Below are 55,700 nucleotides of genomic sequence, written 5' to 3'. Positions count from 1 at the left end.
TGAGCGGAAAAGATGAGAAGAACGCGGCCTTTATCTGAAGAGTTTCCTTCTCAGTCCAACCAGCCCTGCCAGCCCGGAACCGAAGAGCCACAGAGCGGCGGGAAGGGGAACCGGGGCGACATCCACCACACCGACCGTCAGGCCATGCCAGCCCTCGCTGGTGTGGGTGAAGGTGATCGAATCATAGGTGCCGGCCATTTGAAGGACCCCGTGAACCTCACCGCTTCCATAGAATCCTTTCTTGTCGCTATCCATGACAGGGGTGCCGTTGCCCCAATAACCTCGTCCATAGCTGAGGAACTCAATCTCATTTTCAAATCTGGGACGATTACCGTTCCAGCTCACCAGGGCGAGCAGGGGATTTGTCACCGATTGCGAAAAGGTGATCGTTACGCTTCCGCTGCTGCTTAATGCGATGATGTCGGAGGCAGGAGGAGCGTTTTCAACGGTTGCGCTGAGATAGGGCGTGGCAGGGTTCCAGTAATTTGTCCCACCGCTGGTCTGGGCGAAGGAGTAAGCGCCGCTGAATGTCACGTCGACGGTTTCCGAACCGATGTTCATCGTTCCCGTCACCGTCCCGGGGCCTGATGCCGTCCAATCCGTCCAGTACACCGTGCCGGCCTGGGCAGCGGAAACGGACAGGATCAGGATCAGGAATAAAACGGTCCCGAACAGCAATTTTTTCATCTTCATCATTCCCTCCTTGATCGTGGTTAACGATTCATTCCTTAAAAAAATACTCACCGGATCTCTTTGGTGTCATATACAACAGAATCCCGGTCTCTACCATTCGGGAGAACCCTGATTTTTGACTTCAGAAAATCTTACGTCGGTTGAAATATCTTAGACCCTGCATGAGGAAAAAAGGGGAATGGCCGGGAGCAGGGGCAATGAATGATCGATCATTGCTTTAGCATCCGGGTTGATGCTATATAGTCCACACGTAAATGTTTCCCTGTTGCGGAAGTCGCCGGGGGCAGAACATTGCCCGGGGCTCTTTGCTTCCGGAGGGATCCGGTCTTGAACAGATCCAGAACATCTTGAAATCAGCGAGGAGGATACAGGAATGACTAAAACGGAGGAATGCTTGATGGAGGCGTTTGCCGGCGAGTCCCAGGCAAATCGAAAGTACCTGGCTTTTGCGGCAAAGGCGGATCAGGAGGGATATGCACAGATTGCCAGGCTGTTCCGAGCTGCGGCCGAAGCCGAAACGATTCATGCCCATAATCATTTGCGGGCGCTCAAGGGCATCCGCGGAACGCGGGAAAATCTGGAGGAGGCTATTGCCGGGGAGGGGCACGAGTTCAAGGAAATGTACCCCGGAATGATTGATGCGGCCAAAGCTGAGGGCAATGCGGAGGCGGAACGGACATTCGTCTATGCCAATGAGGTAGAAAAGGTCCATCACCGCCTGTACGAGGAGGCCCTGACCGGCATGGGCAGCGAAAGGGAAAGTTATTCCTACTACGTTTGTCCCGTCTGCGGCTACACCGTGGGGAGCGAGGCGCCGGAGACCTGCCCGGTCTGTGGGGCCAAGGGAAAAGTCTTCAAGAAGATCGATTGAAACCGGGAATCGGTGCCATACTGATTTTCAGCATCTTTAAGGAGATCCGCCCGGCGGTTTCTGAAGGGTTTCTGCTGCCGGGCGGATCTTTTCTTTAAAGCGGATACGCTGCGCTATGCTGACAGACATTCTGACCTTGTGCGTCGGGCTGGTTTTGTTCCTCTTCGGGATGATGAAGCTGAGCGAGTCCGTGCAGGAATTGTTCACCTCGCGGATACGCAGCTATATCCGTTTTGCCGTGGAAAGGCCCCTCCACGGTCTGCTGACCGGAATGATCGCCACGGCGCTTTTTCAGAGCAGTTCCGCCACGACTCTCCTGGCGATCGGCATGGTCAATGCGGGGTTGATCAGTTTTTATTCCTCCCTCGGGACCATTCTGGGAGCCGATATCGGGACGACGCTGACGGTGCAGCTCGTCGTCTGGAAGTTCACCGCCCTGTCGCCGGCTTTTGTCGTTCTGGGGGGCGGGCTCTGGGTATTTGGGAAAGAGACCTGGAAATCCGTCGGGGAATCCATCTTTCACTTCGGAATGATTTTTTTCGGGCTGAGCCTTGCCACCACGGCGACAGCCCCCCTTCAAAATCATCCCTCCTTCATCCACCTGTTTCAGGAATCGAAAAATCCCCTCCTGGGGGTCTTGGTGGGAGCGGCATTCACGGGGCTGGTTCATGCCTCGGCAATACCCATCAGCATGCTGGTTATCCTGGCCCAGCAGGGTGCGATGAACATAGAAAACGCCCTGCCGATCGTGATCGGCGCCAACATCGGGACGACCGTTACCGCCCTGATGGCGGGCTCCTTAGCGGGAGTCAGCGGAAGGCGAAGCGCTGTATCGCACCTCATTTTCAAGCTGACCGCCGCCGTTCTGAGCTTGGGCGCCCTGCCGGTCTTCATCGGGATTCTGAAGGACCTTTCCGCTGAGACGGCGCAGCAGATCGCCCTGGGCCATCTGATTTTCAATATCCTGTTGGTGGTCTGTTTCATGTTTATCCTGAAGCCTTTTTCCCGGTTGATGGAAAAAATGATCCCCGGTGAAGAGGAAACCCTGCCGCTTTGGCCCCAGCACCTGGATGACGCCTGCCTGAACAATCCCGGAGAAGCCCTCCGCCTTGTAAAAAAAGAGCTGGCGCGGGAGGCTTTTCTGGCCAACCGGATGCTGATGGAAAGCATGGCCCTGTTTGATCGTTATGAACCAATCAGGCAGAAGAACATCCTTTACATGGAGCTGGTCGTTGACAATATCCGGCGGGAAGTGGTCGAATACCTGTCGAAGTTGTCTTCGAAAGATCTTTCGCCCCAGATGTCCCGGCGGCTGTTCAATTACACGGCCATGGTCGATGATATCGAGCGGATTGCCGATCATGCCGTCAATATTGTGGAAATTGCGAGAAACCGACACAAGAGAAACATCCCCGTCACCGTGGAGGGAAGTGTGGAATTGCTCCATATCCGGCAGCTTGTTGAAGCGAACATGACGGATGCCATGGAGCTGATCTCCAGGCGCAATGAAGAATGCATCCGCGACATCACCTGCCGCGAGGCGCAGATCGATGTGGAAGTCAAGGAAGCCAGGGACCGCCACCTGATGCGTTTTCATCATCACCTCGCGGCGGCGGAATCAGGCCCCATCTTTGTGGAGCTGCTCATTCAATTGGAGAGGATTTCCGATCACTGCCAGAATATTGCCGAATCTATCTGCGAACTGGAGGACTGACGCCCGGCAAACCCCTTGACCCACCGGTAATCCCTGTGGTAGTTTTCCAGGAAGCTTAACGGTTTATTTATTCAAAAGATCGCGGGAATGTCCTGTCTGCCCGCATGGAACTTATCAACCCGTCGCACCAGGAGGCCGGTCTATGGAAGAACGTTTAAATGCATTGAACATCGCTTTGAAAAACGAATCCAATGAGAGAGAATTTTATCTGAAAAATGCTGAACGAACCCTGAATCCGCTGGGAAAGGCCATGTTCACGCAGATTGCCGATGAAGAGCTGGAGCACTACGAAAGGCTCAAGGAACTGCATGACCGCTGGTCCAAGGAAGGAAAATGGCCGGAAACGCTTCCTCTCAAAGTCAAAAAAACTTCCGTGAAAAACGTTTTGAACAATGTCATCAAAGCCGTTTCCCAGATGCCCGAAGGGGACGATGATGACCGCAAGGCCCTTCAGACGGCCATTGAATTTGAAGCCAGGGGGGCAACCTTTTATGCCCGCCTTCGCGATCAGGTGTCCGATCCCCGGGAAAAGGCCTTTTTCGATCTTCTGGCCTCGATTGAACAGGAGCATTACAGTTCCCTGAAGGACACCGAGCAATACCTGACGAATCCCGCGGCCTGGTACCAGGAAAAGGAGCGGTCCGGGCTGGACGGTGCCTGAGGCGGGAAATTTCATGCCGGGGGAGGCGCAGGGCTTTCCCCGGCTTCATGTTCCAGAGCTTCCATCTTCGAGGAAAGCTCCTCCCAGTCCCGGTAGGATTGCTCCAGGTTCCGGCTGACGGCATGCAGTTCCTGCCGGAGCGTCTTCAGCTGCTCGGGGTTTCGATAGATATCCGGCGCGCAGAGGGTCGTTTCCAGCCCCCCCTTCTTTTCCTCCAGGGACATGATCGACCCTTCCAGGTTTGCCAGCTCTTTTTTCAGGGCGCTGCGGACTTTCGAGAGGCGGTTCCGCTCTTCCGCCTCAAGGCGCCGAAGCTCTTTCCTCAGAAATTTTCCGCCTTTGCCGGTATCAATGGGGTCAGCCGCTCTTTCCGCGGACGGCGAGGCTCCGGAACCGCCTAAAGCCTCCTGCCGTTTTGCAATAAAATAAGAGTAATTGCCCTTGTATTCGAAAGCCCGGCCATCCCGGATTTCGATGACCCGATTGACCAGGCGGTCCAGAAAATACCGGTCGTGGGAAACGAGGATCACGGTTCCTGTATAATCCAGCAGGGCTTCCTGAAAGATATCCCGCGTTTTCATATCGAGGTGATTGGTCGGTTCGTCAAGAATCAGGAGATTGGCGTCCTGCATGAGGATCTTCAGCAGGGCAAGGCGGGATTTTTCGCCGCCGGACAGGACCGCGACCGGCTTGTAGATGTCGTCGCCGGAAAAGAGAAAGGCCCCGAGGAGATTCCGCTTTTCCTGGTCGGTGCACCGGGTGGAAATGCTGCTGACATCTTCCAGGATGGTCCGGTCGTAATTGAGATTTTCGGCATTTTCCTGGGAGAAGAAGGAGAGCTTGACGTGCAGGCCATAGAGGACTTCTCCTGCGTCAGGCTCTTCAACCCGGCTCAGAAGCCGGGAGAGGGTAGATTTTCCAGCCCCGTTGATGCCCACGAGCGCCACTTTTTCGCCACGGGTGATGGTGAAAGACAGATCGGAAAAGATGTTGTTTTTTCCGTAGCTTTTGGACAACCCGCGCAGGATGATCACATCGCGGCCGCTGGGTGGGCAGGAGGGAAAGGCGATCCGGACGGTCTTTTTTGCTCCTGACGACTGGATCAGCTCCACCTTTTCGAGCATTTTCAGCCGGCTCTGGACCTGGGCCGCCTTGGTGGCCTTGTAACGGAACCGTTCGACAAATTCCTGAATCTTCCTGATTTCCGCCTTCTGGCTTTCCATCTCCTTCAATAGGGCCAGACGCCTTTTCTCCTTTTCTTCAAGATAAAAGGAATAGTTACCTTTGTAGAGCGATATTTTTCCCAGAGAAAGGTCGGCGGTTACGGTCGTGATCTTGTCGAGAAAGGTGCGGTCATGGGAAACCGTGATCAGCGTTCCGGGATAATCCCGGAGATAGCTCTCCAGCCATTCCATGCTCTCCGTATCCAGGTGATTGGTCGGTTCGTCCAGGAGCATGACATCGGGACGTGCCAGCAGGATGACGGCGAGGAGGATCCGCATTTTCCAGCCTCCGGAAAATTCCAGGCAGTTTTTTTCAAAATCCGAGTCCCGGAATCCGAAGCCGTGAAGCACCTGCCTGGCGCGGGCTTCGAAGGCATAGCCGTCCCGGGTCTGGAACGCGGCCATGGCCTGTTCGTAAGTCTTCAGTAACGCCCCGTGATCGGGGCTGTCGGGCGCACAGAGGGAGACCTGTTCCTCGCAGGTTTTCAGGGTGGCTTCAAGATCGGACAATCCGCTTCGCTTTTTCAGAAAATCCAGGATATTGAGGGATTCCAGTTCGACAAGATCCTGGGGAAGGTAGCCGAGCGTGGTGTTCCTGCGGTCAATCATCTCGATGCTGCCGCCGTCCAGTTCCTGAACTCCCGCGATGGCGCGCAGCAGGGTCGTCTTGCCCGCACCGTTGTCTCCCACCAGACCGATCCGGCTGCGCGGGGTAATGGTCCAGGTCACATCGTCAAAGATCACCCGTTTGCCAAAGGAAAGAAAAATATGCTTCAAGGATATCAAAATAGAGCCCCTTTGTTCCGCCGGCCCAGCCGGTCCTCAATGCTTCCCCGTTAATCAGAATTTCCAGAAAATTACAACTCTTGAAATGTATTTTCCTGGAATTTTACATTGACAAGGCGATGATCCTCTGTATAACAGCCAAGGTGCCGCGGCCGTTTCCGCCGTGCCGGGTCCGACGGCACCATAAGATGGCCGTGAGGGGGATAATAGTCAATAGGCGAAATATTCCGGTTACCAGTCAAGGGGAACAGCAGGGCATGCAGGCGGTGACGCCTCCGGTGCGAACTGGCGCAGAACGGGGAAATCATGAGGGTTCCCGTAAGCGGTCCCGGCGATGCGTTACCGTTTTAAGCGATGGATGGAGCAGGGGATCGTATGAGCATCTTCCAAAAAAAACAGGGGTTCTTTGAAAAACTGAAGCGGGGTCTCGCCAAGACGCGGGATTTGCTGTTGACCGATGTGAACGATATCATCCTGGGAAAGAAGGAGATTGACCAGGAGCTGTTCGACGAGCTGGAGGAGGCCCTGATCGCGGCTGATGTCGGGCCCGCCTTCACCGCGGAGCTGATCGAAAGGATGACCGATTCCGTCAGGCGCAAGGAGCTGGATTCTCCGGAGCGGCTCAAGGAGGTCCTGCGTAACACGATGAAGGCCATTCTGAAGAAAAATGAAGCCCCCCTGGTGCTTCCGAAAAACGGGATCTTCACCATCCTCGTCGTCGGCGTCAACGGTACGGGAAAAACCACCACCATCGGAAAGCTGGCCCATCAGTTCAAGGAGCAGGGACATTCCGTCCTGATGGTTGCCGCCGACACCTTCCGGGCTGCGGCGATTGAACAACTGGAAATCTGGAGCCAGCGCGTCGGGGTTCCCCTGATCAAGCAGAAAATGAATTCAGACCCATCGGCGGTTGTTTTTGATGCCATAGCAGCGGCGAAGACCGGCAGGGCCGATGTGCTTATTGTCGACACGGCGGGGAGACTGCATACCCAGGTCAACCTCATGGAAGAGATGAAGAAGATGAAGCGGGTCATGAGCCGTGAGCTTCCCGGAGCGCCTCACGAAGTTCTTCTCGTCCTGGACGCGACAACGGGTCAGAATGCCGTCAGCCAGGCGAAGATGTTCAGCGATTCCGTGGGGGTGACCGGCCTTGTTTTGACCAAGCTGGATGGCACCTCCAAGGGCGGTGTCATTCTCCGCATCGCCAAGGAATACAATATCCCCATCCGCTACATCGGCATCGGTGAAGGGCTGGATGATCTCCGGGAATTCAGCAGCGAGGACTTCGTGTCGGCCCTTTTCGAACAGGGCAATTCCTAGTTCGTGTCCTGCTTTCCCGGCACGTTCCCGGCGCATGTCCCTTCCGGGGAGTTTACTTCATGACCTTTGGGCATGGACGGTCTTTCAAACGCGAATCACAGACTCTGATGGAACGAAAGTACGTCATCCATTGGGTGATTTGCTCTTCAGAGGGATTGAATTTAAAAGCCTTTTGAACGACATAGAAACTGTCGTTGCCCTGAATGGCCTTGAACCATGTATATTCGGGCTTTCCTGTGGACGGGTTGAGAGGGCAGACCGAAAGCCAGAGCACAAAGGGATAGCCGTTTTCCTTCCCCTTCGTCACCGGAGCGAATTGAGAGCCCTTGCAGGATGCGTCCCACAACTGCTGGATCTTTGCCCGGTAGCTTTCCGGTGAAATGTTCCTGAGACCGAGGTGGGTGTTGATGGTCACCATCTCTGTCCAATTTTTGACGGATTGATGATGGGGAACCATTTCCGTCAGGAGCATGTTCCCCTGTCTGACCTGGTAATCCACTTTATAGCCCGATGGAATGTTCAGGACCAGGTTCTCGTCCCGCAGTTCAGCCGAGGAACAAACCGCGGCGGCCCATACCAGTGAAGCCAGAACAAAACAGAAGACCTTCAGCAACATGTTATCCCCCTTATCTCATGTGATGGATTGTTTCTTGCCGGCGCTCCCCCTGCCCGGGTCCGGAGGGCTGATTTCAGCAGGTCATAAAAAAACGGGTACGGAAAACTCTCGGGGGAAACAGAAGCAAATAGTATGGAAAGACAGTAAAAACGATTCAAAAAATAGTGTTCCGGAACGTTCGACTCCTTGTGCCGCCGTCCACCTCCGGATCCGACCGCCTGCGCCCTGCCTCACCGCAGGGCATGGTGACGCAGGGTGCTGCCATGATCCATGCCTTCCAATGGAGAGTCCTTGGCGAAATCTTGAACTCTCCGGAAACAAAGGGATTCAGACTCTCAAAAGTCCGGGCGTTATCCTCAGTCCTACGGGCAGGGAATTTTCGGAAACGTGTGTTTTCCTCCGGCGTATGGTTCAGCGCTCTCCGGAATGGAAAATTTATGTTCCATTCCCGCCCCATAGCCGGTCAATTTTACGGATTTCCTGTTGATTGAGAAGCGGCCCGTCTCAAACCAGGCCTCTTTGGAGTTGGCGCCACTCCAGGTCGCCGTGACAAGAATCGTGCTGGATGTCTTTACGGCGCTGCCAAAGAGAGCGCCTATGACGCCGCTGGACTCGATCATATTGCCGACAACCTGATAGTATCCGCCACCAGCGCTTTTGAAGCGCAGCCTGATGACGTTGCCTCCTGAACCCCAGCATACATCCTCATTCGCAGGAGGAATCCATGCGGCGTTCGCCGTCTCGGTGGAAATGGCCGGCGATTCAGCTTTTACGTCGGAAATTAACAAAAGGCCTACAAAGAGTGAACAGAGAACGAATCTGAAACAAAGACTCCTGATGTTCATGGTGACCTCCTTCACGGGTTGTTCTCATCGGTTTGATGTTCTTCAAGGCATGCCGCCTTCCTGCCTCCTGGTTTAACTCTTTCAACTCGCATTTCAATCTCTTCACAGGAGTTGTGCAACACTTTTTTACCGGATCTCCTCCCGTCATTTAAGCCGGTGCCGCGTCGGGTTTCTCGTCTTGTGGCAGAGTCGGCAAATGAAGGCCTCAAATGGGCCGGGCAGGGCATTGCGGAAACGCGCCGGTATGTCTTGACATAATATCAAGATTCGTTTAATGAAAACGAAGGGATGGAGTTTGTGGTTCCGTGAATCTTTCTGGTGATGTCAAGGGGGACTTATGATTAAAAGAGTATTAATTTTATTGATGGGAATAACGGCTTTTTGGGTCAGTGGCGCGTTTGCAGAAGATCTGGATGTTGAATTATCCTGCCCCACTTCTGTCTATGCAGGCAGCGTGCTGAGGGTGACTGCCTATGTGTCAAACGATGGAGATAGTGCTGTAACCCTGAACCGGTATGCGGCGGGGATGGTCGGCACCAACACCAACAACGTCCTGAGCTCGTCGCGTGTGTTCGGCCCTTACGCGAGAACGATGAACCCCAGAACGATCCCGGCAACAGGGCAAACCGTTAAAATTTCTTCGCTTTCTATCGTCAACTCCGTTTCGGCCGACTTCAAGGGGAAAATGGCCATGGTGGTTGTGGACTTTGTCAATGCCCGCGGGAACTCCCTGGGAGGAGGCACCTGCTTGGTGAATGTTCCATAACAGCCTGTGAGTTCCATGGCTCCATCCCAAGCTCCTTCTCCGGTCCCGCAAAGGGTTAAGCGAGTTCTGTCCGGCCTTCTGCTGGCGCTTTTTGCTGCCTGGCTTGTCTGTTCCGCTGTCAGGAGCGACGGGGAAAAGAGTGCCGTACAACCCCGAGCGGCGGCAGAGCGGACATACGACAAGTTCCGCGCCGGAAACGTCAGCCTTCTGGAATATGACCAGAATGATCTGACGATCCGATTGTCCATCGAGGAGATCATCCACAGAAAAAGACAAACACCGTTTTTTGAATATCAGAATGTGAAGGAGCTGCGCCTTCGTTCCGCGGTCTTTGACATCTACCTGTCCGATGCATCCTCTTCCGCGGAAAAGTACGGCATCCCTTTCCACTTATTGGAGAGATGCATTCACCTTGTGCCCGGAGCGGAAAAGGCGAGCCCCATCGGTTCCTATTTTGAGGAAAACACCGATGGGGAACCTGATATCCTCAGCAGGATACAATTTGATCGCCTGGCCGTGAAGATTCATTACTCCGCAGGAACGGTCCTGGAGCTTGCCGCTGAAAAAGCGTTCCTGGGAGGTGATTTTAAAACCCTTGTCCTGGAGGGGAACGTGAAGATCCTGACTCCGAAGGGCCAAGCCGTTCGGACGCAGCAGGCCGTCATCAGCCGGAAGTATGACGGCATCCTGTTTCCCGGTGGACACTTCCTGCAGGGAACCTTTGAGAAGCAGAAATCCTTTTACCGGCTGAGCGCCGATGGCCGCCTGGCGCCGCTGCCGCTGCCGCCGGATGTCAGGTATGCCGATCCGTTGGCTGCAAAGGAACAGGAGCTGTATGACAGAATTTTTAAAAAACTCCCCCCCCATCAGCGGATCATGTTTGGAATCACAGGACCGGAATAGGTTGGATGGACGCGGGAGAGAAAGGAGCAATGCATGACATCCAGGGTAGGTATTTTCCTTGTCATGGCCTTGTTTTTTGGTTTCTGTGGAGCCTCTGAGGGAGGTGAAGAGGGGCTGCATGTTTCCGTAAGCAACGGCCTTGTCCGTATTTCAAGTACGGAATCGACGCTTTCCGAGATTCTGGAAAAATTGTCCCGGAAGCTTGGTATGACGATCCATGCCTACGGTGCAAGGGAAGATGCGGTGGTTGCGTGTGAAATCGAAGGCGTCGGCGTTGCCGAGGCTCTTCAGAGGCTTGTGCCGCAATGGAATTCCCTGATTTTTTCCCGGGATGATCACTCCATAGAAATCGGGGTAAGCGGCAGCGAGGATGACGGGGCGTCTGCCGAATCCGATTCAACGGAGCCTGAGAACGGGACGGAATCGGCTCCATCGTTGAATGGAGAGGAGGATGAGATGCCGGAGGAAGAGGCTGTTCCCCACGATGAAGAGGCCGCCGGCGACTCCGCGACAGGGGAAGCGCCTGAAGATGAGGACGGAAATGAGGCAACCGCCCCGGATCCGGATCCAGGGGACGTTCAAGAAGAGGATGAGCCGACGGATGAGTTCACCATGAATGAACCGGGGAGCCGGCCGCGCCGGCACGGGACCTGGCAGTTTTGATTGCCGGGTCCGTTTGAATCGTTAATTGCCGGGGGATTTGAGAAGGGATGAACATTATCGAATGTGTGCCGAATTTCAGTGAAGGCAGAAACCAGGGGATCATAGAGGACATCGCCTCGGCGTTGGCGGCGGTTTCCGGTGTCCGTCTGCTTGATCACAGCATGGATCCGGATCATCACCGCAGCGTCTTTACGTTTATCGGGCCGCCGGAACGTATCGTGGACGGGGCGCTGGCCGCCTGCAGCCGGGCCGCCGAGCTGATCGACATGAGAATGCACAGGGGGGCCGTTCATCCCCGAATCGGGGCCGTGGACGTGGTGCCCTTTATCCCTCTCGGCGATGCGGAGATGAAAGACGCCGTGGATGCGGCGCACCGGTTCGGCTCGCTGTTCGGAACCCGGAACGGGATTCCCGTTTATTTTTACGGGTCGGCAGCCTTGAGTCCACAGCGGCGGGAACTTCCCGATATACGGAGGGGCGGATACGAGGGCCTCGAAGAGCGGCTGAAGGATCCGAAATGGAAACCGGATGCGGGACCGGCTTTTTTTAATGTACACAGCGGGGCCACGGCTGTAGGTGCGAGGATACCTCTTGTGGCCTTCAATGTTGTCCTCAGCTGCGGCGAACTGAAACCGGCGGAGGATATCGCCCGCAGCATCCGGCAGTCGAGCGGGGGGCTCAGGCATATAAAGGCCCTCGGTGTTCCTTTGAAAAGCCGGAACCTCGTTCAGGTTTCGATGAACCTGACCGATTACCGGGAAACCTCCATGCGCCGGGTGTTCGATGAAATCAAGGCGAAGGCCGAACGTCTCGGCGTTGAAATCCTGGAATCGGAACTGATCGGCCTGGTCCCCCGGGCGGCGCTGGCCGGCCGGCCCCCTGAGTACTACCGGCTGAAGGACTTTTCTGAAAAGCGCATTCTTGAAAATTGCCTTTGACGTTCCGGGCCAGAAAACAGCCGGCTGCCCCATGGTGCACACATTCCGGGCAGCCGGCTGAGAGGCGCCTAACGGTCAACCGCCTAAAATGACGAGGGCGATCCAGACTTTTTGAAGATCATTGTAGAGTTGCTTCTGAACCTTCAGGTCCACGACACAGTCATTGGCATCAACCTTGCCGGTGAGGTATCCATCCATCTTGTTCGCCACATTCTGTTTGAGGTTATTTCGTGCGGCGGAATAGGCCTTTCTGGCCACCTGCTTCTTTATCGTCTCGAGATGTGTGACCAGAGCCAGTTGAGACGATCTGTTTTTGAAAGACTTCGTGCCCTGAGCTTTAACGGTATTGATCAAAATGTCCAGGCCTGTATACAGACGATACAGGGGCCGGGGATTGATGGCGCCATAAATGATGACCTTCTTCTCGTCAACATAGGGCCATCCGGCTTCGAGCGTGTTGATGTCCGTTGTTCCCGGAGGCAGCGGTTCCACTTTGATCATGGTGACGGTCCGGGATGAAAATCCCGCATTATGATCGTTGATGGAATTGTCTTCATTGTACGGCCAGATCCAGGCATCCTCGGCAGTCGGGTTGGGGGCGTTCGAACGCTGATCCGGGGGGCCCGGAGTCTTCTGGGGAGGTACGACACGATAGGGGCCTTCTCCGTCCAGCTTGTTCGATAAATTCAATAGACCCGGCGTCAGATACTCGCCGTCCCGCTTGAAAGCCAGCATCATTTTTAAATCATCGGGATTGGTTATCCCTTCTCCGTTTACCCTTCCGGCGGCTGCGGGCGAACTGTAATCGCACCACCCGGTTGCCGGGTTGGTTGCCATATCCGCCTGCCTGTCATAGTAGAAAGTCCCCTTGGGATAGATGCCGAGGACATGATAAGAGCTGTCATTGGCGCTGGGTTTCAGCGGGTGATAGGTGGCAAATCCGTCCGGGGCATAAACCGTGATGCCGGTGGCTGAATCGAGCATGATCGCCCGGATCAGGTCTTCAAGGTCTATTCCCCTGTATTCCGTGTACCGGTCATCCGACTTGCTGGCATTCATCATCATGAACTGGGTGTGCTGAGCCATCCTTTCAAATTCCGCAAGTGACAGGACACGGGAAGGGGCCGGTATTTTTGACGGATCATCGGCTGCGTCGCCGGGATATGTTCCGGCGCCGATTTCCTTTGCATTGCTGAAGCCGTCGCCATCGGAGTCATCACCGTCAATGGCCAGCAATGCAGCGGCCGTTCTTCCCCTGGTCTGCCATTTGTTTTTGTAGGCCAAACCATAGGGATTCAGAGTCGCCAGCAGATTCTCTTCGCTGCTGTCAGCCCCGTAACCTGTTTTGTAGTGACACCACTGGCAGCTGCCCAGCGTCACGACCTTTTTCCCCGATGTGTATGAACCGCCAGAGTGACACAGGGTGCAGCTGTCAAGCTTGGTGCTGATCTGGCCGGGATAGGCTTCCCGGAAATTTGCCGAGTCCAGATCGCCCTGGTGATTGTACGCTGCATAAATCTGAATTCCGGAAAACAACAGGAAGGATACAGAGACCAGGACGGCTGGTAGAACAAACAGATTCCTTTTTCCTTTCTTCATGATGGTTTCTCCCTTAAGATGATTTTTTTTCGGCCGACGCGATGAGGTTGGCCCCTTTGAACCCGTTCCTCTGCGCCGTGTCGCCTAGGGCTTCAGAGTCAGCACATAAGCGGCGCCTGCGGTAGAGTCGGCAAAGTGTGCTCCGGTGACGAGCTTATTGCCGAAGGCCGACAGGGAATATCCGAATTCATCGCCTGCCAGACCGTCGCAGGCCGTCAGTTTCACGATCTGCTTCCAGGAATTGCCCGCCCTGCGGAAGAGATAGATGGCTCCTTGATCGGCTTTCTTCCCGGCATTTTTGCCGATATCGGTGCGGTTGGCGCCGACGGCGATGACATCACCGGCCATGGAGACGGACTGCCCGAATTGATCCTTCTTCTGGCCATCGCTGGCCGTCAGTGTGGCCACATGATCAACGGTATGCCCGTTCACAGCAAAAACATAAGCCGCTCCAGCGTCCTCCGTTCCGCCGGGATCCGCCCTTCTTGCACCCACTGCCATCGTGTTTCCGAGCATCGCCACCGTAAAACCAAAATTGTCGTCCTTCGCCCCATCCGGCGGAATGACTTTGGCAAATTCCTTCCAGCCCTCTCCCGTCCTTTGGAAGAGGTAGACGGCACCGGCGCCCTCTGGATCGGCATTTCGAGCGCCGATGGCCAGGAGGTTCCCCCGCAGCGCCACCGATTGGCCGAAATAGGCCTTCGGGACTGGATCGCCCGCCGTCAGCTTTTCCGAGAAGACCCATTGGTTTCCCCTGTGGAGAAAGACATAGGCGGCTCCAACATCGTCGGCACCGCTCTCCTCTTTGCGGGAGGTCACGACGAGGACATTTCCCTGAAGGGCGAGGGCCCTGCCGAAATTGTCTTCATCGGCTGGGTTCGGAGAGGAGACCTTGGCTTCATATCGCCACGATCCCATGTGCTTCCGAAAGAGATAGACCGCACCGGCTTTTTCTAAGCCGCCAGCTTCAGCAAAACGGGAGCCGACGGCGACCAGGTTGCCCTGGATGGCGACAGCCCGGCCAAACTCAGCCCCTGAAGTTGCATCGGGGGCAACCAGCTTCGCTTCTCGGATGTACCTCTGTCCCTGACGGTGAAAGAGGTAAACGGCACCGGCTCCGCTTGTCGATCCGGCATTGGCATTTCCTGCCCCCACAGCCACGTGATTCCCGTCGATTGCAACGGACCGGCCGAACTCCGCCCCTTCGACAGGGTCACCTGCGGTCAGCCGAATGTCACAGGCTTCAGGCTGCCTTGCTACAGCCATGCTGCTGATGCCCAGCAGGATGAGCAAAAAGAAAACAGAGAAAGCGGAAATCCTAATGTATGAGATACTCTTCATAATTCCTCCTTTGACGGACCGATATTGAGCAAGACTTGATTGGATAAGTTATGTCACAAGTGATGTAACTTATCCATCCTTAATTTCTGTCCTGAAGTCAGGGAATAAAAAATACACAAAAACCCTTTCCCTGAGTAAGGCTTTAAGGAATCGATCAGTTAATTGAACGTCTTGGATCAGGATATTCCTGAGTGACCGACGGAAAGGCGCCATGATCTAAACATTGACATCCCTTTTTCAATGTGCAACATTTCCTGCAATCCAAAAGAAAAAGACAGGGGGATTTTCAATGTCCCGATTAAGAACGACCAGGTGGCATGATGCGGACAGGGCGTGCCGATATAGGCGGAAAACCGGAAAGGAAAGGGGATTTACCCTCATTGAAATCCTGATCGTGGTCATTATCATCGGCCTCATCGCTTCTCTGATCGCCCCCAATCTGATCGGGCGCTATGAACGCTCGAAGGAGGAAATCGCGAAAACCCAGGTGGAGATGCTTTCCTCCGGGGTCCTGTCCTTCAAGCTGGATGTGGGCCGCTACCCCTCGACGCTGGAGGAACTGATCAAGTCGTCGGACACCAGATGGCGTGGGCCTTACCTGTCCAAGCAGATCGTTCCCAAGGACCCATGGGATCAGGAGTATCAATATAAGGTCCCAGGCGAACATGGCCCCTTTGACCTTTATTCTCTCGGACCCAACGGCAAACTGGATGACAAGTCGGCGAAGAGCTGGTAGCCATGTCTCTCACACAGTTCTTGAAGGAGATCTATCGCCTGCCCGATGAAGATCTTGAGAAGGCCCTAAAGCTGCAGAAGGACCTGGGGGGGGATATCGGCCGGCTTCTGGTGCAGGTCGGCTCCATAACGGATGGCCAGCGGCTCGAAGGATTGTCCTCCTATCTCAAGATTCCCCTCTATGAGGAAGAATATCCCGCGGATGACTCGCTGGTCGCCTGCCTGGAAGGGTGCCTGGATTACGGTTTTCTTCTAAAAAACCACTTCTTCCCCTTGTCGATCGACCATGAACGGAAAATTCTCTCAGCGGTTACCAGCGATCCCTTTAATTCTTCCATGCCCGATTATGTCGTGAAAAATCTCGGCTATGCCGTTCAATTGCAGCTGGCTCCGGAAAAGGTTGTCGAGGATCTGGCCAGGGGCTATTTAGAGGTCCAGGAGCGTAAATTCATTCCCCTGACCGTTGAAGAGGACGCGGAAAAACTGAAGGAAATGGCCTTCGAAGCGCCGGTGATCACCTTTCTCAACAGCCTGCTCAACAAGGCCGTTGAGATGAGAGCTTCCGACATTCATATGGAATCCGCCGAGAAGAAACACCGGGTCCGATTCCGGATTGACGGGATTCTCCATGACATCGACACCCTCGAGGAGGCGTTTTATCTTGCCGTCGTTTCGCGCATCAAGCTCCTGGCGGAGCTTGACATCGCCGAGAAGAGGCTGCCCCAGGATGGGAAATTCTCCACGCGGATCGCCTCGCTGTTCCTCGATATCCGCGTATCCACGCTTCCCACCGTCAACGGGGAGTGCGTGGTCCTCCGCCTCCTGTACCGGGAAAAGGTTTCTCTGGATCTCGATTATCTGGGGCTGGAACCGGACCACAAGGAACTTGCCGTCCGCATGATCGGTTCTTCGTATGGAATGCTGCTCGTGACCGGCCCCACCGGGTCCGGGAAGACCACGACCCTCTATTCCATGCTGACACGCCTGAATCATCCGGACCGTAAAATCATCACCATCGAAGACCCGGTGGAGTACCAGATTCAGGGAATCAATCAGATCCAGGTGCGCAGTGACATCGGGCTGAGTTTCGCGGCGGCTCTGCGTTCCATCCTCAGGCATGATCCGGACATCGTTCTGGTCGGAGAAATCCGGGATCGGGAGACGGCGGAAATCTCCATCCAGTCGGCCCTGACGGGGCATCTCGTCCTTTCCACGCTGCACACCAACGATGCGCCCAGCAGCCTCTTCCGACTGGTGGAAATGGGAATCGAAGACTATCTGCTTAACGCGGCTCTCGTCGGGGTCATGGCCCAGAGAATTCTCCGGAGAAACTGCCCTTTCTGCAGCCGTCCCGATCCGGGGGCCGAAGCGCTGCTGCGGGAATATGCCCTTCACGATGTCGCCGAAAAGTGCGGCCATCTCCTCGGGGACGGGATCAATCTGCAGCGGGGGCAGGGGTGCCCTCGTTGCGGTGGAACGGGTTATCGGGGGAGAATGGCCATTTTTGAACTCTTTGACTACACGGATGATCTCAAGGAGCTCTTTCTCAAGAAGATGTCGCTGGAAGCCCTGAGGGGAGCCCTGCGGGAGCGGCCGTCTTTCCGCTACCTGCGGGAAGACGGGATCCTGAAGGTCGCACGGGGGCAGACGACCCTGGACGAAGTTTTGAGGGTCTGCTGATGGAATTCGCCTATTCGACACTGGATTCGACAGGACGTGAAGTCCGGGGAACCCTGCTGGCCGCCGATCACACAGAGGCTCTGGCCAAGCTGAGAGCCCGGGGACTGACGGTAACGAACCTCACCGAAAAGACGGGAAAAGAGGAGCGCCGGTTTGTCCTGCGCAAGCGAATCATGCCCCAGGACGTTTACAGCCTTTCCAGGGAGGTGAGCACCCTTCTGCGTTCGGGGATTCGGATCGACCGCGCCTTGGAGCTTCTTCGCAATGGCGCAAAAAAGAAGGAGATGAAAGAGGTGCTCAACGCCGTTCTTCAGGACATCAAAGCCGGGGGAAACGTCGCACGCGCCTTTGAAAAGACGGGCTATTTCTCACCCTTTCTGGTCAGCATGATCCAGGTCAACGAGGCCGCCGGCAATCTGCAGTCCGCCTTCGAGAACATCGCCCAGTACCTGAAGTTCCAAATCGCCTTCCGGTCGGAAATCCGGAATGCCATGACCTATCCCCTGTTTCTCATCTTCGCCAGCATCGTGACGTTCCTGGTTATTTTCCAGTTTGTCGTTCCCCGGTTTTTCAGCATCTTCGGCGCCCAGCTGGAAAGTCTGCCCCTGCCGGCCCAGGTGCTGTACACCCTGAGCGGGTGGGTCAATTTCCGTTCCCTGGCCATATTCCTGGCATTGGTGGGCATTCTCTTGGCGGCCCGCCGATTTTATCCCGCCCATGTCAGGCTGCCCGATCTGTCGGACCGCCTGATTCATCTTCCGGGGTTGAGAACGCTGATTATCAACCTGGAGGTTTCCCGGTTCTGCTACTCCATGCATTCCATGCTTCTCAGCGGCGTTGAATTCCTCCGCGCATTGAGGCTTTCCATTTCCCTGATCCAGAACGCGTCCATAAGAAGCGCCATGATGCCCACCGTGGGGCTGGTCAAGGAAGGGCGGAAGATTGCCGACGTCTTCGCCGAGATTCCCCTTCTTCCCGACATGGTAGCGAACATGGTCAGGGTGGGGGAGGAAAGTTCCAGCCTGAAGGAGGTCTTCTTTGAACTTTACTCGATGTTTGACGAGCGCTTCAAAAACAGTGTAAAGCGGATGCTGACCCTGGTGGAGCCGGTGATCATCATCGTGATGGGGGCTGTCGTCGGCTTCATTGTCATTACGTTGATCCTGACCGTGATGAGCGTCAGCAGCATCAAACTTTGAGGGTCCGGACATGCGCGAACTTCCGACACGGCAGAGGGGTTTCACCCTCATCGAGATCCTGGTGGTCATGATTCTTCTCGCTGTATTGCTTTCCGCCGTCCTCCCGGTCTCTTACAACATGGTGCGCCGGTATGGGGCAGCTCTGCGCGCCCAGGAGGTCATGCTCTATGTGTCCGGACTCCGACGGGACGCCTTTCTCTACAGTGAAAAGCATCTCCTGGGTTCTCTGGAAAATACGCTGACGGTGGATGGGGCACCGATCCCGTTCGCCGATGTCCAGGTCACGGTTGAGCCCCCTATTTTCTTTTACAGCAACGGGACAACCACCGGTGGACGGATAGACATTACCGTGGACGGAGAGCGCTATCTTCTCCACGTGACGGCCCCCTTCGGGACCCTCTCCCTGGAGCCCGCGGAAGAGGCCGCATGAAACGGCGGGGAGATTTCAAATCCGGGGGCTTTCTTGTCCTGGAGATCCTGATTGCGGGGTTGATTCTTACCGCGGGGATTGCCGCCACCATGTATCTGTTCCGGATGGGGTTTGAACACCTCGAGAAGGCGAGAATATCCAATACGCTGTCAGCGAAGCTCGTTCAGGCGACCGGCCTGATCCGGTCCCTTGACCTGGAAAAGGTGAGTGGAACGGAGGAGATGGGCGAGGGAGTGACCCTCAAATGGAATGCCGGGGTTCTTTCCTCCATGATGCCGGTATCCGCCGAAAAGAAAGAGGCGTCTTCGTTCCTCTATCATCTCCTGCTCTACCAGGTGGAATTCACCCTTTCGGCACAGGGAGTGAGCAGAGACTATTCAATGCACGTTCTCAGATACAAGGCCCTGCAGACAACAAATGAACCCACATCCTAAGGGCTACACCCTGATTGAAGTTCTCGTGGCGATCGCCATTTTTACCGTGATGGTCATGCTGGCCGGCATGGCGATCAATCAGGGACTGCAGCAGTACCGAAGTCTCATGGAAAAGGGCTTGAACTTCTGGGATTATGCCCGGATGATCTGGATCGAAAAGAGCTTCACCTCAACAACCGACTATTATGTCCGGACCCGGAGCGACGGATGGTTCCCCTATTTCCGGGGTGACATGGACCGTGTATCCTATGTGTCCCTTGCCCCCTTTGCCGGTGAGCTGCCGGTGGTCGTCTGGGTCAGAAAGGAAATGGATCAGCAGGGGAAACTGTTCCTGGCCTATTATGAACGGCCCGTTTACACGAAAACATTTGAGGATATTGAAAGGGATTTTCTCTCCGGGAATTACAGGGAAGGGCAGGGCGTCCGGATCCTGGAGCAGGTGGACAGCATCGCCTTTTCCTACTTCGGCTACGACTCCGCAAGACGCGGATACGTCTGGTTTGATCGGTATGAGGGAAGCAGGATGAAGCGGCTTCCCGCGATGGTCCGGGTGTCCTACCGGCAGGGGGATTATTCGGGGAAAATCGTTTTCAACCTGTATGTAAACTCGCTGATGAAGACGGAATATAATGACGCCTATCAAGCTGTGCCTTGACAGCCGGGGTTCGGCCACCATGCTGATGGTTTTTATGGTGACGGTCATCATGACCGTCGGACTGGGGTTCAACTGGCTCGTCAAGGAGCATCTTCAGGCATCGGAGAACCTGAAAAACAAGGCGGAAGCCATCGTGAAGGCGCGGTCGGCCTATGACACTCTGATTTACCTCCTCCTCAGGGGACGCACAATGCCCCGGGAGGTCGTGCTCTCCGGCACGGAGGATCTGACCCTGGTTTCAACGCTTCCCCTGGACAATGCTCCGGTTCCTTTGTCCGATGATATAACGGTCCGTCTTCAGGACAGCAACGGGTTGATCTCCCTGGCAACGATCAATACGGCGGCGATGCAGCAGCTTCTCCAGCGGGTCCTGTCGGTCGACAGTGCCTCGGTCCCTCTGGCCAGTCTGCAGGATTGGACCGACCAGGACGATCTTACCCGGTTGAACGGGGCGGAGGCCTCTTACTACAGGAGCCATCGGGGTTTGCCACCCCGCAATTACGCCCTCCAGTACATGGACGAACTAGGGTTTGTCCGGGGAATGACGCCGGAGGGATATGAACGGCTCCGACCCTGTCTCACCATGCTTCCCGCGACGGGGTTCAACCCCAATACGGCGCCTGATGAGGTCATGATGGCCTTTTTGGATATTACGGAAGAAACGCTTCAGAGCATAAAGAATTTCAAGGCTGAACACGGGGTGATTACGGAGGGTGCGCTTCAGCTTTTGACGGGGCGCATGATGGCCAAGAACAGGAAGATGATCTATTTCAAACCATCCCTTTTCATGGATATTTCGGTGAGTGCCGGTCAACCGAAGGCCATGTATACCATCAAGGCGGGATTGAGTCTGCGACAGAACAACATCGCACCTTACAGCGTTCTCTACTGGCGGGAGGAATAGGCAACATGCAGGGACTGACGGCGGGATACTGGCACAGAAACGGCCTTGATCTCTATCGCTATGTAAAGGGGAAGCCGGTCCGGACCGGCGGCGGCTCCCTGGATGAGCTGACCCCCCTTCGGGGGGCACTGCAGAGGATCGTCCTGATCATCGGAAGAGACCGGCTCCTTCACATCCGTAAACGCTACCCTCCGGCGCCGAAGGAAAAACTGGCCAAAGCGGTCCGGCTGGAACTGGGGGAGCTGTTCCCTTTTTCCCGGCCGGACTTTTACTGTCGCGTAAACTCCTCGTCCTCGGCCTATACGGAATTGGATATCTGGGCTTGGGAAAGCGAGCCTTACAGCCTTTTGCGAAACGTCCTGCCTTTTCATTACGCGATCCCTGAAGAAGCGGCGTTTTCCTCCTCGACAGCCGAGATATTCCTGTGGACCTGGAAGGACGTGACCCATCTGCTCGCCGTATCGGAACGCCGGTTTCTCGGCGCCGCCTCCCATCCGGCCGATGCCTTCACGGAGGAGGATGCCGAACGGTTTCTGAACAGCCTGGAGGCCTACGGGGCTGAAATGCACAGGATGCGGGTGTACGGAATTCTTCCCGTCACCGTGAGGGAAAGGCCTGCCCTCTTTGTAGAGAACGTGCCCGACAGGGGATACTCTCCCTGCCTGGACAACATCCCCTCCATGAACCTCCGGGAATTCCGGTGTAAGAGGGAACTGCGGATTCCTGCCTACCCGGGACTCCTGTTCCGAATGGCGATCTACGGTGTCCTGGGCTGCGGCCTGGTGCTCTATCTGAACATGAGGGATCATGAGCGGGCCAGCCAGGCGCTCCAGGAGATATCGCGGCAGATGGACAGGAGAATCCAACTGGCGGAGTCCCGGCAGGGAATCCAGGCCATCGATTACTCCGCGGTACAGAAGGAATTGAGCGACAGGCTCAATGCCCGGCAGTCTCCGCTGAGCGTCCTGGACATGCTGGCCCGCACACTGCCCGAGGACTGTTATATCAGCAGCGTGCAGTTGAATGAGAACAATGTGGAAGTTCTGATCATCTCAAAGGAACCACTGGCTGCTCTCAAGGCGTTGGCTGAAGAGAAAGGCATCCGGAACATCCAGCTTAAAGGCCCTTTGAACATGGAAGGAAAAACCGGTGAGTATTCTTTCGTCGTTACCATTGAACTGGCAGGATAGACCCATGGCCGGTGCGGGAAAAGAGGGCTCGATCAGGGCGATGGGCATTTACCTCATTATTCTGCTCGCTTTGCTGCGCTTTTTGATTTATCCATTGTACAATGGGTTGGAAAGGCAGAAACAGATTCTTGACGAGCAGAAGAAAAGCCTGACCCTGAAGACCCGCCTTCTCAATCAGCAGCAAGGCGGGGCGCCCCTTGCTGCCTTCGTGGGAAGGGAGCGGTTGACCCCTTATCTTTACGGGAAGGAGCAAAGCCTCACGGGGATTCAACTGGACATCGTTCACAGGATGAACGTCGTTGCCAGGGAAAAGGGAGGAGAGCTGGTACGCTTCGAGATGCTCGAAACGATTCCAGGACGCACCCTGAGCGAAGCCCCCGTGACGCTCTGGTTCAGCGGACCGCCGCAGGCCCTGATGAACATCCTGAGGGCCGCGGAATCGACGGGAAAATCTCTTGACGTCAAGGGGATGGAAATCACGAAAAGCCCGCAGGAGTTCCTGCTTTTACTGACCCTTTCGGCTTACAGGTTAGAGAGATGATCAAAAAGGCCCTTCCGGATCTCCTGATGGCAGCCATCATCGTGACGCTGGCTTTTTTTATCGCCGCAGGTCTCTCCCCCTCAACCTCTCCGCCGCCGGTCCGGCCGGAGAGAACGGACGCGAAAGCGGCTGTCGGACAGAAAAAGGCCTGGGCCCCTCCCGTCGTGCTGGAAACGGCACTGAAGCAGCGCAACCTGTTTTCAGAGGCCGGGCGCTACGACCTTCCTGAAAAGAAAACCGGGAAAGCACCCGAAGTGCTTCCGGAAAACCCTTATTCCCTGGTGGCCGTCATGCTGGGGAAGGAGCAGAAGGCCGTCTTCAGGGATTATAAGGGGACCATCCACACGGTGACCAAGGGGAAAACGCTCATAGACGGAGCTGTGCTTACCCGCATATCCCCCCGTTCCGTTTGGACAAGGAAGGGGAGACAGACGAGGGAGTTGAGCCTCTTTGATGTGCGCCGCAAGCCGGCGGATGCCGTCGGGGGGGAAGCGGCAGGGAAGAACCCGGATGCGAAGCCGGCAAGGAGGGACCGAGTTCCCCGAGCGCCTGAAGGAGAAATAAAAATCCCCCCTTCTTTACCGGATGGTGGTAAAGAAGGTAGCCGGATGGGGAAACCCGGAGCGGGGAAGGGGAAACGAGAAAGCCCGTTACGTAAGGAGCACAAGGACCCTGATGAAACGGGGAAGGAAACATGACATCGGATGCCCCGTCCAATGGAGAGGGAAATGCCATGAAATGTATCTCCGCTGCTGTGCCGTTGGGATTGCTGCTTCTGGGAATGGCCGTTCTGTTCCCCCTGACCGCCGCGGCCATTGAGCTTTACTCCTTCCAGGGGGAAGGCGGGCAGATTTATTACACCAATGTCCCCGGTCCGGGACACCGGAAGATCAATCCCCACGTTCTGAGAATGAGGGCGAAGAAGAAGGCTTCCGTACCCCGGAGGACGGGGATGGGGCCGGCCGCCGAGCAGTTGGAGTATGACGAGGCGATCCTGTCCGCCTGTGAGCATTTTGCCGTGGATCCCCACCTGGTCCGAGCCGTGATCAAGGCGGAATCCAATTTCGATCCCGGGGCAAGATCGCCGAAAGGGGCCATCGGACTGATGCAGCTCATGCCGAATACCGCCCGCGAAATGGGGGTGTCCGATCCCCTCAATCCCGTTGAAAACATTTTCGGCGGTGTGGGCTATTTAAGTCAACTGCTGAACAGCCTCAACGGCGACTTGCCGTTGGCGCTCGCCGCGTACAATGCAGGTCCGCAGCGGGTCATGAACTACAACGGCATTCCCCCCTTCCGGGAGACACGGAATTACATCGAGAGGGTGCTGGATTATTATGAGCATTTCAAAGGGAAGGACTCGTTATGATTAAAAGGGATCGACAGCGGACGACTCTGTCCGCCGTGTTCGTTTTGGTATGTATCCTTGCGCTCAGTGGCTGCATGAATCAGCCGCGATGGCGTCAGCATGTTTCGCTGGACCGGCCGGCAGGGACGGAAAAGCAGGGTGAAATCGGCGGGAGCGGCGATTCCGAGGCAGCGGCCATGAGACCGCCGGTTGAAGAAATCACGGTACCGGCCTTTGAGAGGAAAGCGCCCCAGAAAAAGCTACCCCCCCCCGTCAAGCCCATTGAGGCGCACCGTGTGACCATGGTTGATACTCCGGTCATGATCAACGCCGAACGGATGCCCCTTTCCGATTTTATCATCCATGCCCTTGGGGAAACGCTGAAAGTCGCCTTCGTGATGGACGAGAAGATGCTGAACAACAAAAAGCCCATCACCATGCGGATGCCTGAGCCCATGCCGCCCGAAAAGGCGTTGGAGATGATCATGGGGATGCTGGAAAAATACGGATATTATCTGGATGAAAAAGCCGGAGCCCTCTACGTCCTTGAAAAACCCCCCGAACCCAGGGAGCCGAGATCTCCTGTGGACATCCGGGTCGGCACAACGCCGGAAAACAGCCCTGCAGAAATTTTGCAGGTCGTTCCTCTCCGTCATGTCCGCCCCGCCGATGTGGAGCCCCTGATCAAGGATCTCTTCCGGTCCGGTGTCCAGGTAAAGCCCTACAGCCGGCAGAATGTCATTGTTCTGTATGGCCGGGCGTCGCAGATGAAGCCCGTTATGGAATTTCTCGAGACCTTCGATGTTCCCTATCTGCAGAAAAAGAAGGTTTTTATTCTCCGGCTGACTTACTGGCAGACGGATGAGTTTATCGCCCAGCTTAAAAGCATCATGGAGGGCCTCGGATTTATCGTTGCCAAGACGCCCAGGGAGCCTGGGCCGCTCTTGATGCCCATCAAGCAGCTCAACGCCGTCCTGGTGATCGCACCCGATGAAACCACGGCCGGGAATATCCTGGGCTGGAAGGAAAAGCTCGACACCCCGGAGGCGGCCGGCACGGAGTTTAAGGCCTACACCTTTATCCCGAAATACTCCCTGGCTTCGGAACTGGTGGAGTCCATCCAGAAGCTCTATGGTTCGATGCCGGTAACCGGGAGAACGGCGATGCAGGCTGCCGCCGGACCTCAAAGACCGGCGGCGGCAAGAGCCGCCGTTGAAAGAAAGGACAGCTCCTTCGAATCCACCGGTCTGAAGATGTCGGCGGATGACAAGAAAAACATGATCATCATTCTCAGCACGCCCGATGTCTACCGGAATCTCCTCAACCTTCTGCAGACACTGGATATTCCGGCCCGGCAGGTTCTTATCGAAGCGACGATTGTCTCCCTGAAGCTCACGGATGAATTGAAATACGGCGTGGAGTGGCTGATCCGAAATACATGGAACGGTGACGCTTACGTGCTGGGTACCTTGGGGCATCTCGGCACAGGGCTCAGCACGGATCCCGTGGGCCTGTCCTATTCTTTCCTGAGCAGGACCGGGCAATTTCGGGCCCTGATCAACGCCTACGCCCTGGCGAACAAGGCCAACATCCTTTCCACGCCCCGCCTGATGGTTCTCGACAACATGGAAGCCACCATCCAGATCGGTCAGGACGTGCCGACCGTTACAGGACAGATTACCGATGTAAGCGGGACTACGACCAGTTCAACCAGCGTTGCCCAGAGTATCCAGTACCGCAGTACGGGAATCATGCTCAAGGTGAAGCCGACCATCAACACGGAGGGGTTGCTGACCCTGGAGATCAGCCAGGAGGTCTCCAAGGTCGAAGGCGCGGGTGTCGGAGAATCTCCCATTATCACAACGAGAAAAATCAACACCTCTGTGGTCGCCACGCACGGACAGACAATCGTGCTGGGAGGCCTCATGGAGGAGACCTCGAGCCTCACCGAAAACAAGGTGCCCCTGCTGGGCGACATTCCCTTTCTCGGAAACCTCTTCAAGTCCACGGGAAAAACAAAGGAGAAAACGGAGCTCCTCGTGCTGGTGACCCCCACCATTCTGACAAATGCCGATGATGCAACCAGGGTGACCCGTCAACTGAGGGACGAGTTGAAATGGATCAAGTGACGGCCGGGAGCGCGTTCATGCAGGAAAAGGAAAACCAGGTGATGACCGGACTAACAAGAATTTTTTCTTCTATTTTCGCGCTTGTCGTGTGTTTGCTGTGCGCAGCGCCGACAGCGGGATATGAATGGACGCCCCTGCCCGACATGAAGCATGTTCATAAGGCGGGGACCATGACGGTCATGAGGGATGGCCGGGTCCTTCTGATCGGCGGGGCGTCAGGGGATGCCGGTCAGACCCATGCCCTGGCGGAAGTGTTCGACCCGGCTGCGGGAACCTTTCGAGTCACCGGTTCGATGCATCAACGAAGGAGCGGGCACTGCAGCGTGGCTTTGGCGGACGGAAGCGTCCTTGTGGCGGGAGGGTCAGCCGGGCGCGTCCTTCACGAGCTGAGGAGCGTTGAACTCTATGATGCGCGGACGGGCCGGTTCACGAAGGTCGGGGACATGTCGGTCGGCAGAATGGCCTCTCCAACCTGCACGGCTCTGCCCGACGGAAACGTGCTCATCGCCGGAGGCGCTTATGAGGGAACCGTGGGCAGCGGCAATGTTCTTTTGGACAGGTTCGACTTCAGCCGCTCAACCCTTGTTCCGCGTGTCGGAAAACTGGCTTCCCCGCGATCCGGACCAGGGCATGTCTCCATTCTGCTCGCTACGGGACAAATATTAAACATCGGAGGAATGAGCGATTATTCGTCTCCCGCGGTGCCGGCAGCCGAATCGTACGATCCGGAGCACAACGTTTCATCGGCCATGAGGATGCAGCCGGCGGGCGGTCCCGGCCCTTATGCCGCGGCCGCACTGCCCGACGGGAACGTGATCCTCATGAAAAAAGGTGAGACAACCTATCCCGAATATTATGATCCTTCCGAATGGCGCTATGAAACCCTTCTGGCGGCAGGCGCATTCCGGATGAACCCTGCCGCGTCATCCATCACGGCCCTGAGGGGCGGGAAAATCCTCTTCATTTCCGGACGGCAGCTGAGGGTTTTCGACCCCGCCGGGAATTCGACGGAACAGATCGGCTTTCCACCCCGGCTCGGAAACGGCCAGTGCGTCGAACTCGATGACGGCCGTCTCTTCTGCGCCAATCTGGAGAATAAAGCGGCAGCCCTTCTCAGACTCAAAGAATGATTTCCGACAGAGATCTTCCATCCGGCCTTTCGCGGACAAATCAATTCAGATAGCTGTGCAGACCCGGCAGATAGTTGACTCCGAGGTACGTGAACAGGACGGAGGCAAAACCGACCATGGTCAAGGCGGCCATCCGCTTTCCCCGCCAGCCCTTGATATACTGGACATGAAGGGTCACGGCATAGACGATCCAGGTAATGAGCGACCATGTCTCCTTGGGATCCCAGCTCCAGTAAGAGCCCCAGGCGTAATGCGCCCAGATCGAGCCCGTCATGATGCCGATGGTCAGGAAGACGAATCCCAGGGCGATGCTCTGGTAGATCATGAGGTCAAGGCTCGCCAGCGTCGGAAGCCGTTTAAGAAAACGGTTCGAGTTTTCGGGCTTGTCTGCGTCCGCCGTTTTCAGGAAGTACATCAAGCCGCATCCGAAAGCAAAGGCAAAGCCCGAATAACCCATAAAGCAGGTCACCACGTGGCTTGTGAGCCAATTGCTCTGCAGGGCGGGAATAAGGGGCTGAATCTCGTTGTTGACGCCCGGGGCGATAGAGGCATAGGCCATCGCCAGGAAGGCAAGGGGAACGACAAAGACGCCGAAGGCCCTGCTTCCGGTCCGCCATTCAATGAAGAGGTGGAGCAGCATGATCGCCCAGGCGAAGAAGATCATCGATTCATAGAGATTGGACAGCGGCGCGTGTCCGATCCCCAGGCTGTAGGAGACTTTCCACCTCCACAGGATGGCCGCGGTCTGGGCGGCAAAGCCCGCCCACGCCGCAAGAGAAGCCAGCTTGCCCCAGGACCGGCCTCCAAGGATCATGCGGAAGAGGTACAGAACGAAGGCGCCGAAGTAGATAAACGTAACCCAACTCAGAATGAGAGTGTGACTCATACGATTCCTTTCTCCTGAATCCGCCGGCCCAGCAGATCAAGCTCCCGATCGAGCGCCGCCATATGGCGGCTTCTGCCGGCAAGTGAAATACGGGTCTGCCGCCCCGCCTCATCGACACGGACCCAGATGTGTCTATGAGGCATGAAATGCCGGAGAATGAGGCCGGCCACCATCAGAAAGGCCCCCAATGCGACCAGCGGGACGCCTGGATCACGGACGACCTGCAAACCCGTGTAGTACTGCTGTTCAATCTCCTTGAGATAAAAGCGGTACGGTTTGAATAGGGCGGGATCGAAGAGAGGGAACTGGGTTAACAACTCCGGGTACATCTCCGCGATCTCGTCGATGTGCTGAAGGACCCAGAACTGGATATGGCGGCCTTGCGGCGAGGCAATGTCCAGTTTCACCCCGGGGCCGAATTTCATCAGATTTCCTTCGATGCGCAGGATCTCGACGTGGGCGCCGCCTTCTTTGAGGTCAAAACGGTCGCCAACCGAAACAGCCACTTTCTCCTCCTGTCCCTTTCCCGTTGAATAGCCCAGAACGGCACGGCCGCCTGGAGCACTGCCGAAGGAAGACTGGTAGAATCGATATCCATTGACATGGATCGGATGGTTGACCATCAGCGCGCCTTGACGGACGGGCTGACCGCCCTTGAGGAACGTCAAGTCGGACCGGTAGGTCTTGGGCATGCCGTTGGCGTATGTTTCCAGGGTGAATTTATCGCAGCGCACCGAAAAATCGAGGCGGTGGATGTCTCCTCCATTCCTGGAGGCGACGAGATTGGTGGTTTCTCCTTCGCTGATGTTGACGTATCCTTCAAAACCAAGGACGGAACCGATGACCGATCCCGCGATCATAAACAGAATGCTCAAGTGAACCCCGTAGACGCTGAACAGTGACAGACCCGCCTTCCGAATGGAAAAAAAGACATGGCCGCCTTTGACGTCCTTTTCAATGGCTCCATAGTTCTCCTTCAGCAGGTTTTCCAGGGACGAGAGACATCCCTCGCGATTCTGCTCGGTCAGAAGAACCCGGTTCGGGGGGAGCTTGCTGAAGAGTCCCACCGGCACAGGAAAATGGGGCGTCCGATATAACTTCCACGAAACGGGAAGCCGATTCAGGGAGCAGACCGTCAGGTTGAGGGCCAGAAGACCCAGAAGACCGTAATAGAGAGGGGAATGGTAGACATCGAACAAGCCGAGAGCGTGAAACAGGCCGGATATGCCGGGAGACAGCCGCTGGGCGAATTCCATGGCGCCCTCTCTCTGGGGAAGAAACGTTCCCACCATGAAGAGCAGGGCCATCGCGATCAAAAGGACAACGGTCAGTTTGATGGAAGAAAAAAAAGATCTGAGGGCTTTTTTCATCTCGGTCACTCGCTGTTCTCCATTTCTACGTGGGCATGCTTCTGCGGCGCCATGTCAACGTGTTGTTGAGAGGTGACTAGTCATTGCGAATTTAACATTTGACGACTGTTCCAGCAAGGAGAATAGAAGAGATTTCTTTATTTCTATTCCCGCGCTTAAAATACTTCTTGACAGGGTCATTTTTATTTTTATAATTTCTACCAAAACAGTAGAGATAAGCAAAAGGTTAAACGTAAAGAACATGAAGCTTTCTACGAGGGGTCGCTATGGGCTGCGCTTTATGCTGGATCTGGCGCTTCATTACAATCAGGGGCCCATTTTTTTGAAGGACATCGCCCAGCGCCAGGGTATTTCGGAAAAGTATCTCTGGCATCTGATTCACCCCCTCAAGGCGGGGGGATTGATCCGTTCAAACCGAGGGGCTCATGGCGGCTATTTCCTGGCGAAGGCGCCAAGCGAAATCAACCTGAAGGAAATCATGCAGTCAGTGGAAGGCTCACTGGCGCTTGTCGACTGTGTTGACAATGATTCTGTATGCCAGCGGGCGCAGACATGTATCACCCGTGACATCTGGCAGGAAGCAACCCGGGTTATGCTCCATACCCTGGAATCTCTGACCCTGGATGCCATGGTCAAACGTCAGACGGAAAAAGAGGAACAGGTAAAATGAAGGGGAGCGTCGGATCCCGAATGATGTGCCGCTTGAAAATGATAACCCGCTGTGCGGGCAGAGGGGGGCCGTGCATGTAGCCTCGGAAAAGGATTACATGGCATTGATCATTTACCCGCAGCCTGAACCTTCGCGAAGAATGCGGGTTTTTTATTTCAAGCTGAATGGAAGTCTGAACAGAGATCTTCTGAAATGAAAGAGATTCCTTTAAATTCAGTGAATATCGCTGGAGCGGCAGCGGGTAGGGCACTACCATCCAACACGCCGGACTGGGTCGAGACCCTGCATTTCACATTCGCCAAGGGGCCGGAAGAGAAACTGGTTCTGGACGGTGGGGAGAAACTGGGGCCGGTGACTCTGGCCTGCGGGACCTATGGAAAGCTTAATGCTCAGAAATCCAATGCCATCCTGATCTGTCACGCCCTGTCGGGCGATGCCCATGCCGCCGGCTATTCCGCCGGCATAAGGAAGTCGGGTTGGTGGGATACTTCAATCGGGCCCGGCAAAGCCTTTGACACCGCTTCTTTGTCATCTGTTCCAACGTGATCGGGGGGTGCAAGGGATCGACGGGGCCGGCATCTCTTAACCCGGAAACAGGAAAACCCTATGGCTTGAGCTTCCCCGTCATTACGATCGCCGACATGGTCGAGGCCCGGCGGCACCTGATTGATGTTCTCGGAATCGATCGGCTGCTCTGCGTCGCCGGAGGCTCCATGGGTGGGATGCGCGACATCAGGTTTCTCGTTCTTTCTTTCTCATCGGATTGGCTCTATCCACCCACCCAGTCCAAGGACATTGTGCGGCAATTGAAAAAAAGTCATGCAGATGTGGCCTATTGCGATCTGAAATCCAACTATGGCCATGACGCCTTTATTTTGGAGACGGAAGGGCAGACCCAGCTGATCCGGAATATTTTAAGCAGCAATGACGACTCATACTGAACAGACAAATCTTGTTCCTCCGGACTACCGGATCATCAGCGAACTGATCGATTCCGGCGCGCGCATCCTCGATTCGGGCTGCGGCTCCGGCGATCTGATGGCCTTTCTGGTTCGAAGCCGCCATACCCGGGGGCAGGGCATCGAACTGAACGAACTTGCCGTCCGCGAATGTGTCGAGAAGGGGCTCAATGTGTGCCATGGCGATATTGAAAGCGGCCTGCTGGAATATCCCGCCGGGTCTTTTGATTATGTGATTCTGAACCAGAGCCTTCAGGAAATCCGACAGGCAGACGCCCTGCCGGCGGATGCCCTGCGAGTCGGTCGGGGGGGGGATCGCAGGCTTTCCCAATTTCGCCTGGATCGGCTCGCGCGGCCGCCTTTTCTTTCAGGGAAAGTCACCGATCACCGCCGTCCTGCCTTACCGCTGGTACGATTCGCCCAACGTGAGGTTTCTCAGCATTGACGATTTCCGCGATTTCTGTAATCAGAAGGGGATCGAGGTCCTCAAGGCCCGTTATCTCCGCGGCGGAAAAACCGTATCCTGCCGGCCGAATCTGCTGGCCGAAGCGGCGGTGTTTCTTTTGACGGCAGAACATGCATCCCAACCGGGAACTGTCAATCATGGAAACCATCATGAAGATCATTGCCAAGCTGAAGCGGAAGCGTAAGGCCGTGATCCCGGCGCACAACTACTCGTGTCCGGAGGCGCAGAATATCGCTGATTACGTCGGTCGTCTCCTGAGGGCGAAGAATTCCATAAGAATGCAAAAGGGAGCCTGGTCAACAGTGACCCGACCAACCGTCGGATGACCCCGGTCCAGGTATGCCGGGGTGATTTCAACAAGGGAGCTGGAATCCAGAATAAGGAATCAAAGAATAAACATTCGGGAAGGGGTGAAGCAGCCTTGAAAAAAAAGGTTCTCCTGGCCGTCAGCGGCGGTGTGGATTCTTCCGTGGCCGGATGGCTTCTGAAAGAGGAGGGATATGAAGTCGCCGGGGTTACCATGTGTCTTGGCGTGCGCGACGAGGGAATCAAGACCCGCTGCTGCGGAAGGGACGCCATTGAGGATGCCCGGGAAGTCTGCGGCATGCTCGATATTCCCCATTATGTCCTGGATTATGCGCCGCTTCTGGAAAGCTGCGTGATCGACAAATTCACGCGGGAATATCGCCTCGGCCGGACGCCCAACCCCTGCATCGACTGCAACCGGTATCTGAAGTTCGGTCATCTGCTGAAACAGGCTCGCGCCATGGGGTTCGATTACCTGGCCACCGGCCATTACGCTATGATCGAGCAGAAGGAAAACCGGTGGGTTCTCAAGAAACCAAGAGATTCCGGAAAGGATCAGACCTATTTTCTCTATCCCATACCCTTCGAAGCCCTGGAACATATTTCCTTTCCCCTTGCCGACCTCACGAAGGAAGAGGTGCGGGAAATCGCCCGGAAGGCCTGTCTCCCCATCGCCGGCAAGGCGGAGAGTCAGGATCTGTGCTTCGTGACCCAGGAAAGTTACGGGGAATTCCTGCGGGAACGGGGATGCCCGGTTGAGCCGGGACCCATCGTCGACCGTTCCGGCCGGGTTCTGGGTGAGCATTCTGGAACGGTTTTCTACACGATCGGACAGCGTCACGGCCTGAGGATCAGTTCTCCCTGTCCTCTCTATGTGGTGGCCATCGATGCCGTCCGAAATTCGGTCATCGTGGGCGAAAAGCGGGATGTTTATGCATCGGCGCTCATCGCCGGCGATATGAACTGGCTGACTCCGGACCGGCCCCGGGAAGCGGAAGGCAAAATCCGGTATCGGAAGAGATCCTCGCCCTGTACAATCATTCACGACGGGGATCGAGTCCGGATTCATTTTTCCGAAGACCAGGATGCCATCACCCCCGGTCAGGCTGTCGTCCTCTACTCTGGCGACGAGGTGCTGGGCGGAGGCGTCATCGAGGAAGTCCTGCGATCCACAACTCATTCTTGAGAGGTCTTAGAAGTACGATCGTGAAATCCTTAAAAAGAGAGACCCTTCTAATCCATGAGGGCCAGGAGCCTGATCCGGCCACGGGAGCCCGCGCCGTCCCGATTTACCAGACCACATCTTTTCTCTTTCTCCAGGGATTGGAGACGCTCCATCTGCGGATGATCCGTCACGCGGAAAATGCCCTGGCCGTTGCCCACTATCTGAAAAGGAATCCCAAGGTTTCCTGGGTGAACTATCCAGGACTTCCCGACAGCCCGGAAAAGGACAAAGTTGACAGGTATCTTCCCCTGGGAGCGGGGGGCATTCTAGGCTTCGGGATTAAAGGTGGGCTGGAGTCCGGAAGAACGTTTATCGATTCCCTTTCCCTGGTTTCCCACCTGGCCAATGTGGGCGATGCCAAGACCCTGGCCATTCACCCGGCAACCACGACTCACCAGCAATTGTCCGCGGAAGAACAGCCGGCAACGGGTGTAACGCCTGATTTCATCCGGATGTCCATAGGAATCGAACACATCGATGATATTCTGAACGATCTCGAACAGGCCTTCGACAAGGTATCCTGAAGGATATCTTAAAAAGGTGCCGGTGAAAGACCGGCAGGGAAGCCTCCGGCGGGAAGAATCATGCGGCTGCGATTGGATACAGCCTGATTCCAGGAACGAAGAAGGAGGATGAATTCATGAGAATCTACGAAGATAATTCCCGCTCCATCGGCAACACGCCGCTGGTAAAACTGAATTCTTTGACAAAGGGGATGTCGGCGACGGTCCTCGTCAAGGTGGAAGGTCGGAATCCCGCTTATTCGGTAAAATGTCGGATCGGTGCGGCCATGATCTGGAACGCCGAAGAGCGAGGCATTCTTCGCCCGGGAATGGAAATTGTCGAGCCGACAAGCGGCAACACGGGAATTGCCCTGGCTTACGTTGCTGCTGCCCGGAAATATAATCTGACGCTGACGATGCCCGAAACGATGAGCATCGAACGCCGTCGGGTCCTTGCCGCTTTTGGAGCCAATCTGGTGCTGACACCCGGAGCGGAAGGAATGAAAGGGGCGGTCCGTCGGGCGGAGGCTCTGGCGGCTTCGGCGCCGGAGCGATTTTTTCTGCCCCAGCAGTTCAAGAATCCGGCAAATCCCGCGATCCATGAAAAGACCACGGCTCCGGAAATCTGGACGGATACGGACGGATCCGTGGATGTCCTCGTGTCCGGCGTAGGGACAGGGGGAACCATTTCGGGGATATCGCGATATATCAAGAAAGCCATGGGTAAGCCGATTCTTTCCGTGGCGGTTGAACCCAAAGAAAGCCCGGTGATTACCCAGCACCTGGCCGGAGAAGAACTACGGCCGAACCCCCACAAGATTCAGGGCATAGGCGCCGGCTTTATCCCCGACAATCTGGATCTGTCGCTGATCGACCAGGTGGAACTCGTGGAAAGCGGGGAAGCTGTGTTGACGGCCCGGAGGCTGGCCCGCGAGGAGGGAATCCTGGTCGGCATCTCCAGTGGAGCCGCTGTGGCTGCCGCTATGCGACTGGCCGGCCGGGAGGAATTTGAGGGCAAGACCTTTGTCGTAATCCTTCCCGATGCCGGTGAGCGATATCTCTCTACTGTCCTGTTTGAGGGGATCGGTGAGTAATTGACGTTCGGAAGTCGAATCCCGTCTCTTTCCTTTCAACGTCCTGAAGGGGGGCGCAATTCAAGTCGGAGATGAGATTACTCCAGTTTCCTGACAGGGGAAAAAGCGGGAGCTGAATATCCCTCTTCCTGAGAGGAGATGTCGGCAACTTCAGTTCTTCAGTGGTGTCTGGGCCTTGAGGCTCAGACACCACTTTTTCTGAAGCAAGGGTTACATTCTCCAGCAGAATCAACTTACTTTTTCATGGATTTTTCGAAAACGGCATCGGCCTTTTTTGCCTTTTCCTCGGCGATCCTGGCCTTTTCCTCGGCGATCCTCGCCCGCTCTTCGGCCCGAGCCGCGGCATCGGCTGCCTTCACTGCGGCCTCTTTGGCATCCTGAGAATCCTTCAATGCCTGATCGGCTTTCATATTAATCTGCTGTTCATCGGCCTGTAATTTCTGAAGGTCAGCCTTCGTTGCGCAACCCACCAGAGTGGCGAGAACAAACAGAATGGAAATCACCCAAAGACTCTTCTTCATCTTCCTGTATCACCTCCTTTCTATAGAAGCTTGCCTATTTTTCAGCACATGCTGAAATTTCTTGCCCGTGATCAGTCCTTCTTGCCCTTTTCCCCCCGCTAAAATTTCTTTTTGTAGGCGTTTAAGTTGAGGGTACTTTAAGATATTTTAGGTGATAATACAAACGTAAAAAAGGGGATCGGCTATCTTTTGCTGGGAGGTTCAATCAAAATGCCTTCCATCTCCAGATCTGTTTTCAAACGTCTGACGGCAAGTTCAGCCGTGCCGAGGTTTTCGAACGGGCCGGCAATGACCCGGTAGCGATTTCCCTTCAGCAGCACCCTCGCCGGGATCGGCGGCCCCTGGTGATTGATGATGGCGGCAGCCCTCTCCGCATCCGTCTTGTCGCCCATCTCAGCAGCCAGAACATACCAGGCGTCCATCTTCAACTCCGGTATTTCCGGCCTGCCGTATAATCTGCCTGGATGCCGGAGTTCTATAACCCTCTCGGCTCCTGTCCCGCTTTTCTGCTGGAACCGGGATACGGCTACTGGGATTCCCCTGCCCTCGGCCAGAACGTTCTCAACTTTTTTCCAGTCAATTCTGTGAGCCGATTTCTTTTCCATAGCCCTCAATTTTGCGTAGATCGTTTTTAACTCAATCGCATCGGAGTCTCCGGAAGAGCCATGGGCTTCCAGGTAAATGACGCCGTTTCGCTGGCCGGTGAGATATGCCTGACGCATGATATTCACAGGGGTGTCGACCGGAGTCTCGTCGTAGAGCTTCTTCACGTCTTCCGGGTAGAGTCGAATGCAGCCATTGGTTGCATTGAGACCGATGCTCGCCGGTTTATTCGTTCCGTGGATCAGATAGGTGGGCTCATCCAGGTATAAAGCATATTCGCCCAGGGGGTTGTCAGGCCCCGGCGGAACTTTTGCGGGCAGGGGGTCCCCTTTCTTTCGATGATCCTCTGCAATGGAGGCGGGCACATACCAAGTCGGCCGGAACATCTTGCGGCTGACATGCATCTGGCCTCTGGGGGTTGGACGTTCAGCGGAACCGATACCGACTGGATAGGTATGAACGGACACCGACTTGCCGTTTTCCTTGAATTGAAAGAGCCTCATGGAGGCTAAGTTGATCACAATCCCCGTTCTGGGGTGGTCCGGCAGGATAAAGCTCATGGGAAGTAAAATGCGCTCCCCGGCAGCAGGAACCCACAGATCTGCCCCGGGATTGGCTGAACTGATTTGATTGATGCCCAGACCGAAGTGCCTCGCAATATCCGGCAGAGTATCGCCTTTTTCGAGCCGAAGAAATGCCAGCCGGCCAATGACATCATCGCCTTTATCAACGGAAAATTTGTTGCGCTCGATTTTTTCTGCCGGGGAGCTTGGGAAGGGATGGGGGTTCGCATTCAAGATCCTTCGCGGTGCGCATCCAGAAAGCACCAGGATGAGGATCAACAGGACAAGGTGGCGGAGAATGTCGGATAAAATGGTCTTTTCAAGTATTCTGCACATCAATCAGACAACGTTTAATCAGAACGAATTAAGCTTTTTTGAAAAAATATCCCGGATCGGTCAGGGCCCGAGGAGGCTCTGCCTTGCGAGGACGAAGCGGACTCTTATGGCCTTATGTCAACCGTAGTTCCATTTGGCACCAGCCTGGCGATTTCTTCGATCTCTTCATCTGTTACGGCAATACAGCCGTTCGTCCAGTCAAATCCTCTGTGAAAATCACCAATCCATGAGAATCCATTCTTAATGCCGTGAATCATGATGTTTCCGCCTGGAGAAACCCCCATTTTTTTTGCTCGATTTTTGTCTCTCTCGTTTGGATAGGAAATATGAAGCGACAGATGATACTTGCTGTCCCGGTTACGTGAATCGATGATGTAGGTTCCCTCCGGGGTTTTGTTGTCGCCCTCCCTTTCTTTCGGACCATTCGGGTCCTTTCCCAGGGCGATCTTGTAGGTCTTCAACACCTGGTCCTTTGAAATCAGCATCAACAGTCGTTCTTTCTTTAAAACCAGGATTCTGTCAGCCGGGCCGGTCCGTGTGATCAAGGCCTTCTTTTCGAGGGCTTCAATCCTTTTTTTCAGTAGAATAACCTCGTTCCCCTTGCTTTGCAGCTCTTTCCCGACTGTCTCAATCTGCTTTTCCTGCGCGGTCATCCTGTTCTCTTTGTTCATGGCATCCTTGACCAGGGATGTCAGCGCCATACTGTTCTGCCGATATCTGCTCTCCGGGTAATCCTTCAGGAGCTTCTGAAAGCATTCCAGGGATTTCTCATAATCTTTCTGCTTGTTTTCAGGATGGGCGTAAATCACACCCATCTCGAAGAGAACCCTGTCTGCCGACTCGGGATAATCGCTCATCATCTGTTCATATTTGTTTAGAGATGCCCGGTAGTTTCCCTGATTGAAGAAATCATTGGCTTCCCGGAGGTTCGACTTGAACAGGAAGCCCTCATAAGAGGGGGTGCACCCAACGATGAGAAACGGCAGGATGAAGGCCATAAAACAGGAAAGAAGCGCCTTGATCCTGCTTTGTTCTCCGTCCGGCCGGATGCGGGGAATTTTTGTCATAAGCTCTTGAATCAATCCTTTCCCAAGGGTCCTTAAAGCGGTGTCAATTTCAAGCCTCGGGGCGCATAACTCTTTTGAAATTCATTGCTTTATAGGGGAACGATCGGCGACGTCCTTCCGGTTCTGCTCAGGGGGATCTCGTTAACCCGAGGATACCAAAAAAAGGAAGCCTTCGTCTGCAGTCATCCGGATCTCAGGACTAGCGTCTTGATCCACATGCGGTTTGTGTCTTGACATGTTCAGATGACTGGATCGCCGTTGCTCCAACGGCAGGTTGTTCATAGCACAATTAAGAGAGAATAACTACTGTGAGAATAGCGCTCGAACATCTTCACTTTAAAAGACATTGACAAGCAGCCATAAATCTGTTCAGCATCGCCAGGCTTTTGCTGCGGATCGGCCAGCCGGATTAAACATTCTACAATACCGGGGCGCTTATGGAACTCTTCAAGGAAAAACCGATGTACACCTACCTGATGGTCCTGGTGATATGCGCCAGTGCCGGGTTGCAGGGATGGATGGCCCTGTTCACGAATTTTGCCAAGGAAGTGGTGGGAGTGAACGGCTTTCAGATCGGCGTGGCTCAAGCGGTTCGTGAAATCCCCGGATTTCTGACCTTTATGGTCATGTACGTCCTGTTGATCATGAAGGAGCATCGCTTGTCGGCCTGGTCCGTGGTTCTTCTGGGGATCGGAATCGGGGCGACCGGTTATTTTCCAACGTTCCCCGGGATGCTGATGGTAACGGTGATCATGTCGGTTGGCTTTCATTTTTTTGAAACGACGAACAAATCCCTGACGGTTCAGTATTTTGACAGGAGGGATGCGCCCGTTGTCTTTGCCCGGTTGCGTGGGTATGGGGCCCTTGCGAATATTGCCGTCGGGACGATTGTCTGGGGCCTTTCCTTTCTTCTGCCCTATCATCTGAATTTTCTGCTTCTGGGGATCTTTATTTCATCTGCCGGAATTTATATGCTGTCGAAAAATCCCGTTCAGGAGCATGGACTGCAACGGCAGAACAAACTCGTCCTCCGCAGGAAATACTGGCTGTACTATGTCCTGAACTTTCTCAGTGGCGCCCGGAGGCAGATTTTCATTGTCTTTGCCGTCTTCCTTCTCGTCGAAAAATACCGGCTGAGCGTCAGCACCATTGCCGGCATCTATGTCCTGAATTATACTCTGACGTACCTGACCAACCGGTACATCTCCCGGGCCATCAACGTTTACGGCGAGCGGGTGGTCCTCTCCCTGGAGAGCGCCAGCCTCTTTATTCTTTTTCTGGGTTATGCCTTGATCGAAAATGCATGGGTGGCCGTTGTCCTCTACATTCTGGACAGCATCTTCTTCAATTTCGCCATCGGATTGAACACCTATCTCCAGAAAACGGCCGATCCGGGGGATCTGGCGCAAAGCACCGCCATCGGCTTCACGATCAACCATATCTCCGCCGTGGTTATTCCCCTGTTAGGAGGCAGCCTGTGGCTGCTGAACTGGAAGCTTCCCTTCATCATAGGCGCCGGCCTGACCCTTGTTTCGCTGTACTTCACCCAGAAGATAAAAATGCCGCTGCATTGACGAACCGTTTCCCTTTCTCACTTGAAGTGCAGCCGCGGCTCTTCCATGATAACCCGGGTGTCCGGTGGGACGGATTCCGTGATCCAGACATTGCCGCCAATGGTCGACCGGGCGCCGATGGTGGTGTCTCCGCCGAGAATCGTCGCTCCCGAATAGAGGATGACGTCATCTTCGATGGTGGGGTGGCGCTTTTTCCCCCTCCATTGCTCTCCTGCGTCCTTGGGAAGCGAAAGGGCCCCCAGCGTAACCCCCTGGTAGATGCGCACCCCTTTCCCGATCTCCGTGGTCTCACCGATGACGACGCCCGTGCCGTGGTCGATAAAGAAACTTTCGCCGCTGGTAGCGCCTGGATGAATGTCGATGCCGGTGATGCTGTGGGCGTATTCCGTCATCATCCGGGGCAGCAGGGGGATTTCCTGTTTGTAAAGCTGGTGGGCGATCCGATAGATGCTGATGGCTAAAATTCCGGGATAACTGAAAATAATTTCGTCCGAACTGCCTGCGGCGGGATCCCCCTCGTAGGCGGCCATCACATCGGTCGAAAGTATTTTCTGCAGACCGGGGATGCTGAGCAGCAGAGTCACCGCTTCCTGATAGCCCTTTTCTTCGCATCCCACACAGGGAAGGCTGTATCGGAAACATTGATGCCGGAAGCTGTGCGTTATCTGCCTGGCCAGCAATTCAAAAAGGACCGTGACCATGGACCCGATTTCATAATTCAGATTGACCGGATCGATATTCTCCCGGGAGAAATACCCGGGAAAGAGAAGCTGGTGCGTGCGGCTCAGGATTTCCTTGACGGCCTGCCTGGAGGGGATCCGTTCCGGGCTGATATGGGATAAACGGGTCTCTTTCTGGCAGGAGTCCACAATGGAATCGATGATCTGCGGGAGGGTTTCGCGGTAACGGGACCGTGATGTCGCGTCGGCCTTGCACGTTTTTGTTTCCTGCTCCAGATTTCCGGGTCCTTCCATGTTCATAACCTCCTGGTACTTGGGATTTTCAATTGGGTTCCGGAATGCTCTCCCGATGGAAAGAGCATTTGTTTACCCTGGATTTCAGATGATGGACCGAATGCCATTACCCCATAAGCGTATCCGGCAACACGGTGTTCATACTTCCGGAACGGAATCCGTCGAGATCGATGGCGACATAGGGAAAGCCGAACTTGTGCACCGTGGCGGCAATCAACTCCCTGAGGTTCCAGGCCCTTTCCAGTTCAGCCTTTCCGAACTCCAACCGTGCCACGGGAAAGTGGTCCCGAACCCTGATTTCCAGAAACCCCAGCGAGAGGAGAAAACTCTCCGTCTGATCGATTCTGGCCAGGGCTTCCACCGTAATGGCCCGGCCATAGGGTATCCGGGACGCCAGGCAGGCGTAAGCCGGTTTGCACCAGGTGGGAAGATTTTCCCTTCTTGACCATTCTCGGATCTCCGTTTTGGATAACCCCACTTCCTGCAGAGGGCTTCGGACATTCATCTCCCGAGCGGCACGGTGGCCGGGACGGTAATCCGCCAGGTCATCATAATTGTCGCCGGCGAGAAGAACGGAAAAATTTTCTTCTTCCGAGATGCTCTTCAATTCCCGAAATAAGGTCAGCTTGCAGAAATAACAACGTTCCGGCGGGTTGCGGATGAAATGGGCCTCTGCAAATTCTTGAGTGAAGATGACCTGATGACGGAATCCAAACTGAGCAGCCAGTTCCTTTGCTGCAACGAGTTCAGATTCCGGATGAACGGGGGAAGCGGCCGTGACCGCCAGGAAGCGGTTTCCCAGTATCCGGTGGGCGATGACGGCCAGCAGGGTGCTGTCGACTCCGCCGGAAAACGCCAGGACGGCGCTCGGGAAGGTTGATATCAGGTTCTGGAGGGCATCGAGTTTTTGTTCGCTCATGGTCCTGTTCTCCTGCTGCGTGCTTTTATGATACAAAATCTTCCAGTTCCTCCCAGCGCTGATAGGCCTGTTCCAGCTCCCGCTCCAGAGCCTCCAGCCGCGCGTTGGTTCCGGCCACCGCGGTGGAATCACCCCTGGCGTAGAATTGAGGCGAACTCAGGATGGCGTAAATCCCCGCCTTCTCTTGTTCCAGGGCCTCGATTCGCCGGGGCAGAGCCTCCAACTCCCGCGTCTCTTTGTAGGATAGTTTCCGCTGTTCCGGAACCCTCTTCTCCCGTCCAGGTTTTTCCGCCCTGTCCGGCGTCTCCCGGCTGGCTGGGGCGGGCCTCTGGCGAAGCCAGTCGTCATATCCGCCCACATATTCCTCCAGGCGTCCGTTCCCTGCGAAAACAAGGGTGGACGTGGCGACGTTGTTCAGAAAGGCGCGGTCATGGCTGACCAGCAGGATCGTTCCGCCGTAATTGAGAAGCCTCTCCTCCAGAAGCTCCAGAGTTTCTGAATCAAGGTCATTGGTGGGTTCGTCAAGGACCAGGACATTGGACGGGACACTGAAGAGTTTGGCCAGGAGAAGGCGGTTGCGCTCACCGCCGGAAAGGGATCGGACAGGCGACAGGATCCGTTCAGGCGGGAAAAGGAAATCCTGAAGATACCCGACAACATGCCGCGGCGCAGCTCCCGTGAAGACCGTTTCGTTGCCGCCGGCGATATTATCTTTGAGGGTGCGCTCTTCGTCCAATTGAGCCCGGAGCTGATCGAAGTAGGCGACCTCCAGGCCGGCGCCGAGGCGCAGCCGGCCGTGCTGAGGCGTCAGCTCTCCCAGGAGGATCTTGAGCAGCGTTGTTTTTCCCGATCCGTTGGGGCCGAGAATGCCCACCTTGTCGCCGCGCAGGACGGTGGTGGAAAAGTTCCGGATAATAACCCGGTCGCCGAAGGAAAAATCGATCCCTTCGGCATGGACGACGAGCTTTCCGCTGCGCTGCGCCTCCGAAATGGCCATCCGCGCGGTTTCCGCCCGTTCCCTGCGCAGGGCCCGTTCGCGGCGCAGCTGCTCCAGAGCCCTCAGCCTGCCTTCGTTCCGGGTGCGGCGGGCCTTGATCCCCTGACGCAGCCAGATTTCCTCCTTTGCGAGCTTCCGGTCGAAGTCCTGCCAGGCCTTCTCTTCCGCGTCCAGCATGGCCTGCCGGCGTTCGAGATAGGCATCGTAAGGGCAATCGAAGGAAAGAAGCCGGCCCCGGTCCACCTCCACAATGCGGGTTGCCAGCTTCTGAAGAAAGGCACGGTCATGGGTCACAAAGATGACCGTCCGGCTGAACTTGAGTAGAAACTCTTCCAGCCGGAGGATGGTGTCAATGTCCAGATGATTGGTGGGTTCATCCAGCAGGAGAAGGTCCGGATCAGCCGCCAGGGCCCTGGCCAGAAAGACCCGGCGTTTCAGTCCTGCCGATAGGGTGCGAAATTCGATGTTTTCGCCGATGCCGCTCTGGGAAATCAGATTTTCGACCCGCTGGTGAAAATGCCAGGCACCGGATGTCTCCATGATGTGCTGAACCCGTTCGAGCTTTTTCAGAGAATCCAGGTCTGCGTTTTGAGAAAGACGGCCCGTCAATTCGTGATATTGCCTCAGCAGCTCCAGGTGTTCCGGTGCACCGGAGGAAACGATCTCGTAGACCGTACCCGGCAGATCGTCGGGGACATCCTGCGGAAGCAGGGCAATCCGGGCGTCGGGGCTTTTAACGACCTCTCCTTCATCAGGGGGGAGGTCCCCGTTCAGCATGTTCAGAAGGGTTGATTTTCCGGCTGCGTTGCGGCCCACCAGTCCGATGCGCTCACCCTCCTCGATCCGGAGTGTTGCTCCTTCCAGGAGAAGAGGCCCTCCGAGGCTCAGGGTGACATCATGAATCCATACGAATGCCATCGCCAGTTCCTGTATCCCTTCTGCCGAAATCTCCGCTCTGTCCCGGAAATTTCGTGGCTGAGGGGAAAAAAGATTTTACCTGCCGCAAAAGAGGCGGATTTCTCCACTTCCTCTTTGAAACATTGAAATTGCTTTTATCGGGTTTCAAAGGTATTTACCATGACGTATCGGGAAAGAGTAGGGGAATCATGAAATTTGAGAAATACGCCATCTCCGAGGCGATCAAGAAGAATCTTGCCCAGCTCGGCTTCAAGAGGCCGACGGACATCCAGTTTAAATCCATTCCGCCGATTCTCAAGGGGGAGGATGTCCTGGCCATAGCGCAGACGGGAACAGGGAAGACGGCCGCTTTCGCCATCCCCATGATTGACAGAATTCACCGGAAAAAAGGCCGTCAGCGGGTTTTCGGCATCACGTGCATCGTTCTGGTGCCCACCAGGGAACTGGCCCTGCAGATTGGCGGGGTATTTGCCGCGCTGTCGAAGCACACACGGGTGAAATCTTATCCCGTGATCGGCGGCGTCGAGCAGGATGCTCAGATTGCACGGCTCCAGGATGGGATCGACGTGCTGATTGCCACCCCGGGGCGGATGTTCGATCTCATCCACCAGGGATTCATCCGGCTGGATTCCCTGGAGACCCTGATTCTGGATGAAGCGGATCATATGCTGGATCTGGGATTTATCAAGGACATTCAGGCCGTCAAAAGAATGCTCCATCGAAAACATCAGACACTGTTCTTTTCGGCAACCATCAATCCGGAGATCAAGAAACTCGCTTTTTCCCAGGTAAAAAGTACGGCGATCCGTATTTCGATATCCCCCGACGATCCCGTGGCCGCCAATGTCTCACATGCGGTCCTCTTTGTGGAGATGGATGACAAGCGGTTCTTCCTGGAGCGCTTCATCAAGGAGCACTGGGACAGCAAGATCCTGGTCTTTGTCCGGACCCGGGTGCGGGCGGAGCGGGTTGCCAAAGCCATGGAACGGGTAGGGATTGAGGCTCTCACCATTCATGGCGAAAAGGACCAGGAAGAACGATCCCTTGTGCTCAGCAGGTTCAAGGAGGGGACAGTCAATCTTCTCATTGCAACGGATGTCAGCGCGCGCGGCATTGATATCCCGGATGTCAACTACGTGATCAACTATGATCTGCCGGATAAGGCGGAAAATTACGTCCACCGGGTGGGAAGAACAGGGCGGGGTTCCCACAAGGGGGTTGCCCTTTCCTTCTGCAGCACGGAAGAGAAAGAGCGCCTGGAGGAAATCCGGCAGTTCCTGAACAGGGAGATTGAGGTTGTCAAGATCGGGAAAAACGATTACGATTTCACCTTGACCCTCTCCAGCAGGAAAACCGGTGCCGAGGCGCTGATCGAAGAGCACGAAGCCTGGATCAGGTCCAGGAGGAGAAAGAAATCCTGAATGATCAGGACGCGGTATGACTGAAGCGGTTGATCTGACGAACGTATCCATGAGGAGGAGAAGATCATGTCTGACAGAGAGATCTATATTACAAAATTTGACCTGGAGCGATTGTGGAGCCTGATTGATGAAATCCGCCAGCACGACGACAAGAGGAAGGCAAACCTTGATATGCTTGAAAAGGAGCTGGACCGGGGGCTTGTCGTCGAACCGGACGAAATCCCGAAGGATGTCATTACGATGAATTCCAGGATCGTTTTTACGGACCTGGATTCCGGGGCAACCATGACGGTCTCGCTGGTCTTTCCTTCCGATGCGAATTTTGAAAAGAAAAGAATCTCCATCCTGTCTCCCATTGGAACGGCGCTGCTTGGATATCGTGTGGGGGATACCGTTGAGTGGAATGTTCCTTCCGGAACGAAGCGTCTGAGGGTGGATAACGTCGTCTACCAGCCGGAGGCAGCCGGTGATTATCACCTGTAGGGAACGAGGAAGTCGGTTCCCGGGAAATTCCTGCCAAATCCCAAGAAGCGGGTTATCGGCCGTTTGAAGAAATTTGACGTTCCGGCCGATTGAAATCCGAGAACGTCAGCGGCTTTCCGGGTAACCCCCGTTCTGAGGCTTTGATTTCAATCGGTGGGGGAGAATGGACCGACGGAATCAGGCCCGCTTTTTTCATATAGGAAAAATGTCTTTTGAAGGGTAACTGGAGAAGAATGACCGGACCGCGGACGGCAAGAACCCGAGGATAAAGAATGGAGCATGAAACCGGCAGCAACAAGGAGTTCACCATGCATTTCAGGGAGCATCATCGGAAGGCCGCTTGCTGGGCGTTTGCCTGTTTGCTGGGCCTTCTGGTCACGGTAAGACCCGTTTCTGCAGACACATCCCTGCAGCGGGAATTGATTGAAAGCGAGCAGCATGAAACGATCGAACCGGAGAAACGCAAAGGGGTTCTGGGAAAGGCCCACTACTATAACAAAAGCTTCCGGAACAAAAGAACCAGTTCCGGTGCGCTCTACAATCCCGAGAAACTGACGGCGGCCCATCCGACGCTGCCTCTGGGTTCCCGGGTCAAGGTCTTAAATCTCGACAACCAAAAGTCCGTCATCGTAACGGTCAATGACCGCTGCCGAAACCACGGGTATGAGTTGATCGATTTGTCCCATGCAGCGGCGCGTGAACTGGGTTTTCTTGGCAGGGGGACGGCTATGGTCAGGATCACGAAACTCGACGAGGCCGCGCAGTAGGAATCCGGATTTTTCTGTCGTGGCAGCGGCGGAACTGAATTTTCAGGAGCACGATTTCCCGCTCCTTGTGAAATGGAAATCCTATTTCCTGAACCTTCTTTTGATCCCGGTTAGTGCGAGGAGACCGGTACCCAGCAGAAGGATCGGAGCAACAATGGGTACGGGCCTGGGTGGCTTGGGAGGGGGCTCCTTGGGTTCCTCCGGGTGGTCGTGGGATGGCGGATGCGGCCGGTCGTCTGGAGTGTGATGCGGAATGATCACAGGCGGGACCACAATTCTGGAATCGGCCAATGTTCTCCCGATCAGCTCTTCAGGGATAAGCGTTTCGGCCGGTTCCGGAGGCGCCGGATAGGTGTTGACATTCAGGGGCTGTGGACCGGCAGCGGGTTCTGCCTCCAACTCGGGTTCCGCATAGGCGGGAGGGGCGGCTGCGTAACTGTTGCAGCACATCGTTCTGACGGTTGTATCGCCGTCGGTGATATATCCGTCGCCGGCCGGCAGCGTGATCGGCATCTTTTTTCGAAAGATCGTATCGTCTTTCCTGTAATATACGTAGGCCCGCGTGGCTTTGTCCAGTCTGCCCATTTTCGCGTTTTCCCATTTGAATCCCGTAAAGTGCGTTTTCAGCACCGGGTCGCTGAGCACCGCCTTGCGGAAATCGTCAAGGGAATGAATGGAGTTCTTTTTACATAGCCCGTACCACTTTCCATTTCCTTCAAAGCTGGCATCTTCAAACTCCTGCCTGGCCGATTCTTTTTGAAGGCCTTCGGTCTGTTTGACGGCTCCGGGGGCAGGGGGCTGTTTCTGCTCCTTTGCCGGGGAGTAAAGGAAAACCGCCAGGATGGCCAGGATCAGGATGAAAACGATGGCGGCAACATTTCGTCTGCGGCGGTTGAGCTGGTTCATAACTCTCTGCTCCCATCCCCAAGGAATATCAGCTCGATGTCTTTGTGTCGGTCATCGGCTGAATCTCCGGTTTTAGAATCCGGGAATGTTAGGGATGATCTTCAGGAAGTTGATGCAATTAAAGCGCCACTCCTTGAATATTCCCTCCGGCGGTGGAAGTAATTGTAATTATTTTGGTTATCTTTCTTTGTTGACACATGAAAAGACGGGTTTTATACTGACACCGTCAAAAATAATGTCTTACCGAACCTCGATGAAATAAGTTATCGAACTTTCCTCCATGTGCCATTCCGGGAGGAACAGGCGCCTGGAGTCGACCCATTCCAACGCCAATAGTCATAAAGATGACGCCGGCCACAACTATGAAGAAAGCGGGATTGATCATATGGATTCTTGGCGTTCTCTTCGGTCTCGCCTTTGTCAAAACCGGTATGGCGGCTGACAGATTTCATATCGATGAGGAGGTCTTGAAAAAAGCGGAAGAACGGTTCGGCAGAGCGGCTCCGGGCCGGTTGATCGCCTGGGAACATCTCGTCCGTCAAGGGAGGACTCAGTCGGACCTGGAGACGCTTGACAGGGTCAATTCGTTCTTTAACAGCACCGTTTCCTATGCCGAAGATCTTCATCTCTGGGGTGTGAATGATTACTGGGCGACGCCGGTGGAATTGCTCAGCCTGGGGGCAGGGGATTGTGAAGATTACGCCATTGCCAAATATTTTACTCTGAAGGCCATGGGAATCTCGGAAGAAAAGCTGAACATTGCCTATGTTAAAGCCCTGGAGATCAACAGGCCACACATGGTCCTTACCTATTACCGTGACCCAGGGGAAGAACCCCTTATCCTCGATAATCTCATCAACGCCATCAAGCCTTCTTCACAGCGGGGCGATTTATCGCCCATATTCAGTTTCAACGGTTCCGGTCTCTGGATGGCCCAGCAACGGGGGCGGGGCAGCATAACCGCCAGCAGCCGGCTCAGAAAATGGAGAGATCTCCTTACGCGAATGTCGGATCACAAAATCTGAACGAGGGGTTAAGAATGACACTCTTTAAGCAGCTCATCCTCTTCACCTTGATGCTGTTCCTGATTCTGTTTACGGGAACATTGCTTCTCAGCTTCAACAATACCCGTTCTTTTCTGCTCAATCAGCTTGAATCCCATGCGCAGGATACGGCGACATCTCTGGGGCTGGCGATTTCACAACGGGCCGTCGAAGAGGACCGGGCCAGTTTAGAAAGCATGATCAACGCCGTCTTCGATCGGGGATATTACCAGACCATCCGGTACGTCAACGTGGAGGGAAAGGTCGTCGTGGAGCGTCAGCTTGCCGTGACGTTCGAGGATGTGCCATCCTGGTTCATTGCCCTGGCCCCCCTCGATCCCCCCGAGGCAAGTGCGAATGTCATGGCCGGCTGGCGGCAGGGGGGAAAGATTTATGTAAGGAGCCACCCGGGATTTGCCTACTCTGCCCTGTGGAAAGACAGTGCGAGAATGACCCTCTGGTTTCTTTCCTGCGCCGTGTTCGTGTTTCTCGTGGGAGGGCTCGGATTGCGGCTGCTTCTGAGGCCGCTGGCGCTCGTGCAGCGCCAGGCTGACGCGATCTGCAGGAAGGAGTATGAAAGTCAGGAACCTCTGCCGCGGACAAGGGAACTCCGCCAGGTGGTTATCGCCATGAACCGGATGACCTTCAAGGTGAAGGAGATGTTCGAGGAGCAGGCCGCCTTTGCGGAGGGGTTCCGGGAGCATGCCTATTTCGATTCCCTGACGGGGCTGGGAAATCGCCGCTACTTCGAAATGCAGATGCGGTCCAGGCAGGAAGAGCGTGAAGGAGCCGGAGGCGGCCTTCTCCTGCTTGTCCAGATCCGCGATCTGCAGCGCCTCAACCGGCAGCGAGGCCTTCAGGCCGGAGACGAGCTGTTGAAAGCGGCCGCGTTCATCCTCCGGGACCTCGCGCAGTCCTGTTCCAATCCTGTCCTTGCACGGCTTACGGGAGGGGATTTTGCCGCCTTTCTGCCCGATTCGCTGTCCTGGGAGGCTCCGAAGATTGCGGAGAAGACGGCGAATGCCTTAAGCCGCCTTGCCGAGAGGAAGCTATCGGCGACGGAGAATGTGGCCAATATCGGCGCCGTGACCTATGACACCCCCACGGCCCTTGGCAGCCTGTTGTCGGAGGCCGACCTGGCCTTGAGGACGGCGCAGCAGAAGGGGCCAAATGCCTGGCATATCCGGGGAATTACGGAAGAGACGGAAAAATTGCCCGCCGGAGAGCAGCAATGGAGGCGCACACTGGAAGACGTGTTGCAGGCGCGGAGAATCCGGTTCGATGCTCAAGCTGTAGTGAGAACGGCAGTCCGGAATGACTGCATGCATCTGGAAGTCTTCTCGAGGATCGTTCGAGGAGAGGACGGCGTGGAATTTCGTGCGGAGCTCTTTCTGCCCTTTGCGGAGCGCCTGGGGCTTGTTTCTCTCCTGGATCGCATTGTCCTGGAAGAGGCGATGCGCCTCGATCGGCAGAAACTCGGCGTTGACGCCGTGGCCGTGAACATTTCCCCTGCCTCCCTTCATGACGATGACTTCCGCAGCTGGCTGCATTCCGCCCTGAGGGACCTGCCTCCGTCGGCTCCGCGCCTTGTCTTTGAATTCGCCGAATCCGCGGCCATCCGAAGCCTTGATTCCGTCAGGCAGTTTCGGGAGCATATCCGGCAGTGGGGGCACGCCGTGGCCTTGGACCATTACGGGCAGAGTCTCTCCAGGCTGGGCTATCTGCAGCTCCTGCGTCCCGATTATGTGAAGGTTGACCGGGCGTACACGGAAGCGCTGAAGGATTCGGCGGGCGACAGCCGATTCTACATCGGGTCGCTCTGCAGTGTTGCCCACAGCATCGATGTCCTGGTGATAGCGGAGGGTGTGGAGACGGAGGAGCAGATTGATATGCTCAAAACACTGAATATCGACGGGTTGCAGGGGTATGCCATCGATCGTCCGAAGCCGATGGCAGGGAATTCAGCGGGAAGCTGAATCTTATCCTGAAAAGAAAAAGCTATTCCTCACCGCAGAATCGATTTCAGGGATTCAACCCCCGTTTTTTCAATTCCAGCCGGACATCGATCCTGCGTTTTCTGAGCTCATCGGCCGTATAACCCAGGGAGCCTGTTCCGATTCCGAGACCTATGCCGCTGTGATGACCGAATGTTCCTATTCCGAACCCGACTTCCGGACCCTGCGGCATTTCCTGACGCTGGATCTCATCGTCCAGGCGATAGAAGTAGCGGAGAAGATCCTCATTTCCCATTTTCATATAATCCTCGGCAAGGAGTTCCTGAGTCCGCGTCGAGCATGCGGTTGCAATCAGCGCTGCCGCCATCAAAAAAAGAAAAAAAACGACGTTTCTCTTTCCGTTCATTGTTCATCCTCTGTGAATTTGAGCCCCGGGCCTGTCCCTATAGAGCTTCCGGAGCGGTTCTTCACTTCAATATGATCTTTTGACCCCGTAATGTAAACAGATTTATTCTTCATTTTTCAATCGCTGAGGATCGGGTTCTCTGTAAGGATAAGAGCGGGGATAAAGAAACCGGGTCCCGAAAGAAGGACGTGCCACCCTGCGCCATCACAGGGGCCGTTGAAATCGGAAGATCCTGCCGGGGAAGGAGTCGGGGTTGAAGGGAACGAGAGCGATAGAGACCCGGTTGGACGGGCGATTTCTGGTCACAAGTTTCAAGCCGCACAGGCAAAAGGCATTTTATGGGTTGAAACTCTTCATCTTTGGCATTAAGCTGCAGTATATTTCAGGCGGAAGGGAGGTGAAGAAATGAGAAAATCCATTGTTTTCATGCTATTGATGAGCCTTGTGCTGGTCATCTCCTATGGCTGTGCATCCAAGGATTATGTCAGGCAGCAGACCGATCCCCTGGCGGACAGAATCTCCAAGCTGGAAGCCGCATCCAGGGATTCCTCAACGCAGTTGGGAGAGAGGGTCACGAAACTTGAGGCCGGCTGCAGCGCAGCCAAGGCTGAAGCGGACAAAGCGGCGAGAGATGCGGCAGAGGCTCTGCAAACGGCTAAGGAGAGCCGCAATCAGGGTGACATCGCTGCGGACAGGGCCGAGGCTGCGGCAAGAAGGTCGGAGGCTGCTGCAAAGAAAGCCGAAAAGGCTTTTGAACTGCACCAGAGAAAATAGGCAATTCTTGCGGGGGCCGGACTCCTGTGCCAGGATGCAGGAGCGGCCCCGGCAAGAATCAAAACTCGTCTTCAAGAAACGCAACGTCCCGTGTTTCCCATGGCCGGCTTAGATCCCCGCTTTTCATTCCGGTAAGCCGCATTCCGGAATTACTGGGTTATATCGGTCGGCATCCCGTCTTTCTTTTCAAAGGCATTCCGCAATTTCGAAACATCCGTCCTTCCAAGAAGACCTCTTCGGATCAGCAATGCCGCGGCATCAGCCAGGGTCGTTTCAACGTACGGATCGTTGTGCACCTCCAGATAAAGCCTGCCGCCGTGGACGCCCACTTTGACAGGCTGGCGCACGATGATCGTGCGGACACCGTTTGGCACCAGCGTGTAAAGAATCGGAATGTCCTCAGGATAAAGCCTTATGCAGCCGTGACTGGCCATTCTGCCGATGGCAAAAGGCTTGTCTGTACCGTGAATGAGGATGCTTTGGTCGGACAGCCTCAGGGCGTGAGTGCCCAGCGGATTGTCGGGTCCCGGAGGCACCACCGGCGGTAGTTCAGGCTTTTCAAGCCGGATGGATTCGGGAACATGCCAGGGCGGATTGGCGATCTTCTCGATCACCTTGAATTCCCCCACGGGCGTGTCGTGGCCTTCTCTGCCGATGCCGATAGGGAACGTTTCCAGGAATCGTGACCCCCCGGATTCAAAAAAGTAATACAGGCGATACTCGGAAAGATTGATGAGAATCTGTTCCGACATCTCCATGTCGGGCAGGATCCACATGGTAGGAATCCTCACCGGTGTTCCCTCGCCGGGTACAAAAGGGTCCACTCCTGGATTCGCCTCGGTGATTTCATTGTACCCCAGTTCGAATTTCCTGGCGATTTCAATCAGGGATTCTCCCCGTTCAACGCTGTAAGTCCTGATGGCCCCAACAACCGTGTCCGACGGCGCCAGGGAAAAAAATTCTCCCTGGGCCACGGCGGGGGGCAGAAACAGAGCCAGAAGTAAAAAGAAGAAAAATAATCTTGTCATAAAGGCTATAAATCACTATTAAGAGCGTAATCTTTACTTTTTGAAGACCTGATGTCAGTTTGGAACATCTTTGGCAAGAGCCATTGGAGGACAGGGGCGGCTGTCCGGGATTAAATTTCAATGGAGCATACATGAATCATGCTGAATTGTAAACGTACAGGATGCATGGCACTTTACGCTGTTGCGGTTTGGCTTTGCGTTATGGTTTCCGGATGTGGCTGCGAAGCCGCTGTTACCGGTCCTCAGGAAGGTGCCCTTTACGAGGAATTCGGAGTGGAGAGGGTGCTCAGTACGATCGGTCCGAGGGCCGAGGCCCGAATAAAACCCTTTTTCGATCGGACCGGTGTCCCATACCCCTCTTTCCGTCTCAGTTTTGTTGTCGTGAAAGAAGAAATGGTCCTTGAGGTCTGGGCTGAAAATGAAGGCAAATGGACCCATGTACGCGACTATGAAATCCTGGCTGCAAGCGGCTGGCATGGCCCCAAACTGAGAAGGGGAGACCGCCAGGTTCCCGAGGGCATCTATCAGATCATCGCCCTGAATCCGGCCAGCCAGTTTCATCTGTCCATGAAAATCAATTATCCCAATGATTATGACCTTCAGAGGGCTCGTGATGAAAACAGATCCAATCTGGGAGGTGATATATTCATTCACGGAAAGGATAAATCCCATGGGTGCCTTGCCGTTGGCGATACCGCCATTGAGGAGCTGTTCGTCCTTGTCGCAAAGACAGGTCCGAACAATGTCAATGTGATCATCACCCCCCATGATATGCGGAAGTACGGACCCAACCCCGGCAGAGTGTCCGATCCCTCCTGGGTGCCCGATCTGTATAATACGATCTGGCGGGAGCTTTCAAAATTCAAAACCAGGCAGGGCGCCTGATTGAAGATTCCACGGCTTCGGGAAGATCAATACCGCATCCCTGCTGCCGGAGCAAGCAGGGCAAGAATACCCAGGATCACAAACAGCGCCGCCGCCACCCAGCGCATGATCTTCATGTTGATTCGATGAGCGAGTGACTCTCCGATCAGGACTGCTGGGATGTTGGCGATCATCATTCCTGTCGTTGTTCCAAGCACAACGGCGACCAGTGAGTCGTAGCGGGCAGCCAGGGCAATCGTGGCAAGCTGGGTCTTATCGCCCATCTCCACCAGGAAAAAGGCGATCAGGGTTGTAAAAAAGACCCCGGCGCCCTTGAGATTTCGATTTTCTTCCAACCTGTCGGGTACGAGCGCCCAGGCTCCGAACCCGAAAAAAGAAAGGGCGACAATCCATCTCAAAATATCGGGAGACACAAGACTTGAAAGCCAGGATCCCAAGGCACCTGCGGCGAAGTGATTCGCCAGGGTTGCGAAGAGAATGCCGAGGATGATCGGCAGCCTGCTCCTGAATTTTGCCGCCAGGACAAAAGAAAGGAGCTGAGTCTTGTCGCCCATTTCAGCAATGGCAACAATGGCAGTGGACCAGAAGAGGGTCTCCAAAATCTTTCTCCTTCTTTGGAAGAATAAGCCTTTAAAGGAAGAGGGGGATCACGTCAGTCTTTTAAGGGATCTTCGTAGAAGCTTTTGAGTCGTTCTAAACGGTGCCTTTACCACTCCCGTATATGCGAAGTCAATGCATCTGTGAGCTGAGCATTTTGAAAAAAGGAAAGGGGATGTCCTTATCCAGAGGGATCTATGGTTGAGATATTATGCCATCCACGGAAAGCCAAGGGTAAATGGATAAATCAAACATCAGCCTGTCGTGTCGGAAAAAATTTTCAACGGTCATCCTGTACAAAATCAGGAATTAACTTTCCCTTCATTAAAACGAATCCGGAGAGATTAACTGAAAAACAATGCTGCAAAGAGGCTCAAAGTGATAGTACTAATTTCCCGGCATGGCATAACCGCTTGGCCGCTCCCATTCGGAAAAACATATGAACAGAAAAAAGAATCCTCTTAACATATTTTTAGCGATGTGTGGTTTTCTCGCCTTTTTTGTGATTTCGCCACATAATATCCCTCATGCCAAGTCTGCATACATGAGCCTGACTCATGACGTCGTGCCGCCGGACTCGGACATCGTACCGCCGGACCAGGACGTCATCCCACCGAAGTCGGACGCCATCCTGCCAGAGGAAGACATCATGCCACCAGACGAGGATGTCATGCCGCCAGACGAGGATGTCATGCCGCCAGACGAGGATGTCATGCCGCCAGACGAGGAGGTCATGCCGCCAGACGAGGAGGTCATGCCGCCCAACTCGGACGTCCTACCCCCGGACCAGGGTCAGGACAGTTGAAGCTCGGGAAGATTTTCTGCGAAATGACAGCAGCTTAAATGTTCTTAAGAATGGGGCAGGATCGGGTTGCCGTCAACTCAAGTCTTGTTGAAAACATGTAAGCCCAGAATTGATGGATCTGCATCAAAGCCGAAATTCCCTCACGGATAATTTTGATGAATGTTTCATTCCGCCAATGGAGGTGGCGGATTTGGGGAAACTCTTCCTGCCAGTGGTCTTTTAGCTCAATGCGTTCTTTCTGTGTTGCGGTTGGATGATGTTCTGACTTCCTAGGTGGGTATTCCTAAATTGGGGTCTGTCCTGGAAAAATTGATGACTTCGCGGGGGGCTGTTTCTCCCCTTTTTATCGCCAAGGCCCTGAATAGTTCAATCAGGGCCTTGGCTGGGAAGCATCCTGGTTCCTGGAGGTAAGGGGTTAGAGACATGATCGGCACTACCCGTCTGTTTTTCCGCTGCTGAATGCCGGGTTGTCCTCGCCATGAAAGGCTTGATTCCCTCCTTTGGTTCAGGAAGGCTCGTTTTTCGTCAGCAGATCTGCGACTAGCGGATCTTTCTGTCATGTCGGGGCCTCTGATTTTGTCGAAACATATACGCAATCGCCGGACGCAGAACCCGTTGGAGAAAGAATAGGTCCTTTTTCATAATACCATCTGTTCACAGGACAATCGAAGCGACAGAATTACCGTTAATAATTCATCAAAATATACAGCGTTGTGGCGGTTCCCGCACTTCTTATCGTACCTGATGCTGGGCAGCTGGCAGCACTGCCGACCACTCTCACAGTTTGATGACCGCCCCTGGCTGACGATGCTGCACTTGCCATTCCGCTATAGCTGTTGGGAATCCAGTACCTGTAAACATAAGTAGAGACAGAACCTGTATTGGAGGGCGCAACATCGATATATTGTCCACCTGAGGTGGCAATGGTATGTTTTATTGTCCCGATTATGGTGCAAGTAGCCCCCGCACCAAACGAAAGGCTCAGTACAACGGCTGCAGCAACCAGCAAAACGATCAGACTTTTCTTCATGATGACCTCTCCTTTATTTTTGATTTAAATGTTTTTTCAATGGATGTCCTTAAATGAACCTGTTTGTATCCGCCTTTATTTTACAGAAGCGGAGTTCAAGAGCTTGTCGCCCTTGATGCTATTTTCCCCAAGGGCGACGGTCTAACGGTAATTTAAGGCACTCCCTGATCATGTTGCTCACACTCACTCCGGTTCAAGGCCGATAATAGATCTTGTGCTCGAAAACGACAGGAATGTCTCGGCGTTCATTATTAGGCAACAACTAAGCAATCTTTACAGAACGACTTTCCCACCATGGTAGTATACTATTCTGTTAAAACCGCACTGTCAACGAT

At 54.9% G+C, this 55,700-nt stretch carries 55 protein-coding genes and 2 pseudogenes; 38 read left to right on the top strand and 19 right to left on the bottom strand.

All coding sequences use genetic code 11. The annotated features are described in order from the left end of the window. Positions 1–30: 30 nt before the first annotated feature. Positions 31–687 carry a VPLPA-CTERM sorting domain-containing protein gene (locus ACJ77P_RS08895; protein ID WP_408998031.1) on the bottom strand — a complete coding sequence of 219 codons (657 nt, stop codon included), beginning with the start codon at positions 685–687 and terminating at the stop codon, positions 31–33. A 379-nt stretch (positions 688–1,066) separates the two neighbouring features. Between ACJ77P_RS08895 and ACJ77P_RS08890 the strand changes: the two genes are divergently transcribed. The 3 genes from ACJ77P_RS08890 (at position 1,067) to ACJ77P_RS08880 (ending at position 3,939) form a co-directional block, all read left to right on the top strand. Beyond that, positions 1,067–1,564 (top strand): rubrerythrin family protein, encoded by a 498-nt coding sequence (locus ACJ77P_RS08890; RefSeq protein WP_367358972.1) that lies wholly within the window; start codon positions 1,067–1,069, stop codon positions 1,562–1,564. A gap of 115 nt (positions 1,565–1,679) precedes the next feature. Then, positions 1,680–3,278, top strand: a complete 1,599-nt coding sequence (locus ACJ77P_RS08885) for a Na/Pi cotransporter family protein (protein WP_408998030.1) — start codon at positions 1,680–1,682, stop codon at positions 3,276–3,278. Between the two features lie 142 nt (positions 3,279–3,420). Beyond that, on the top strand, positions 3,421–3,939 hold the full coding sequence (locus tag ACJ77P_RS08880; RefSeq protein WP_367358974.1) for a ferritin family protein: 519 nt from the start codon (positions 3,421–3,423) through the stop codon (positions 3,937–3,939). 11 nt (positions 3,940–3,950) lie between these two features. Here ACJ77P_RS08880 and abc-f read toward each other — a convergent pair whose 3' ends face one another. Then, positions 3,951–5,948, bottom strand: coding sequence for a ribosomal protection-like ABC-F family protein (gene abc-f, locus ACJ77P_RS08875; RefSeq protein ID WP_367358975.1), 1,998 nt, complete (start codon positions 5,946–5,948; stop codon positions 3,951–3,953). Between the two features lie 375 nt (positions 5,949–6,323). Here abc-f and ftsY point away from each other — a divergent pair, with 375 nt between their 5' ends. After that, a complete protein-coding gene (ftsY, locus tag ACJ77P_RS08870; protein ID WP_408998029.1) occupies positions 6,324–7,268 on the top strand; it encodes a signal recognition particle-docking protein FtsY in 945 nt (314 codons plus the stop codon). Positions 7,269–7,320: 52 nt separating this feature from the next. Here the strand turns inward: ftsY and ACJ77P_RS08865 are convergent, their stop codons facing one another. Further along, the gene (locus tag ACJ77P_RS08865; protein WP_367358977.1) at positions 7,321–7,884 is read right to left on the bottom strand and encodes a hypothetical protein; all 564 of its coding nucleotides are present in this window, start codon (positions 7,882–7,884) and stop codon (positions 7,321–7,323) included. Between the two features lie 362 nt (positions 7,885–8,246). After that, complete coding sequence (locus ACJ77P_RS08860) at positions 8,247–8,729, bottom strand: hypothetical protein (protein ID WP_408998028.1); 483 nt, start codon at positions 8,727–8,729, stop codon at positions 8,247–8,249. A 337-nt stretch (positions 8,730–9,066) separates the two neighbouring features. On the opposite strand from ACJ77P_RS08860, the gene ACJ77P_RS08855 reads away from it, so the two are divergent. The 4 genes from ACJ77P_RS08855 to ftcD are packed head-to-tail and all read left to right on the top strand — an operon-like array spanning position 9,067 to position 11,999. Beyond that, positions 9,067–9,495, top strand: coding sequence for a hypothetical protein (locus ACJ77P_RS08855; RefSeq protein WP_408998027.1), 429 nt, complete (start codon positions 9,067–9,069; stop codon positions 9,493–9,495). A gap of 15 nt (positions 9,496–9,510) precedes the next feature. Further along, positions 9,511–10,398 carry a hypothetical protein gene (locus ACJ77P_RS08850; protein WP_408998026.1) on the top strand — a complete coding sequence of 296 codons (888 nt, stop codon included), beginning with the start codon at positions 9,511–9,513 and terminating at the stop codon, positions 10,396–10,398. 33 nt (positions 10,399–10,431) lie between these two features. Then, positions 10,432–11,061, top strand: coding sequence for a hypothetical protein (locus ACJ77P_RS08845; protein ID WP_408998025.1), 630 nt, complete (start codon positions 10,432–10,434; stop codon positions 11,059–11,061). 47 nt (positions 11,062–11,108) lie between these two features. Beyond that, complete coding sequence (ftcD, locus tag ACJ77P_RS08840) at positions 11,109–11,999, top strand: glutamate formimidoyltransferase (protein ID WP_367358982.1); 891 nt, start codon at positions 11,109–11,111, stop codon at positions 11,997–11,999. 75 nt (positions 12,000–12,074) lie between these two features. Here ftcD and ACJ77P_RS08835 read toward each other — a convergent pair whose 3' ends face one another. Both ACJ77P_RS08835 and ACJ77P_RS08830 read right to left on the bottom strand, forming a co-directional pair. Then, positions 12,075–13,598 carry a GEGP motif-containing diheme protein gene (locus ACJ77P_RS08835; protein WP_367358983.1) on the bottom strand — a complete coding sequence of 508 codons (1,524 nt, stop codon included), beginning with the start codon at positions 13,596–13,598 and terminating at the stop codon, positions 12,075–12,077. Between the two features lie 84 nt (positions 13,599–13,682). Next, positions 13,683–14,939 (bottom strand): FG-GAP repeat protein, encoded by a 1,257-nt coding sequence (locus ACJ77P_RS08830; protein ID WP_408998024.1) that lies wholly within the window; start codon positions 14,937–14,939, stop codon positions 13,683–13,685. 289 nt (positions 14,940–15,228) lie between these two features. Between ACJ77P_RS08830 and gspG the strand changes: the two genes are divergently transcribed. From gspG to ACJ77P_RS08765, 13 genes are read left to right on the top strand one after another with little or no spacing between them, the layout of a single operon-like run. Next, positions 15,229–15,675, top strand: coding sequence for a type II secretion system major pseudopilin GspG (gspG, locus tag ACJ77P_RS08825; protein WP_408998023.1), 447 nt, complete (start codon positions 15,229–15,231; stop codon positions 15,673–15,675). Between the two features lie 2 nt (positions 15,676–15,677). Further along, positions 15,678–17,354: a GspE/PulE family protein gene (locus ACJ77P_RS08820; RefSeq protein WP_367358986.1), complete on the top strand. Its 1,677-nt coding sequence runs from the start codon at positions 15,678–15,680 to the stop codon at positions 17,352–17,354. Beyond that, positions 17,354–18,553 carry a type II secretion system F family protein gene (locus ACJ77P_RS08815; RefSeq protein WP_367358987.1) on the top strand — a complete coding sequence of 400 codons (1,200 nt, stop codon included), beginning with the start codon at positions 17,354–17,356 and terminating at the stop codon, positions 18,551–18,553. Before ACJ77P_RS08820 ends, ACJ77P_RS08815 begins: the two co-directional genes overlap by 1 nt. Before the next feature lie 10 nt (positions 18,554–18,563). After that, complete coding sequence (locus ACJ77P_RS08810) at positions 18,564–18,983, top strand: Tfp pilus assembly protein FimT/FimU (protein ID WP_367358988.1); 420 nt, start codon at positions 18,564–18,566, stop codon at positions 18,981–18,983. Continuing rightward, positions 18,980–19,417 carry a hypothetical protein gene (locus ACJ77P_RS08805; RefSeq protein ID WP_367358989.1) on the top strand — a complete coding sequence of 146 codons (438 nt, stop codon included), beginning with the start codon at positions 18,980–18,982 and terminating at the stop codon, positions 19,415–19,417. The genes ACJ77P_RS08810 and ACJ77P_RS08805 overlap by 4 nt, the downstream gene beginning before the upstream one ends. Then, entirely contained in the window at positions 19,401–20,072 is a 672-nt protein-coding gene (locus tag ACJ77P_RS08800; RefSeq protein ID WP_408998022.1) for a prepilin-type N-terminal cleavage/methylation domain-containing protein, read from the top strand. The genes ACJ77P_RS08805 and ACJ77P_RS08800 overlap by 17 nt, the downstream gene beginning before the upstream one ends. Beyond that, positions 20,047–20,976, top strand: a complete 930-nt coding sequence (locus ACJ77P_RS08795) for a general secretion pathway protein GspK (RefSeq protein WP_367358991.1) — start codon at positions 20,047–20,049, stop codon at positions 20,974–20,976. Before ACJ77P_RS08800 ends, ACJ77P_RS08795 begins: the two co-directional genes overlap by 26 nt. 5 nt (positions 20,977–20,981) lie before the next feature. Further along, a complete protein-coding gene (locus ACJ77P_RS08790) occupies positions 20,982–22,166 on the top strand; it encodes a hypothetical protein (protein ID WP_367358992.1) in 1,185 nt (394 codons plus the stop codon). Then, a complete protein-coding gene (locus ACJ77P_RS08785; protein ID WP_367358993.1) occupies positions 22,126–22,707 on the top strand; it encodes a hypothetical protein in 582 nt (193 codons plus the stop codon). Before ACJ77P_RS08790 ends, ACJ77P_RS08785 begins: the two co-directional genes overlap by 41 nt. Next, the gene (locus tag ACJ77P_RS08780; protein WP_408998021.1) at positions 22,704–23,405 is read left to right on the top strand and encodes a hypothetical protein; all 702 of its coding nucleotides are present in this window, start codon (positions 22,704–22,706) and stop codon (positions 23,403–23,405) included. The genes ACJ77P_RS08785 and ACJ77P_RS08780 overlap by 4 nt, the downstream gene beginning before the upstream one ends. Next, positions 23,402–24,076 (top strand): lytic transglycosylase domain-containing protein, encoded by a 675-nt coding sequence (locus ACJ77P_RS08775; protein WP_367358995.1) that lies wholly within the window; start codon positions 23,402–23,404, stop codon positions 24,074–24,076. Before ACJ77P_RS08780 ends, ACJ77P_RS08775 begins: the two co-directional genes overlap by 4 nt. Further along, positions 24,073–26,184, top strand: a complete 2,112-nt coding sequence (gene gspD, locus ACJ77P_RS08770) for a type II secretion system secretin GspD (protein WP_408998020.1) — start codon at positions 24,073–24,075, stop codon at positions 26,182–26,184. Before ACJ77P_RS08775 ends, gspD begins: the two co-directional genes overlap by 4 nt. A gap of 17 nt (positions 26,185–26,201) precedes the next feature. Continuing rightward, positions 26,202–27,314: a Kelch repeat-containing protein gene (locus tag ACJ77P_RS08765; RefSeq protein ID WP_367358997.1), complete on the top strand. Its 1,113-nt coding sequence runs from the start codon at positions 26,202–26,204 to the stop codon at positions 27,312–27,314. A gap of 40 nt (positions 27,315–27,354) precedes the next feature. Here the strand turns inward: ACJ77P_RS08765 and ccsB are convergent, their stop codons facing one another. Together ccsB and ACJ77P_RS08755 are read right to left on the bottom strand one after the other, a co-directional pair. Next, complete coding sequence (gene ccsB / locus ACJ77P_RS08760) at positions 27,355–28,200, bottom strand: c-type cytochrome biogenesis protein CcsB (protein ID WP_367358998.1); 846 nt, start codon at positions 28,198–28,200, stop codon at positions 27,355–27,357. Further along, on the bottom strand, positions 28,197–29,570 hold the full coding sequence (locus ACJ77P_RS08755; RefSeq protein ID WP_408999415.1) for a cytochrome c biogenesis protein ResB: 1,374 nt from the start codon (positions 29,568–29,570) through the stop codon (positions 28,197–28,199). The genes ccsB and ACJ77P_RS08755 overlap by 4 nt, the downstream gene beginning before the upstream one ends. A gap of 241 nt (positions 29,571–29,811) precedes the next feature. On the opposite strand from ACJ77P_RS08755, the gene ACJ77P_RS08750 reads away from it, so the two are divergent. The 8 genes and pseudogenes from ACJ77P_RS08750 to cysK all read left to right on the top strand — a co-directional run bounded on the left by ACJ77P_RS08750 (position 29,812) and on the right by cysK (position 34,793). Beyond that, positions 29,812–30,240, top strand: coding sequence for an Rrf2 family transcriptional regulator (locus ACJ77P_RS08750; RefSeq protein WP_367358999.1), 429 nt, complete (start codon positions 29,812–29,814; stop codon positions 30,238–30,240). A gap of 282 nt (positions 30,241–30,522) precedes the next feature. Next, positions 30,523–31,160 (top strand): annotated as a pseudogene (locus ACJ77P_RS08745) (hypothetical protein); the annotation flags it as partial. 4 nt (positions 31,161–31,164) lie between these two features. Then, complete coding sequence (locus ACJ77P_RS08740; protein ID WP_408998019.1) at positions 31,165–31,644, top strand: methionine biosynthesis protein MetW; 480 nt, start codon at positions 31,165–31,167, stop codon at positions 31,642–31,644. Next, positions 31,541–31,849 (top strand): methionine biosynthesis protein MetW, encoded by a 309-nt coding sequence (locus ACJ77P_RS08735; protein ID WP_408999414.1) that lies wholly within the window; start codon positions 31,541–31,543, stop codon positions 31,847–31,849. Before ACJ77P_RS08740 ends, ACJ77P_RS08735 begins: the two co-directional genes overlap by 104 nt. Beyond that, on the top strand, positions 31,803–31,991 hold the full coding sequence (locus ACJ77P_RS08730) for a hypothetical protein (RefSeq protein ID WP_408999441.1): 189 nt from the start codon (positions 31,803–31,805) through the stop codon (positions 31,989–31,991). The genes ACJ77P_RS08735 and ACJ77P_RS08730 overlap by 47 nt, the downstream gene beginning before the upstream one ends. A gap of 95 nt (positions 31,992–32,086) precedes the next feature. Then, complete coding sequence (gene mnmA / locus ACJ77P_RS08725; protein WP_408998018.1) at positions 32,087–33,157, top strand: tRNA 2-thiouridine(34) synthase MnmA; 1,071 nt, start codon at positions 32,087–32,089, stop codon at positions 33,155–33,157. A 116-nt stretch (positions 33,158–33,273) separates the two neighbouring features. Next, positions 33,274–33,720 (top strand): annotated as a pseudogene (locus ACJ77P_RS08720) (PLP-dependent transferase); the annotation flags it as partial. Between the two features lie 116 nt (positions 33,721–33,836). Beyond that, positions 33,837–34,793 carry a cysteine synthase A gene (cysK, locus tag ACJ77P_RS08715; RefSeq protein ID WP_408998017.1) on the top strand — a complete coding sequence of 319 codons (957 nt, stop codon included), beginning with the start codon at positions 33,837–33,839 and terminating at the stop codon, positions 34,791–34,793. Between the two features lie 233 nt (positions 34,794–35,026). On the opposite strand, the gene ACJ77P_RS08710 is transcribed toward cysK, so the two are convergent. The 3 genes from ACJ77P_RS08710 to ACJ77P_RS08700 form a co-directional block, all read right to left on the bottom strand. Further along, positions 35,027–35,314: an Lpp/OprI family alanine-zipper lipoprotein gene (locus ACJ77P_RS08710; RefSeq protein WP_367359003.1), complete on the bottom strand. Its 288-nt coding sequence runs from the start codon at positions 35,312–35,314 to the stop codon at positions 35,027–35,029. A 182-nt stretch (positions 35,315–35,496) separates the two neighbouring features. After that, positions 35,497–36,816 (bottom strand): L,D-transpeptidase family protein, encoded by a 1,320-nt coding sequence (locus ACJ77P_RS08705; protein WP_408998016.1) that lies wholly within the window; start codon positions 36,814–36,816, stop codon positions 35,497–35,499. A gap of 104 nt (positions 36,817–36,920) precedes the next feature. Further along, positions 36,921–37,883 carry a L,D-transpeptidase family protein gene (locus ACJ77P_RS08700; RefSeq protein WP_408998015.1) on the bottom strand — a complete coding sequence of 321 codons (963 nt, stop codon included), beginning with the start codon at positions 37,881–37,883 and terminating at the stop codon, positions 36,921–36,923. 437 nt (positions 37,884–38,320) lie between these two features. Here ACJ77P_RS08700 and ACJ77P_RS08695 point away from each other — a divergent pair, with 437 nt between their 5' ends. Continuing rightward, the gene (locus tag ACJ77P_RS08695) at positions 38,321–39,457 is read left to right on the top strand and encodes an MFS transporter (protein WP_367359006.1); all 1,137 of its coding nucleotides are present in this window, start codon (positions 38,321–38,323) and stop codon (positions 39,455–39,457) included. A gap of 17 nt (positions 39,458–39,474) precedes the next feature. Here ACJ77P_RS08695 and epsC read toward each other — a convergent pair whose 3' ends face one another. The 3 genes from epsC to ACJ77P_RS08680 form a co-directional block, all read right to left on the bottom strand. Further along, entirely contained in the window at positions 39,475–40,431 is a 957-nt protein-coding gene (gene epsC / locus ACJ77P_RS08690; protein WP_408998014.1) for a serine O-acetyltransferase EpsC, read from the bottom strand. A gap of 106 nt (positions 40,432–40,537) precedes the next feature. Continuing rightward, on the bottom strand, positions 40,538–41,350 hold the full coding sequence (gene larE, locus ACJ77P_RS08685) for an ATP-dependent sacrificial sulfur transferase LarE (protein WP_408998013.1): 813 nt from the start codon (positions 41,348–41,350) through the stop codon (positions 40,538–40,540). 25 nt (positions 41,351–41,375) lie between these two features. Further along, positions 41,376–43,265 (bottom strand): ATP-binding cassette domain-containing protein, encoded by a 1,890-nt coding sequence (locus ACJ77P_RS08680; RefSeq protein ID WP_367359009.1) that lies wholly within the window; start codon positions 43,263–43,265, stop codon positions 41,376–41,378. A 188-nt stretch (positions 43,266–43,453) separates the two neighbouring features. On the opposite strand from ACJ77P_RS08680, the gene ACJ77P_RS08675 reads away from it, so the two are divergent. The 3 genes from ACJ77P_RS08675 to ACJ77P_RS08665 all read left to right on the top strand — a co-directional run bounded on the left by ACJ77P_RS08675 (position 43,454) and on the right by ACJ77P_RS08665 (position 45,936). Then, on the top strand, positions 43,454–44,686 hold the full coding sequence (locus tag ACJ77P_RS08675) for a DEAD/DEAH box helicase (protein WP_367359010.1): 1,233 nt from the start codon (positions 43,454–43,456) through the stop codon (positions 44,684–44,686). Between the two features lie 66 nt (positions 44,687–44,752). Continuing rightward, positions 44,753–45,169 (top strand): nucleoside diphosphate kinase regulator, encoded by a 417-nt coding sequence (gene rnk, locus ACJ77P_RS08670; RefSeq protein ID WP_367359011.1) that lies wholly within the window; start codon positions 44,753–44,755, stop codon positions 45,167–45,169. Between the two features lie 272 nt (positions 45,170–45,441). Beyond that, positions 45,442–45,936 carry a septal ring lytic transglycosylase RlpA family protein gene (locus ACJ77P_RS08665; RefSeq protein WP_367359012.1) on the top strand — a complete coding sequence of 165 codons (495 nt, stop codon included), beginning with the start codon at positions 45,442–45,444 and terminating at the stop codon, positions 45,934–45,936. Positions 45,937–46,017: 81 nt separating this feature from the next. Here ACJ77P_RS08665 and ACJ77P_RS08660 read toward each other — a convergent pair whose 3' ends face one another. Beyond that, on the bottom strand, positions 46,018–46,842 hold the full coding sequence (locus ACJ77P_RS08660; RefSeq protein ID WP_408998012.1) for a hypothetical protein: 825 nt from the start codon (positions 46,840–46,842) through the stop codon (positions 46,018–46,020). 377 nt (positions 46,843–47,219) lie between these two features. Between ACJ77P_RS08660 and ACJ77P_RS08655 the strand changes: the two genes are divergently transcribed. Continuing rightward, positions 47,220–47,867 carry a transglutaminase-like cysteine peptidase gene (locus ACJ77P_RS08655; RefSeq protein WP_367359014.1) on the top strand — a complete coding sequence of 216 codons (648 nt, stop codon included), beginning with the start codon at positions 47,220–47,222 and terminating at the stop codon, positions 47,865–47,867. Positions 47,868–47,881: 14 nt separating this feature from the next. Then, a complete protein-coding gene (locus ACJ77P_RS08650; RefSeq protein WP_408998011.1) occupies positions 47,882–49,861 on the top strand; it encodes an EAL domain-containing protein in 1,980 nt (659 codons plus the stop codon). A gap of 46 nt (positions 49,862–49,907) precedes the next feature. Here the strand turns inward: ACJ77P_RS08650 and ACJ77P_RS08645 are convergent, their stop codons facing one another. Then, on the bottom strand, positions 49,908–50,246 hold the full coding sequence (locus ACJ77P_RS08645) for a hypothetical protein (protein WP_367359016.1): 339 nt from the start codon (positions 50,244–50,246) through the stop codon (positions 49,908–49,910). Positions 50,247–50,651: 405 nt separating this feature from the next. Here ACJ77P_RS08645 and ACJ77P_RS08640 point away from each other — a divergent pair, with 405 nt between their 5' ends. Continuing rightward, the gene (locus ACJ77P_RS08640; protein WP_367359017.1) at positions 50,652–51,020 is read left to right on the top strand and encodes a hypothetical protein; all 369 of its coding nucleotides are present in this window, start codon (positions 50,652–50,654) and stop codon (positions 51,018–51,020) included. A gap of 149 nt (positions 51,021–51,169) precedes the next feature. Here the strand turns inward: ACJ77P_RS08640 and ACJ77P_RS08635 are convergent, their stop codons facing one another. Then, positions 51,170–52,048: a L,D-transpeptidase family protein gene (locus tag ACJ77P_RS08635; RefSeq protein WP_408998010.1), complete on the bottom strand. Its 879-nt coding sequence runs from the start codon at positions 52,046–52,048 to the stop codon at positions 51,170–51,172. 165 nt (positions 52,049–52,213) lie between these two features. On the opposite strand from ACJ77P_RS08635, the gene ACJ77P_RS08630 reads away from it, so the two are divergent. Beyond that, the gene (locus tag ACJ77P_RS08630) at positions 52,214–52,933 is read left to right on the top strand and encodes a murein L,D-transpeptidase family protein (protein WP_367359019.1); all 720 of its coding nucleotides are present in this window, start codon (positions 52,214–52,216) and stop codon (positions 52,931–52,933) included. Positions 52,934–52,959: 26 nt separating this feature from the next. Here ACJ77P_RS08630 and ACJ77P_RS08625 read toward each other — a convergent pair whose 3' ends face one another. After that, a complete protein-coding gene (locus ACJ77P_RS08625) occupies positions 52,960–53,532 on the bottom strand; it encodes a TMEM165/GDT1 family protein (RefSeq protein ID WP_367359020.1) in 573 nt (190 codons plus the stop codon). 437 nt (positions 53,533–53,969) lie between these two features. Between ACJ77P_RS08625 and ACJ77P_RS08620 the strand changes: the two genes are divergently transcribed. Beyond that, positions 53,970–54,335 carry a hypothetical protein gene (locus tag ACJ77P_RS08620; RefSeq protein ID WP_408998009.1) on the top strand — a complete coding sequence of 122 codons (366 nt, stop codon included), beginning with the start codon at positions 53,970–53,972 and terminating at the stop codon, positions 54,333–54,335. A gap of 685 nt (positions 54,336–55,020) precedes the next feature. On the opposite strand, the gene ACJ77P_RS08615 is transcribed toward ACJ77P_RS08620, so the two are convergent. Next, positions 55,021–55,365: a hypothetical protein gene (locus tag ACJ77P_RS08615; protein ID WP_367359022.1), complete on the bottom strand. Its 345-nt coding sequence runs from the start codon at positions 55,363–55,365 to the stop codon at positions 55,021–55,023. Positions 55,366–55,700 lie beyond the last annotated feature (335 nt).

The sequence above is a fragment of the Syntrophus buswellii genome (genome assembly GCF_046097065.1).
In the GTDB taxonomy this organism is placed as follows: domain Bacteria; phylum Desulfobacterota; class Syntrophia; order Syntrophales; family Syntrophaceae; genus Syntrophus; species Syntrophus buswellii.
This window is presented reverse-complemented; position numbering and strand designations above follow the sequence as displayed.

Coding starts and splice junctions, on each gene's coding strand:
- ACJ77P_RS08845 (WP_408998025.1), top strand. CDS start 10,432: ATGACATCCAGGGTAGGTATTTTCCTTGTCATGGCCTTGTTTTTTGGT.
- rnk (WP_367359011.1), top strand. CDS start 44,753: ATGTCTGACAGAGAGATCTATATTACAAAATTTGACCTGGAGCGATTG.
- ACJ77P_RS08850 (WP_408998026.1), top strand. CDS start 9,511: ATGGCTCCATCCCAAGCTCCTTCTCCGGTCCCGCAAAGGGTTAAGCGA.
- ACJ77P_RS08705 (WP_408998016.1), bottom strand. CDS start 36,816: ATGTGCAGAATACTTGAAAAGACCATTTTATCCGACATTCTCCGCCAC.
- ACJ77P_RS08620 (WP_408998009.1), top strand. CDS start 53,970: ATGAACAGAAAAAAGAATCCTCTTAACATATTTTTAGCGATGTGTGGT.
- ACJ77P_RS08740 (WP_408998019.1), top strand. CDS start 31,165: ATGACGACTCATACTGAACAGACAAATCTTGTTCCTCCGGACTACCGG.
- ccsB (WP_367358998.1), bottom strand. CDS start 28,200: ATGAGTCACACTCTCATTCTGAGTTGGGTTACGTTTATCTACTTCGGC.
- ACJ77P_RS08865 (WP_367358977.1), bottom strand. CDS start 7,884: ATGTTGCTGAAGGTCTTCTGTTTTGTTCTGGCTTCACTGGTATGGGCC.
- ACJ77P_RS08710 (WP_367359003.1), bottom strand. CDS start 35,314: ATGAAGAAGAGTCTTTGGGTGATTTCCATTCTGTTTGTTCTCGCCACT.
- ACJ77P_RS08860 (WP_408998028.1), bottom strand. CDS start 8,729: ATGAACATCAGGAGTCTTTGTTTCAGATTCGTTCTCTGTTCACTCTTT.
- ACJ77P_RS08730 (WP_408999441.1), top strand. CDS start 31,803: ATGGAAACCATCATGAAGATCATTGCCAAGCTGAAGCGGAAGCGTAAG.
- ACJ77P_RS08660 (WP_408998012.1), bottom strand. CDS start 46,842: ATGAACCAGCTCAACCGCCGCAGACGAAATGTTGCCGCCATCGTTTTC.
- ACJ77P_RS08675 (WP_367359010.1), top strand. CDS start 43,454: ATGAAATTTGAGAAATACGCCATCTCCGAGGCGATCAAGAAGAATCTT.
- ACJ77P_RS08630 (WP_367359019.1), top strand. CDS start 52,214: ATGGCACTTTACGCTGTTGCGGTTTGGCTTTGCGTTATGGTTTCCGGA.
- ACJ77P_RS08650 (WP_408998011.1), top strand. CDS start 47,882: ATGACACTCTTTAAGCAGCTCATCCTCTTCACCTTGATGCTGTTCCTG.
- ftcD (WP_367358982.1), top strand. CDS start 11,109: ATGAACATTATCGAATGTGTGCCGAATTTCAGTGAAGGCAGAAACCAG.
- ACJ77P_RS08615 (WP_367359022.1), bottom strand. CDS start 55,365: ATGAAGAAAAGTCTGATCGTTTTGCTGGTTGCTGCAGCCGTTGTACTG.
- ACJ77P_RS08885 (WP_408998030.1), top strand. CDS start 1,680: ATGCTGACAGACATTCTGACCTTGTGCGTCGGGCTGGTTTTGTTCCTC.
- ACJ77P_RS08855 (WP_408998027.1), top strand. CDS start 9,067: ATGATTAAAAGAGTATTAATTTTATTGATGGGAATAACGGCTTTTTGG.
- ACJ77P_RS08755 (WP_408999415.1), bottom strand. CDS start 29,570: ATGAAAAAAGCCCTCAGATCTTTTTTTTCTTCCATCAAACTGACCGTT.
- ACJ77P_RS08810 (WP_367358988.1), top strand. CDS start 18,564: ATGCGCGAACTTCCGACACGGCAGAGGGGTTTCACCCTCATCGAGATC.
- ACJ77P_RS08695 (WP_367359006.1), top strand. CDS start 38,321: ATGGAACTCTTCAAGGAAAAACCGATGTACACCTACCTGATGGTCCTG.
- epsC (WP_408998014.1), bottom strand. CDS start 40,431: ATGGAAGGACCCGGAAATCTGGAGCAGGAAACAAAAACGTGCAAGGCC.
- ACJ77P_RS08890 (WP_367358972.1), top strand. CDS start 1,067: ATGACTAAAACGGAGGAATGCTTGATGGAGGCGTTTGCCGGCGAGTCC.
- ACJ77P_RS08835 (WP_367358983.1), bottom strand. CDS start 13,598: ATGAAGAAAGGAAAAAGGAATCTGTTTGTTCTACCAGCCGTCCTGGTC.
- ACJ77P_RS08665 (WP_367359012.1), top strand. CDS start 45,442: ATGGAGCATGAAACCGGCAGCAACAAGGAGTTCACCATGCATTTCAGG.
- ACJ77P_RS08880 (WP_367358974.1), top strand. CDS start 3,421: ATGGAAGAACGTTTAAATGCATTGAACATCGCTTTGAAAAACGAATCC.
- ACJ77P_RS08805 (WP_367358989.1), top strand. CDS start 18,980: ATGAAACGGCGGGGAGATTTCAAATCCGGGGGCTTTCTTGTCCTGGAG.
- larE (WP_408998013.1), bottom strand. CDS start 41,350: ATGAGCGAACAAAAACTCGATGCCCTCCAGAACCTGATATCAACCTTC.
- ACJ77P_RS08680 (WP_367359009.1), bottom strand. CDS start 43,265: ATGGCATTCGTATGGATTCATGATGTCACCCTGAGCCTCGGAGGGCCT.
- ACJ77P_RS08775 (WP_367358995.1), top strand. CDS start 23,402: ATGACATCGGATGCCCCGTCCAATGGAGAGGGAAATGCCATGAAATGT.
- ACJ77P_RS08830 (WP_408998024.1), bottom strand. CDS start 14,939: ATGAAGAGTATCTCATACATTAGGATTTCCGCTTTCTCTGTTTTCTTT.
- gspG (WP_408998023.1), top strand. CDS start 15,229: ATGTCCCGATTAAGAACGACCAGGTGGCATGATGCGGACAGGGCGTGC.
- ACJ77P_RS08820 (WP_367358986.1), top strand. CDS start 15,678: ATGTCTCTCACACAGTTCTTGAAGGAGATCTATCGCCTGCCCGATGAA.
- ACJ77P_RS08645 (WP_367359016.1), bottom strand. CDS start 50,246: ATGAACGGAAAGAGAAACGTCGTTTTTTTTCTTTTTTTGATGGCGGCA.
- ACJ77P_RS08895 (WP_408998031.1), bottom strand. CDS start 687: ATGAAAAAATTGCTGTTCGGGACCGTTTTATTCCTGATCCTGATCCTG.
- ACJ77P_RS08640 (WP_367359017.1), top strand. CDS start 50,652: ATGAGAAAATCCATTGTTTTCATGCTATTGATGAGCCTTGTGCTGGTC.
- ACJ77P_RS08750 (WP_367358999.1), top strand. CDS start 29,812: ATGAAGCTTTCTACGAGGGGTCGCTATGGGCTGCGCTTTATGCTGGAT.
- cysK (WP_408998017.1), top strand. CDS start 33,837: ATGAGAATCTACGAAGATAATTCCCGCTCCATCGGCAACACGCCGCTG.
- ACJ77P_RS08815 (WP_367358987.1), top strand. CDS start 17,354: ATGGAATTCGCCTATTCGACACTGGATTCGACAGGACGTGAAGTCCGG.
- ACJ77P_RS08635 (WP_408998010.1), bottom strand. CDS start 52,048: ATGACAAGATTATTTTTCTTCTTTTTACTTCTGGCTCTGTTTCTGCCC.
- gspD (WP_408998020.1), top strand. CDS start 24,073: ATGATTAAAAGGGATCGACAGCGGACGACTCTGTCCGCCGTGTTCGTT.
- ACJ77P_RS08795 (WP_367358991.1), top strand. CDS start 20,047: ATGACGCCTATCAAGCTGTGCCTTGACAGCCGGGGTTCGGCCACCATG.
- ACJ77P_RS08780 (WP_408998021.1), top strand. CDS start 22,704: ATGATCAAAAAGGCCCTTCCGGATCTCCTGATGGCAGCCATCATCGTG.
- ACJ77P_RS08790 (WP_367358992.1), top strand. CDS start 20,982: ATGCAGGGACTGACGGCGGGATACTGGCACAGAAACGGCCTTGATCTC.
- ftsY (WP_408998029.1), top strand. CDS start 6,324: ATGAGCATCTTCCAAAAAAAACAGGGGTTCTTTGAAAAACTGAAGCGG.
- ACJ77P_RS08765 (WP_367358997.1), top strand. CDS start 26,202: ATGCAGGAAAAGGAAAACCAGGTGATGACCGGACTAACAAGAATTTTT.
- ACJ77P_RS08700 (WP_408998015.1), bottom strand. CDS start 37,883: ATGACAAAAATTCCCCGCATCCGGCCGGACGGAGAACAAAGCAGGATC.
- ACJ77P_RS08800 (WP_408998022.1), top strand. CDS start 19,401: ATGAACCCACATCCTAAGGGCTACACCCTGATTGAAGTTCTCGTGGCG.